The sequence below is a fragment of the Paracholeplasma vituli genome (genome assembly GCF_025446935.1).
In the GTDB taxonomy this organism is placed as follows: domain Bacteria; phylum Bacillota_I; class Bacilli_A; order Acholeplasmatales; family UBA5453; genus Paracholeplasma; species Paracholeplasma vituli.
The window spans coordinates 1-57,671 of sequence record NZ_JAOEGN010000013.1; the positions used below are offsets into that span (position 1 = coordinate 1).

Annotated in this window: 60 protein-coding genes, 1 riboswitch and 1 other annotated feature (1 of these 62 running past the window's edge); of the genes, 53 read left to right on the plus strand and 7 right to left on the minus strand. The window is 37.5% G+C overall.

The window, feature by feature from the left end:
• The 3 genes from N7603_RS06840 to gpmI form a co-directional block, all read right to left on the minus strand.
• Positions 1 to 460 (minus strand): helix-turn-helix domain-containing protein (locus N7603_RS06840; RefSeq protein WP_262096669.1); only part of this gene is annotated, 460 nt, incomplete at its 3' end.
• 212 nt (positions 461 to 672) lie between these two features.
• Positions 673 to 2,757 carry an alpha-amylase family protein gene (locus N7603_RS06845; RefSeq protein ID WP_262096670.1) on the minus strand — a complete coding sequence of 695 codons (2,085 nt, stop codon included), beginning with the start codon at positions 2,755 to 2,757 and terminating at the stop codon, positions 673 to 675.
• Positions 2,758 to 2,880: 123 nt separating this feature from the next.
• Positions 2,881 to 4,416 carry a 2,3-bisphosphoglycerate-independent phosphoglycerate mutase gene (gpmI, locus tag N7603_RS06850; protein ID WP_262096671.1) on the minus strand — a complete coding sequence of 512 codons (1,536 nt, stop codon included), beginning with the start codon at positions 4,414 to 4,416 and terminating at the stop codon, positions 2,881 to 2,883.
• Positions 4,417 to 4,629: 213 nt separating this feature from the next.
• Here gpmI and N7603_RS06855 point away from each other — a divergent pair, with 213 nt between their 5' ends.
• The 6 genes from N7603_RS06855 to eno all read left to right on the plus strand — a co-directional run bounded on the left by N7603_RS06855 (position 4,630) and on the right by eno (position 9,116).
• Positions 4,630 to 5,445 (plus strand): DUF3137 domain-containing protein, encoded by an 816-nt coding sequence (locus N7603_RS06855; protein ID WP_262096672.1) that lies wholly within the window; start codon positions 4,630 to 4,632, stop codon positions 5,443 to 5,445.
• Positions 5,446 to 5,458: 13 nt separating this feature from the next.
• A complete protein-coding gene (locus tag N7603_RS06860) occupies positions 5,459 to 5,944 on the plus strand; it encodes a hypothetical protein (RefSeq protein WP_262096673.1) in 486 nt (161 codons plus the stop codon).
• Positions 5,945 to 5,955: 11 nt separating this feature from the next.
• Complete coding sequence (locus N7603_RS06865) at positions 5,956 to 6,276, plus strand: DUF3137 domain-containing protein (RefSeq protein ID WP_506737414.1); 321 nt, start codon at positions 5,956 to 5,958, stop codon at positions 6,274 to 6,276.
• A gap of 48 nt (positions 6,277 to 6,324) precedes the next feature.
• Positions 6,325 to 6,440, plus strand: a riboswitch (FMN riboswitch).
• A 64-nt stretch (positions 6,441 to 6,504) separates the two neighbouring features.
• Positions 6,505 to 7,203, plus strand: coding sequence for an ECF transporter S component (locus N7603_RS06870; RefSeq protein ID WP_262096675.1), 699 nt, complete (start codon positions 6,505 to 6,507; stop codon positions 7,201 to 7,203).
• 23 nt (positions 7,204 to 7,226) lie between these two features.
• Positions 7,227 to 7,721, plus strand: a complete 495-nt coding sequence (locus N7603_RS06875) for a hypothetical protein (protein ID WP_262096676.1) — start codon at positions 7,227 to 7,229, stop codon at positions 7,719 to 7,721.
• A 99-nt stretch (positions 7,722 to 7,820) separates the two neighbouring features.
• Positions 7,821 to 9,116, plus strand: a complete 1,296-nt coding sequence (gene eno, locus N7603_RS06880) for a phosphopyruvate hydratase (protein ID WP_262096677.1) — start codon at positions 7,821 to 7,823, stop codon at positions 9,114 to 9,116.
• Between the two features lie 43 nt (positions 9,117 to 9,159).
• On the opposite strand, the gene N7603_RS06885 is transcribed toward eno, so the two are convergent.
• The gene (locus N7603_RS06885) at positions 9,160 to 9,588 is read right to left on the minus strand and encodes a hypothetical protein (protein WP_262096678.1); all 429 of its coding nucleotides are present in this window, start codon (positions 9,586 to 9,588) and stop codon (positions 9,160 to 9,162) included.
• A 285-nt stretch (positions 9,589 to 9,873) separates the two neighbouring features.
• Between N7603_RS06885 and rnr the strand changes: the two genes are divergently transcribed.
• The 22 genes from rnr (at position 9,874) to N7603_RS06995 (ending at position 30,437) form a co-directional block, all read left to right on the plus strand.
• Entirely contained in the window at positions 9,874 to 11,937 is a 2,064-nt protein-coding gene (gene rnr / locus N7603_RS06890) for a ribonuclease R (protein WP_262096679.1), read from the plus strand.
• Positions 11,888 to 12,358 carry an SsrA-binding protein SmpB gene (smpB, locus tag N7603_RS06895; RefSeq protein WP_262096680.1) on the plus strand — a complete coding sequence of 157 codons (471 nt, stop codon included), beginning with the start codon at positions 11,888 to 11,890 and terminating at the stop codon, positions 12,356 to 12,358. The genes rnr and smpB overlap by 50 nt, the downstream gene beginning before the upstream one ends.
• Entirely contained in the window at positions 12,348 to 13,337 is a 990-nt protein-coding gene (locus tag N7603_RS06900; protein ID WP_262096681.1) for a patatin-like phospholipase family protein, read from the plus strand. Before smpB ends, N7603_RS06900 begins: the two co-directional genes overlap by 11 nt.
• Positions 13,338 to 14,207, plus strand: a complete 870-nt coding sequence (locus tag N7603_RS06905) for a phosphatase PAP2 family protein (protein WP_262096683.1) — start codon at positions 13,338 to 13,340, stop codon at positions 14,205 to 14,207. It abuts the gene before it with no gap.
• On the plus strand, positions 14,204 to 15,631 hold the full coding sequence (locus N7603_RS06910) for a CotH kinase family protein (RefSeq protein ID WP_262096685.1): 1,428 nt from the start codon (positions 14,204 to 14,206) through the stop codon (positions 15,629 to 15,631). The genes N7603_RS06905 and N7603_RS06910 overlap by 4 nt, the downstream gene beginning before the upstream one ends.
• 48 nt (positions 15,632 to 15,679) lie before the next feature.
• Positions 15,680 to 15,865: a binding site (T-box leader), on the plus strand.
• Positions 15,866 to 15,903: 38 nt separating this feature from the next.
• Positions 15,904 to 18,507: an alanine--tRNA ligase gene (gene alaS, locus N7603_RS06915; protein WP_262096686.1), complete on the plus strand. Its 2,604-nt coding sequence runs from the start codon at positions 15,904 to 15,906 to the stop codon at positions 18,505 to 18,507.
• On the plus strand, positions 18,504 to 18,932 hold the full coding sequence (gene ruvX, locus N7603_RS06920; RefSeq protein ID WP_262096687.1) for a Holliday junction resolvase RuvX: 429 nt from the start codon (positions 18,504 to 18,506) through the stop codon (positions 18,930 to 18,932). Before alaS ends, ruvX begins: the two co-directional genes overlap by 4 nt.
• Positions 18,922 to 19,209: a DUF1292 domain-containing protein gene (locus N7603_RS06925; RefSeq protein ID WP_262096688.1), complete on the plus strand. Its 288-nt coding sequence runs from the start codon at positions 18,922 to 18,924 to the stop codon at positions 19,207 to 19,209. The genes ruvX and N7603_RS06925 overlap by 11 nt, the downstream gene beginning before the upstream one ends.
• Entirely contained in the window at positions 19,187 to 19,774 is a 588-nt protein-coding gene (locus N7603_RS06930) for an O-methyltransferase (protein ID WP_262096689.1), read from the plus strand. The genes N7603_RS06925 and N7603_RS06930 overlap by 23 nt, the downstream gene beginning before the upstream one ends.
• Positions 19,771 to 20,652, plus strand: coding sequence for a peptidase U32 family protein (locus N7603_RS06935; protein ID WP_262096690.1), 882 nt, complete (start codon positions 19,771 to 19,773; stop codon positions 20,650 to 20,652). The genes N7603_RS06930 and N7603_RS06935 overlap by 4 nt, the downstream gene beginning before the upstream one ends.
• Entirely contained in the window at positions 20,649 to 21,845 is a 1,197-nt protein-coding gene (locus N7603_RS06940) for a peptidase U32 family protein (protein ID WP_262096691.1), read from the plus strand. The genes N7603_RS06935 and N7603_RS06940 overlap by 4 nt, the downstream gene beginning before the upstream one ends.
• Entirely contained in the window at positions 21,835 to 22,488 is a 654-nt protein-coding gene (locus N7603_RS06945; RefSeq protein WP_262096692.1) for a M48 family metallopeptidase, read from the plus strand. Before N7603_RS06940 ends, N7603_RS06945 begins: the two co-directional genes overlap by 11 nt.
• A 59-nt stretch (positions 22,489 to 22,547) precedes the next feature.
• The gene (gene greA, locus N7603_RS06950; RefSeq protein ID WP_262096693.1) at positions 22,548 to 23,024 is read left to right on the plus strand and encodes a transcription elongation factor GreA; all 477 of its coding nucleotides are present in this window, start codon (positions 22,548 to 22,550) and stop codon (positions 23,022 to 23,024) included.
• Position 23,025: 1 nt separating this feature from the next.
• Positions 23,026 to 23,586, plus strand: a complete 561-nt coding sequence (locus N7603_RS06955) for a YqeG family HAD IIIA-type phosphatase (protein ID WP_262096694.1) — start codon at positions 23,026 to 23,028, stop codon at positions 23,584 to 23,586.
• Positions 23,570 to 24,616: a GTPase gene (locus N7603_RS06960; protein WP_262096695.1), complete on the plus strand. Its 1,047-nt coding sequence runs from the start codon at positions 23,570 to 23,572 to the stop codon at positions 24,614 to 24,616. The genes N7603_RS06955 and N7603_RS06960 overlap by 17 nt, the downstream gene beginning before the upstream one ends.
• A complete protein-coding gene (yqeK, locus tag N7603_RS06965; RefSeq protein WP_262096696.1) occupies positions 24,613 to 25,173 on the plus strand; it encodes a bis(5'-nucleosyl)-tetraphosphatase (symmetrical) YqeK in 561 nt (186 codons plus the stop codon). Before N7603_RS06960 ends, yqeK begins: the two co-directional genes overlap by 4 nt.
• Positions 25,161 to 25,484: a ribosome silencing factor gene (gene rsfS, locus N7603_RS06970; protein ID WP_262096698.1), complete on the plus strand. Its 324-nt coding sequence runs from the start codon at positions 25,161 to 25,163 to the stop codon at positions 25,482 to 25,484. The genes yqeK and rsfS overlap by 13 nt, the downstream gene beginning before the upstream one ends.
• A gap of 2 nt (positions 25,485 to 25,486) precedes the next feature.
• Positions 25,487 to 26,122: a class I SAM-dependent methyltransferase gene (locus N7603_RS06975; protein ID WP_262096699.1), complete on the plus strand. Its 636-nt coding sequence runs from the start codon at positions 25,487 to 25,489 to the stop codon at positions 26,120 to 26,122.
• A 102-nt stretch (positions 26,123 to 26,224) separates the two neighbouring features.
• A complete protein-coding gene (locus N7603_RS06980) occupies positions 26,225 to 26,722 on the plus strand; it encodes a ComEA family DNA-binding protein (protein ID WP_262096700.1) in 498 nt (165 codons plus the stop codon).
• Positions 26,691 to 28,778 carry a DNA internalization-related competence protein ComEC/Rec2 gene (locus N7603_RS06985; protein ID WP_262096701.1) on the plus strand — a complete coding sequence of 696 codons (2,088 nt, stop codon included), beginning with the start codon at positions 26,691 to 26,693 and terminating at the stop codon, positions 28,776 to 28,778. The genes N7603_RS06980 and N7603_RS06985 overlap by 32 nt, the downstream gene beginning before the upstream one ends.
• A 38-nt stretch (positions 28,779 to 28,816) precedes the next feature.
• A complete protein-coding gene (gene holA, locus N7603_RS06990) occupies positions 28,817 to 29,767 on the plus strand; it encodes a DNA polymerase III subunit delta (RefSeq protein ID WP_262096702.1) in 951 nt (316 codons plus the stop codon).
• 1 nt (position 29,768) lies between these two features.
• Positions 29,769 to 30,437, plus strand: coding sequence for a 3'-5' exonuclease (locus N7603_RS06995; protein ID WP_262096703.1), 669 nt, complete (start codon positions 29,769 to 29,771; stop codon positions 30,435 to 30,437).
• Between the two features lie 67 nt (positions 30,438 to 30,504).
• On the opposite strand, the gene rpsT is transcribed toward N7603_RS06995, so the two are convergent.
• On the minus strand, positions 30,505 to 30,768 hold the full coding sequence (rpsT, locus tag N7603_RS07000; RefSeq protein ID WP_262096704.1) for a 30S ribosomal protein S20: 264 nt from the start codon (positions 30,766 to 30,768) through the stop codon (positions 30,505 to 30,507).
• Between the two features lie 104 nt (positions 30,769 to 30,872).
• Here rpsT and pgsA point away from each other — a divergent pair, with 104 nt between their 5' ends.
• Together pgsA and recA are read left to right on the plus strand one after the other, a co-directional pair.
• Entirely contained in the window at positions 30,873 to 31,445 is a 573-nt protein-coding gene (gene pgsA / locus N7603_RS07005) for a CDP-diacylglycerol--glycerol-3-phosphate 3-phosphatidyltransferase (RefSeq protein ID WP_262096705.1), read from the plus strand.
• Between the two features lie 51 nt (positions 31,446 to 31,496).
• Entirely contained in the window at positions 31,497 to 32,486 is a 990-nt protein-coding gene (gene recA / locus N7603_RS07010; protein WP_262096706.1) for a recombinase RecA, read from the plus strand.
• Between the two features lie 40 nt (positions 32,487 to 32,526).
• On the opposite strand, the gene N7603_RS07015 is transcribed toward recA, so the two are convergent.
• Entirely contained in the window at positions 32,527 to 33,114 is a 588-nt protein-coding gene (locus tag N7603_RS07015) for a hypothetical protein (protein ID WP_262096707.1), read from the minus strand.
• A 223-nt stretch (positions 33,115 to 33,337) separates the two neighbouring features.
• Between N7603_RS07015 and rny the strand changes: the two genes are divergently transcribed.
• The 18 genes from rny (at position 33,338) to N7603_RS07105 (ending at position 52,914) form a co-directional block, all read left to right on the plus strand.
• On the plus strand, positions 33,338 to 34,900 hold the full coding sequence (gene rny / locus N7603_RS07020; protein WP_262096708.1) for a ribonuclease Y: 1,563 nt from the start codon (positions 33,338 to 33,340) through the stop codon (positions 34,898 to 34,900).
• Between the two features lie 42 nt (positions 34,901 to 34,942).
• Positions 34,943 to 35,698, plus strand: coding sequence for a TIGR00282 family metallophosphoesterase (locus N7603_RS07025; RefSeq protein ID WP_262096709.1), 756 nt, complete (start codon positions 34,943 to 34,945; stop codon positions 35,696 to 35,698).
• A gap of 121 nt (positions 35,699 to 35,819) precedes the next feature.
• Entirely contained in the window at positions 35,820 to 37,256 is a 1,437-nt protein-coding gene (miaB, locus tag N7603_RS07030) for a tRNA (N6-isopentenyl adenosine(37)-C2)-methylthiotransferase MiaB (RefSeq protein ID WP_262096710.1), read from the plus strand.
• The gene (locus N7603_RS07035) at positions 37,249 to 37,602 is read left to right on the plus strand and encodes a YlbF family regulator (protein WP_262096711.1); all 354 of its coding nucleotides are present in this window, start codon (positions 37,249 to 37,251) and stop codon (positions 37,600 to 37,602) included. The genes miaB and N7603_RS07035 overlap by 8 nt, the downstream gene beginning before the upstream one ends.
• Positions 37,603 to 37,705: 103 nt before the next feature.
• A complete protein-coding gene (locus N7603_RS07040; protein WP_262096712.1) occupies positions 37,706 to 39,466 on the plus strand; it encodes a Rho termination factor N-terminal domain-containing protein in 1,761 nt (586 codons plus the stop codon).
• A 30-nt stretch (positions 39,467 to 39,496) separates the two neighbouring features.
• Entirely contained in the window at positions 39,497 to 42,022 is a 2,526-nt protein-coding gene (mutS, locus tag N7603_RS07045) for a DNA mismatch repair protein MutS (protein ID WP_262096714.1), read from the plus strand.
• Positions 42,023 to 42,037: 15 nt separating this feature from the next.
• Complete coding sequence (gene mutL / locus N7603_RS07050) at positions 42,038 to 43,753, plus strand: DNA mismatch repair endonuclease MutL (protein ID WP_262096715.1); 1,716 nt, start codon at positions 42,038 to 42,040, stop codon at positions 43,751 to 43,753.
• Positions 43,750 to 44,625 (plus strand): tRNA (adenosine(37)-N6)-dimethylallyltransferase MiaA, encoded by an 876-nt coding sequence (miaA, locus tag N7603_RS07055; protein WP_262096717.1) that lies wholly within the window; start codon positions 43,750 to 43,752, stop codon positions 44,623 to 44,625. The genes mutL and miaA overlap by 4 nt, the downstream gene beginning before the upstream one ends.
• A gap of 1 nt (position 44,626) precedes the next feature.
• The gene (locus N7603_RS07060; protein WP_262096718.1) at positions 44,627 to 45,121 is read left to right on the plus strand and encodes a shikimate kinase; all 495 of its coding nucleotides are present in this window, start codon (positions 44,627 to 44,629) and stop codon (positions 45,119 to 45,121) included.
• The gene (locus tag N7603_RS07065) at positions 45,118 to 45,543 is read left to right on the plus strand and encodes a type II 3-dehydroquinate dehydratase (RefSeq protein ID WP_262096719.1); all 426 of its coding nucleotides are present in this window, start codon (positions 45,118 to 45,120) and stop codon (positions 45,541 to 45,543) included. Before N7603_RS07060 ends, N7603_RS07065 begins: the two co-directional genes overlap by 4 nt.
• 48 nt (positions 45,544 to 45,591) lie before the next feature.
• Positions 45,592 to 46,155, plus strand: a complete 564-nt coding sequence (efp, locus tag N7603_RS07070; RefSeq protein ID WP_262096720.1) for an elongation factor P — start codon at positions 45,592 to 45,594, stop codon at positions 46,153 to 46,155.
• 124 nt (positions 46,156 to 46,279) lie between these two features.
• Positions 46,280 to 47,008, plus strand: a complete 729-nt coding sequence (locus tag N7603_RS07075) for a pseudouridine synthase (RefSeq protein WP_262096722.1) — start codon at positions 46,280 to 46,282, stop codon at positions 47,006 to 47,008.
• 56 nt (positions 47,009 to 47,064) lie between these two features.
• Positions 47,065 to 47,751, plus strand: coding sequence for a (d)CMP kinase (gene cmk, locus N7603_RS07080; protein WP_262096723.1), 687 nt, complete (start codon positions 47,065 to 47,067; stop codon positions 47,749 to 47,751).
• On the plus strand, positions 47,723 to 49,141 hold the full coding sequence (locus N7603_RS07085; RefSeq protein ID WP_262096724.1) for a S1 RNA-binding domain-containing protein: 1,419 nt from the start codon (positions 47,723 to 47,725) through the stop codon (positions 49,139 to 49,141). Before cmk ends, N7603_RS07085 begins: the two co-directional genes overlap by 29 nt.
• 17 nt (positions 49,142 to 49,158) lie before the next feature.
• Positions 49,159 to 50,472, plus strand: a complete 1,314-nt coding sequence (gene der, locus N7603_RS07090) for a ribosome biogenesis GTPase Der (RefSeq protein ID WP_262096725.1) — start codon at positions 49,159 to 49,161, stop codon at positions 50,470 to 50,472.
• A complete protein-coding gene (locus tag N7603_RS07095; protein ID WP_262096726.1) occupies positions 50,469 to 51,470 on the plus strand; it encodes an NAD(P)H-dependent glycerol-3-phosphate dehydrogenase in 1,002 nt (333 codons plus the stop codon). The genes der and N7603_RS07095 overlap by 4 nt, the downstream gene beginning before the upstream one ends.
• Before the next feature lie 126 nt (positions 51,471 to 51,596).
• Positions 51,597 to 51,872 carry an HU family DNA-binding protein gene (locus tag N7603_RS07100; RefSeq protein WP_262096727.1) on the plus strand — a complete coding sequence of 92 codons (276 nt, stop codon included), beginning with the start codon at positions 51,597 to 51,599 and terminating at the stop codon, positions 51,870 to 51,872.
• Between the two features lie 91 nt (positions 51,873 to 51,963).
• On the plus strand, positions 51,964 to 52,914 hold the full coding sequence (locus N7603_RS07105) for an ankyrin repeat domain-containing protein (protein ID WP_262096728.1): 951 nt from the start codon (positions 51,964 to 51,966) through the stop codon (positions 52,912 to 52,914).
• On the opposite strand, the gene N7603_RS07110 is transcribed toward N7603_RS07105, so the two are convergent.
• On the minus strand, positions 52,889 to 54,037 hold the full coding sequence (locus N7603_RS07110) for a CPBP family intramembrane glutamic endopeptidase (protein WP_262096729.1): 1,149 nt from the start codon (positions 54,035 to 54,037) through the stop codon (positions 52,889 to 52,891). The two genes, N7603_RS07105 and N7603_RS07110, sit on opposite strands and share 26 nt — an antisense overlap.
• Positions 54,038 to 54,146: 109 nt before the next feature.
• Between N7603_RS07110 and N7603_RS07115 the strand changes: the two genes are divergently transcribed.
• The 5 genes from N7603_RS07115 to N7603_RS07135 all read left to right on the plus strand — a co-directional run.
• On the plus strand, positions 54,147 to 54,800 hold the full coding sequence (locus N7603_RS07115; protein ID WP_262096730.1) for a potassium channel family protein: 654 nt from the start codon (positions 54,147 to 54,149) through the stop codon (positions 54,798 to 54,800).
• A gap of 98 nt (positions 54,801 to 54,898) precedes the next feature.
• The gene (gene rdgB, locus N7603_RS07120) at positions 54,899 to 55,468 is read left to right on the plus strand and encodes an RdgB/HAM1 family non-canonical purine NTP pyrophosphatase (RefSeq protein WP_262096731.1); all 570 of its coding nucleotides are present in this window, start codon (positions 54,899 to 54,901) and stop codon (positions 55,466 to 55,468) included.
• Positions 55,465 to 55,908: a metallophosphoesterase family protein gene (locus N7603_RS07125; protein WP_262096732.1), complete on the plus strand. Its 444-nt coding sequence runs from the start codon at positions 55,465 to 55,467 to the stop codon at positions 55,906 to 55,908. Before rdgB ends, N7603_RS07125 begins: the two co-directional genes overlap by 4 nt.
• A 2-nt stretch (positions 55,909 to 55,910) precedes the next feature.
• A complete protein-coding gene (locus tag N7603_RS07130) occupies positions 55,911 to 56,765 on the plus strand; it encodes a choline/ethanolamine kinase family protein (protein ID WP_262096733.1) in 855 nt (284 codons plus the stop codon).
• A gap of 3 nt (positions 56,766 to 56,768) precedes the next feature.
• Positions 56,769 to 57,671: the 5' end (the start) of an EAL domain-containing protein gene (locus N7603_RS07135; RefSeq protein WP_262096734.1), read on the plus strand. 2,109 nt of this gene lie beyond the right edge of the window; 903 of the gene's 3,012 nt are visible here — the first part of the coding sequence; its start codon is at positions 56,769 to 56,771; its stop codon lies beyond the right edge, outside the window.

Sequence of the window (57,671 nt, forward strand, 5' to 3'; positions counted from 1 at the left end):
ATTCGGTTGTGTGCTTATGAATTTGTTTTGAAACTAATTCAATCTCTTTGGATACTTTCTTGATGAAGTGACTTCTAGGGAGTGTATAGACTTCATTGGATGGTTTATAGACCATTCGGTCATATAGTGGATAGTAAGTATCTTTCTTCAAATATCTAGGGAGTCTAATAGTTTGTTTAAGTTTAGACTTTAAAGATCCAAAAAATCCTTTCATCGCTTCATCGACTTTACGAATAACCATTTGAGCTTGAGTCGTACTTAAGTAACGATAATGCTCACTATCTTTTAGTAGCTTATAGTTTTCGTTATAGGGTAAGTATTTTTGGGTTAGGATGAAATATTGTCTTACGTTATAAAGTGCTTGATTGTATAAACTTCTAGAAGCACGCATTAGGGATAAGAGAAACTGATGTTGATTAGGATTCAAATAGAGTCTAGTTTTTAGGGCTTTATAAGACATAAATCGTTTCCTCCTTTCCTACTTAAATTATACCATAAATGACTCATAAAATGTATATTTTATATGAATATTTAATTATGTATAATTATTAGAAACAAGGTGGTTTATAGAACCAATTAGCATGATTTTTATAAAACTTATAGAGTCTATATTCGATAAGTGAACAATAAATGACGAACTTTCCTAATAGATAAAAAAATAGCCGAAATCGGCTATTTCTTACTGTTTTTTTGTAGGACAAGGATTTTAACTTCACCGGCACCCATGAAGAAATATGGGTTTTGGTTTTCATCAAATTCATAGAACATACGAGGGCCAGCTTCATGCATCGCATAAAGAATACGACCTTCATTTTGATTGAGTTCAAAGCGTTTACGAATCGGTCTTAAATCGATTTTTACATGTTGAGCATCAAATGGGTTTGCGTTACCAACGATAATTAAGATTTCATCCTTTGCTTCATAAGCAAATCCAACTGGATTATACCCTTCTAAGAAGCTGATTGGCATATAATTCTTTTTATCTGTGATGGTATTGAGATATTTCTTACGAATTGGTTTGACTCTAGCTAGATTATCCGGGATATCATTGTGCATATGGTTTAAATAGTGTAATGCAAATTTATCGAATAAAGCCAGCTTCATATAGAATGGATCTTCAGGTGGTAACATGTATAATTCATTTGGTCTTGGGTCAATCCCTGTGTTCATTGGTTGACGTTCATAGACTTCTTGACCAGAGTTGATAAATGGTACACCATTAGGCATAAACATATTCATAACAGTTAAGAACTTGGATAGATTTTGACCACCATCACGAGCAGCTAGACGTGGGGTATCGTGGGTTTCACCACAGGCAAATACGGCACAATCTAAATCGACACTCTTATAATAGAAGTGGTGAAGTTTGCCTTCCCAAATATGAGGTTGCATCGAGAATCCATTACCAATAATCATATTGTAACCTAAGCCACGAGCGAACTTCGCATTATCTACATTGAGCTCTTCAGCGATAAATGCAAAATCAGGGTCAATAGCACGAGCAGTACTAATAATTTGATTGACCAATTCTTTAGGTAGCGCATGGCCCATATCGATTCTTGCACCATCAATACCATAGGTTTTTTGATAATGAGGAATGATGTTTGATAAGGTATCCCATAATTCCTTATTAGGTTTATGACCTGGGTATAAATTTGACTTAATGGTATCAAATAAGATGTAAGGTGCAACATTTTTATCTTCTAGATATTTAGAAGTTTCTGCAGGATGGTCTAAATACATTCTGAAGAAGGTGACATCGGTCCATGGTGGTTGGATATCGTTGATGTGGTCTGAGAATGCAGGTGCAATCGTAAGTCCAAAGTATTTATCCACTAAATCGAGAATAGAACCACCCTTTTTCGCATATTCTTTTTTCAATTTAGCCCACTGATCTTTATTCTGAGTCTTTGGATCAAATTGGAATCGATGGATGTGTTCTAATACTTTCTTATTCTTATAGACGGTTGGCATGTACTTCATTGTAGGTGAAACTGTACGGTCGTTGATTTCGTCAACATAAGGCGGATTGTATATAGGTAAATCGGAAGTCTTAATCCAATAGAACCATTCTGGATGGTCAATAATAAGATCACTTTCAGTCGCGTTTGTACGAGGGATGATATCAATCATCACACGCATACCTAGGGTATGTGCAGCTTCAACCAAGGCTTGAAATTGTTCATCGAGTGATAATGTATTTTCTACCATTGGGTCGGATAGACTTGGGTCTAATTCAAAGAAGTTTGAGACCCCATAAGGCGAACCCAGTTCACCTTTTTTGTTTTTAAGTGAAAATTTAGAAATTGGCAGTAAATAGATCGAGTCTACACCCATTTTGTCTAATAATGGAAGTAGCGCTAAGGTTTTAATGAATGTACCAGTTTCTTTTAAATGATAAATGTTATTTTCATCGACATAACCATTACGGTCATGGTCCCATGTCGTTGAGGTACGAATCATCATGGAATAAACGGTGGATTTTAAAATCCAGTCACCACCCATTTTGTTTTTAGGCACTTTAACGCCTTTAGATTGTGATAAAGATGAAACTTCAGTTGATTCGTAATTTTTAAGTAACACTTGATCAATGAGATCGATTAAAAAATCATAGGGATTCACTAACTGTTCCCCGTTATTTAAAATCGAAAGCGATGAATGACCAAACAGATTAAACATTTCCGGAATTGCATAGTTGAGCGGATAGTTTGGTTTATTCATCACCAACGCTTCGCGTAGTTTTAGTAATTTTGACATATAGTATCCTCACTTTACCATAACCTATTATAGCATGGGTAAACGTTATTCAGTTGTTTTCTAAGAAAAGAAGTAAGCGTTTACACACCGATTGTAAGAAAAAAAAGATGGTGGACCATCTTCTTATTTTTTAATTAAACTAACGCCAGTCATTTCGGCAGGTTGTGTTACTCCAAGAAGGTCTAACATGGTTGGAGCGACATCACACAATGCGCCGCCATCACGGAGTTTTAAGCCTTTTTTAGTAATGACTACTGGAACTAAGTTTGTGGTATGAGCTGTGTGTGGTTTACCAAATTCGTCACGCATTTTTTCAGCGTTTCCGTGGTCGGCTAATACGATAGCAACACCACCGACAGATTCAATCGCCTTTAAGACTTTACCTAAGCATTCATCGACAGCTTCAACCGCTTTTGTAGTCGCTTCGATTGAACCGGTATGTCCTACCATATCAGGGTTAGCAAAGTTTAAAACCATTGTGTCATATTCGTTGGTCATGATTGCAGCTACGACTTTATCAGTAAGTTCGTAAGCACTCATTTCTGGTTTCAAATCGTAAGTTGGTACTTTTGGAGAAGGAACTAAAATACGGGTTGCACCAGCTAATTCATAGTCAGCACCTCCATCAAAGAAGAAGGTGACGTGTGCATACTTTTCAGTTTCGGCTGCGCGGATTTGTTTTAATCCAGCATTCGCAATCACTTGACCATAAATGTTCTTTAAGTCATTGAGTTCAAAAGCGATTGGGCCTTTAACTGTATAAGCATAATGCATCATGGATACAAACAAGAGATTATTTGGAATATGGCTTGCATCAAAGGTAGCTTTACCTTCTGAGTAGTATTTGGATACTTCAGCAGGGTTTGAGAATGCGGTTGCAATACGAATGGCACGGTCAGGGCGGAAGTTAGCGAAAATAATCGCATCGTTTTCTTCGATTAAACCTTTTTTATTCACGATGAATGGTACAACAAATTCGTCCGTTACACCTTTAGCATAAGATTCTTCAATGCCACAAATAGGGCAATCTTTTTCTTCGCCTTTACCAATAGTCATCGCATCGACAGATTTTTGGAGTCGATCCCAGTTGTTATCGCGGTCCATCGCATAATAACGACCATGAACAGTTGCGATACGTGCGCCTGCTTCAATGAGTTCACGAACATACCCTAAACCAGAAGTTTGTGGGGTGTCTCTACCGTCTAAGAATGCATGGTAATACGTTTTGGATTCTAAACCGTGTTCTTTCGCTAAGTTAATTAAAGCGATGATGTGTTTACTTGAAGCATGAACCCCACCGTCACCAGCTAAACCGAAGATGTGTAATTTTGAATTGTGTTTCTTCGCATGTTCAATGGCTTGTAAGAAAGCTTGGTTTTGGAAAAAGGAACCGTCTTTGATGGCCACGTTTACACGAGTCAATGATTGATACACAACACGACCAGCCCCTAAGTTTAAGTGACCGACTTCGCTGTTGCCCATTTGACCTTCAGGAAGGCCAACCGCTTCTTCAGAAGCTTGGAGTTTGCTATTAGGATAATTCGCAAGAATAGAATCTAAATTTGGTTTTTTCGCAAGCCAAACCGAATTGGAATCACTTGCTGGGGCTAACCCTTGCCCATCGAGAATAATTAATCCGACAAATTTTTTTGTACTCATAGTATGCCTCATTTCTATTTTTACCACTGTTATTATATACTAAGTCTTTTCAAACTCATAATTGAAAGTGTTTACGAATATAAAAAACCATAATATATTCATATTACGCTTTAAGCCACCCCCCCCATCGGTTACAAACAGAAATAATTTGAATAAACTATTTATTAGTGTTGTTGTCTATGTTATAATTCGTTTCGTAAAGGATGATGGAAAATGACACTTCAACAGTTTTCAAATTTGCAGTTAAAATATCAATGGATTAGACGTAGTTTTTTAATTTTAGCCGTCTTATCTTCAATCGGGTTATTCTTTGGACAGTTTTGGGTATTACTCTTTATGATGGTTGCTTTATTTGTAAATTCATTTCTTGTTAACAGATTTAATAAAGTTGCTTTTAAGTTCAAAAATGAGTACCTTAAAACCGCTATAGAATCACGATTTCCAACAGTTAAATATGAGATGAACAATGGACTGTCTCAAGCGGATGTTTATGGGTCAAAACTCATTGAACGTGGGGATTATTTTCAAAGTGAAGACTTGTTATATGGGAAAATCAATCAAGTCAGATTCCGTACTTCCGATGTTAAAGTTCAGTTTGATCGGTTATCTAAAAGTGGTCACCAAAGAGTGACCCGTTTTCGTGGAAAATTTTATGAAATTGAATTACCAATGATTGTTAATTCACCTGTGTATATTGTCAATAATGGCGCTGAAAAATTTGGGATTAAACAAGGACTTACTAAAGTTGATTTTGAATACATCGAATTTAACAATGAAGTCGATGTGTATACCAGTAAACCGGATGCTGCCTTCAAGTTATTAAAACCAAAAGCAATGGAGGCTATTTTAAAACTTAGAAAGAAACACGGTTCGATTGCATTCGCATTTTCAAACAAAACTATGGCAGTCGCGATGGAAGGACGAAACAGCTTTGAATTTTACATCCATAGACGCGTATCTAAAAAATGGTTTGAACAAATCGAACAAGAAATTGAAACGCTCATGGATTTAGCAACTGCGCTACAATAAAGGAAGTACATAGATGAGTCTAGATGAAATTAAGAAGAAAAAATTACTGTATGAAGCACTAGAATTTATAGCGGTTTTGATCATGATTTTGGGTTTTGTTTCATTCACTTTTGACCCCTTTATTGGCGTATTTGGGTTAGGTACAGGTTTTGGATTATCAGTTTATGCCTCCAAAGCTTTTAGAAATATGAGCATAGATTTTAAGAAGACTTATATCAAAAAAGAATTAGAAGCATTGGTCGAAAATGCATTTTATGATCCCTTAAGTGGTTTTACAAGCAAAGCTGTTTACGATACTTTATTATTAAAAAGAGAAGACCGTTTTTATTCAGAGGATTTTTTATCAGGGATCGTATCAGGTCATGAATTTCGCTCATCCGATATCAAACTTCAAGATGTTAGACGATCCGGAAAAACGACAACTGTCGTCACCGTTTTTCAAGGTCGATTTTATGAAATCAATTTATCTGAAGCACAACCTCCCCTGTCTATATCGTAAGAAATAATTATATTGGTTTCAGCAGCAGGGTTGGTATGCCAAGAATTGATTTTGAATGGATTGAATTCAATAAAACGTTTGATGTCTTCAGTTCAAATGAACTCGAAGCGTTTAAGCTAATCAAACCACGATTTATGGAACAATTGGTCGAACTTAAGCAAATTTATGGTGCGATAGAAATTGCGTTTATAGATAGCAAACTCTATATTGCAATCAATAATGGTGTCGATTCTTTTGACCTCAGAATGTTTAGAGAAATCAATGAAAAGTATGTCGAAGCCGTTAAAAAAGAAATATCAGATATTAAACACCTCATCGAAACGCTTACATAGTCGAATAAAATTGACATTCATGTTTAAATTTTTTATAATGAGGCTGAGTTAATACTTCGGGGCAAGGTGAAATTCCTTGATCGGCGGTAAAGTCCGCGAACCGTTTTGGTTGAACTGGTGTAATTCCAGTACCGACAGTATAGTCTGGATGGGAGAAGAAAGAGGTTTTTTAGCCTGTTTTTTGCCGTCACCCTGGAGTGGCGGCATTTTTGTTCATAGGAGGATATTATGAGAACAAATTACAGTATTAAAAAACTCATTTTTATTGCTTCGCTTGCAGCCATTTCAGTCGTTTTCGGTCTAATCGAGATTCCACTCGGTTTACCGTGGCTTAAATTGGATGTCAGCGAACTCGCGATTCTAGTCGCAGCAGTCGTAATCGGATATAAGGGCGCATTTACCCTTGTATTAATCCGAGGTTTATTTAGACAATTGTTCCAGGGACATTTGTTCATGCCAACAGAGTTAGTTGGAGAAGCCATCGCGATGATTGCTTCAACAGTCATTTTGTTAAGCTATTATTTCATTTCAAAAGTACTTAAAACGTATCGAAAACCGCTAATTCTTGAAGCCGTTGTCGACCCACAACCGTTATCAAAGAAAGAAGTTATTGGTGTGATTGGTGGGATTACTGTACTGTTGACAGTGGTCTTAATCACTCTAAATATTTTTATTTTAACACCCATCTTTTTGAGCACGTATGATGCGATGTTTGGACTTTTCGGATTTGAACGTTTCTATATTACGGTGTTTCCACTATTAAATGATCCAGGGATGGCGAATATCTTTGGCGTAGACTTATCCAATTGGTCATTGTATTTAACCTATATCATCAGTAATTACGCTGTTTTAAACCTTGCAAAAGGGTTTATCACAAGTGTGTTATTTTTAACAATTAAATCGACATTGGAAAAAGTTGAGTTATAATAAAGTGTAAAGCGAGGTAAATTATGAAAAGATTGTTATATGCATTAAAAGAACCATTCATCCCAGCTGATATGAAACGCTTTTTATTAGAAGGTTTCTTAGCAAGTATTGTCTTTGGTGGGTTTATTGGGGCTTTAGATTTCTACCTAGAAAATTACTTTAACTCAATCTTAGCGATTTTTACCTACTTGATTTTGTATTTTTTCTTATCCAATCGTTTGTATAGAAGCTTTAGTCAATACCATATAGCATATTCGATACTGGCTATTTTCTTCCTACTATTGAGTGAGTACATGATGGGTTTGACAGCTAATTTGTTGATCATCCAATTGATCACAGGCAACGCAACCACCGTCTTCAGCAACTTTTGGTCAGCAATCGCTATCTTAAACCCATTGATTTATTTCAGTTATTTTTGGGTTTGGTTGCCTAATTTCGATGTCATCCTCAATAATATTTTACAAATCCTATTCACCATTTATTTTAGCTATAGCATCTATCAAATGATGAAACGCTGATTCGAAACCGCTTTTATTGGGTTACTGCTTTATTTTATTACCCCCTTGGGGTATAATACTTACGGAATATTGAGATACTATAAAAAGGAGAATATAATTATGCCATTTATTTCAGATGTGTATGCAAGAGAAGTACTTGACTCACGTGGAAACCCTACTGTTGAAGTAGAAGTTTACACAGACAGTGGTGCATTCGGTAGAGCTTTAGTGCCATCCGGTGCTTCCACAGGTGAATATGAGGCTGTTGAATTAAGAGACGGCGACAAAAAGAGATTTTTAGGAAAAGGTGTTTTAAAAGCCGTTGAAAACGTCAATGAAATCATCGCTCCAGAAATCATTGGTTATGCAGTAACTGACCAAGTAGCAATCGATAAATTAATGATTGAACTTGACGGTACACCAAACAAATCCAAATTAGGTGCGAACGCGATTTTAGGTGTTTCCATGGCTGTTGCGAGAGCAGCTGCTGATTTCCTAGGTGTGTCACTTTATAACTACTTAGGTGGATTCAATGCGAAACAACTTCCAGTACCAATGATGAACATCATCAATGGTGGTGCGCATGCGGACAACAACATCGATTTCCAAGAATTCATGATTTTACCAGTAGGTGCTAAATCATTCAAACAAGCAATCCAATGGGGTACTGAAGTATTCCACAACCTAAAGAGCGTATTAAAATCCAAAGGTTACAATACAGCAGTTGGTGACGAAGGTGGCTTCGCTCCAAACCTAGGTTCAAACGAAGAAGCAATCCAAGTTATTTTAGAAGCAATCAAGAAAGCTGGCTTCGAAGCTGGTAAAGATATTTTCTTAGGTATGGACGTTGCAGCTTCTGAATTCTACAATGCAGAAACTAAGAAATATGTTCTTGAAGGTGAAGGCGGCAAAGCATTCTCTTCTGAAGAATTGGTTCAATTCTATGTTGGTTTAGCTAACAAATACCCAATCATCACCATCGAAGACGGTTTCGACCAAAACGACTGGCATGGTTGGAAGTTATTAACTGAAGCGCTTGGAAACAAGATTCAATTAGTTGGTGACGACCTATTCGTAACAAACACTGAAAGATTAGCTATGGGTATCGAAAAAGGTATCGCTAACTCAATCTTAATCAAAGTGAACCAAATCGGTACATTAACAGAAACTTTCGACGCTATGGAAATGGCTAAGAGAGCTGGATATACAGCTGTTGTATCCCACCGTTCAGGTGAAACAGAAGATACTACCATTGCTGATATCGTCGTTGCAGTTAACGCTGGTCAAATTAAGACTGGTTCTGCTTCACGTACAGACAGAATTGCTAAGTATAACCAATTACTTCGTATTGAAGATGAACTTGGTGAAACTGCACAATTCCATGGTATCAAGTCTTTCTACAACTTAAAAAAATAATAACGAAAAACGCTCAGCTTAACTAGCCGAGCGTTTTTTTGCTTTAAAGTGCGATGACGATTCGTTTTACTTGATTGTTTTCAAGAAAGTAATACATAAAATCCTCTCTTGTCCAATCGAGATAGAGTTGAGCACCTAGATAGGTGATATCTGGGTGTTTATCTAGTGTCATCTTCAGAATAGAGTCCTTTAAAACATAATAGTGTTTGGGCGTCTCAATGACGTATGGTCCGTAATAATCGGATTTGATGGCACATGAGAAATCACCATCTAATGTAAATGAATGTATCGAAATCCAAGCGTCATTATATATTGAAACTGCATTATCCTGTGAGATGACTACACTAGTTTGGTTGGTATTGGTGTAGCTCGCGAATTGATAGTCCACCTCAATCAAAGTTGAATCATAGACCAAGGTATCATCTAGAAGCCTAACCGTAATGTGATAAAGGTCGCCTTGATATTCTGCCAAAACTGAGTAGACTCGTTGTCCTGTTTCGATTATAACCCATTGATCACCATATAAAGGGAGTCCTAATTGAGGTTCTTAAAAGTCGTTAAAAACTGGATCCATATGGTGCTTTTTTTCATGTATATTCATCGACTTTTTAACCGTTATATTAACACTAACTAAACTAAATGTCATTTCATTTTTAGTAAATATAACGAGGTAATCTTGACGATTTAAATTGTTTGCTTGGTTTTGTGAATGAACCGATATACCATATGGTATAATTAAAATGAAGTTGGTGACGCTATGAAATTAATCACTTTGTTTCAAAATGGAACATCCTATACATTTGATGAACTCCTTGAACAAACCCATTTAGACCCTAAAACCTTATCGAGTCAACTCGATTTATTGGTAAGCGAGAAGAAACTTGTTAAAAAAGAAGCTTTGTACGCTTTAAGAACGACTTATGCAATTGGATTATTAGACATTAAGAACCAAGGGTTTGGTTTTTTATTACAAAAAGAAGAAGACCTCTATATTTACGAAGAGGATTTGGGGTTTGCTTTAGATGGTGACCTCGTTTTAGTCCATGTAGGTAGACGTAATAAAATCGTTGAGGTATTGGAACACAATACCCTTGAACTGGTGGTTCATGTTAAGAAAATCAATACTCAAGTACTGTTTTTACCGATTAAACCGTTAAGATTAAAAATTGAAGTTGAAACCCAACAAACCTTTTTAGGGGGTGAAGTTTTACTTGTTAGACTTGAAAAATACGAAGGTAAAACCGTATATTCAACCATTATAAAATCACTAGGATTTGAAACAGACCCAGGTATGGATATCCTTGAACTGGTCTATCAAGCTAATTGGCCTTATGAATTTTCAAAAGAAGCAATCGATGAGGCAGAATCTGTAAATCCAGTCGACATCGCACCACGTCGTGAAGTCACAGATGAACTCATCGTGACGATTGACGGTACGGATGCGAAAGACTTAGATGATGCTGTCGCGCTTAAAAAAGAAGACGACACCTATAAACTATCGGTTCATATCGCCGATGTCTCAGCGTATGTTACTACTGATTCATTCATCGACCGTGACGCCATCCAAAGAACCACATCGGTGTATTTAGCCGATCGTGTGATTCCGATGTTACCACGAAAACTATCCAATGACTTATGTAGTTTGAATGCGGGAACGCGTAAAAAATGTTTATCGGTTACGATGTGGTTGGACTTAGATGCGAATGTCATTGACCATAAGATTGAACAAACTTGGATTACTGTGGATAAGCGCCTAAACTACGATGAAGTTAACCTTTTCTTAGATGGAGAAACCACACTTTATACCAAAGAAATCGAACAAATGATTACGGATATGGCATACATCTCCGATATTTTAGAAGAGAAACGCAGAGCCCGTGGGGCTTTAGAGTTCAAATCCCTTGAATTCAAATACGAAACCGATGACTTAGGTAATATCATCGATATCCATCCGTATGTATCTGGTCGTGGACAAAAACTCATTGAATCGTTCATGGTCTTAGCCAATGAAACCGTATCGATGCATCTATCCTCGATGGAATTACCATGTATTTATCGTATCCATGATAAACCAACAGAAGAAAAATTAATGAATGTGATGAATATGTTAAAAGAAATGGGCATTAAGATACCTAAACTACATCATATCACACCGAAAACACTTCAAAATATTCTCGATAAAGTCGAAGGTCATCCACTCGAAATCGTGATTCATACCATGTTATTAAGAGCGATGCAAAAAGCAGAATACAGTGGAAAAAATATTGGACACTATGGCCTAGCATCGACATTCTATTCACACTTTACGTCTCCAATTAGACGTTATCCAGACTTACTTTTACATAGACTAATTAGAGCATTCTTAATTGAAACCGACAATTTTGATCAAAACTATCGTTACTACGAATCGGTCATTGTAACGATTGCGGAAAAATGTTCAATGATGGAACGTAAAGCGGATGAACTCGAAAGAGAAACCGACAAATTGAAGACCACTCAATTCATGGCGAATAAGAAGAACCAAGTCTTTGATGCGATGATTTCTAACATCACTAAAGCCGGTATTTTCATTCGCTTAGAAAATGGTATTGAAGGGTTAGCACCGGTTCGTTTGATGAAGGATTACTACTATTTTGATGATGTTCATTTGACCCTAAAAGGTAAAAACAATAAAAATACATACTCCATTGGAAACCCAATCCGAGTTAAACTGATCGATTGTGATGTCGTTTTAAGACAACTCACATTCACTGTATTAGAGGAAAAAAACTATGAAAGAAAAGATTTCAATCGTAACACAAAACAAAAAGGCAAGGCATGATTATTTTATAGAACAATCCTATGAAGCTGGACTCCATTTAAAGGGTACGGAAGTTAAATCGATTCGCGATGGAAAAGTCTCTGTAAACGATGCCTATGTTCAAATCAAACAAGGTGAGATTTTCATCATTAATATGCACATTTCACCCTACACATTCGGTAATTTATTCAATCACGAGGAAACCCGTACTCGTAAACTTTTGATGCATAAAAAAGAAATCCTCAAGATTGAAGCCAAGATCAAAGAAGACGGTTATACTGTAATCCCTTTAAAAGTGTATTTTGTAGAGGGATTAGCGAAAGTCGAAATCGCGATTGCGAAAGGTAAAAAACTATTCGATAAACGCGAATCTTTAAAAGAAGAAGATGCGAAACAACACATGAAGAAAACACTCAAGGAGGCTTTCCGACGTGAAAGTTAAAGTTGGATTGATGTTGGGTGGCGGTGGTGCTAAAGGTGGATACCAATTAGGCGTCATAAGAGCCCTTCAAGAAGCTAATTTAATCGACAAAATCGATTGTATTGCTGGTACCTCAATCGGTGCAATCAATGGTTTTTTGTTGATGACTTTAAACGATGCGAATAAAATGAGTGAAGTTTGGCATTTAGCACAAGCTAAGAACCCCATTAAACAAAAGGCGTTTAGGATCAATCAAGACCGTGAAGGTCTATACAGTTTAGAAATTCTTAGAGAAGTGTTCGAACACTATATTGATGATAAAAAAGTTAAAAATGCGAAAGCAGATACCTATGCTGTTGCAGCCAAAATTATAGATACCAAGAAAGTTGCTTCTCAAATTCGTACAGGTAATCATGAGAAAACCGTATTTCATTTAAATTCGAATCCCAACGCGTTTGATGCGGTTATTGCTTCTGCATCCATTCCACTCTTTTTTGGGGCTACCTATATTGATGGCGAAGCGTATGTGGATGGTGGACTCATCGACAACAATCCTATTGATATCCTTTTAGAACAAGGATGCAATGTGATCTTAAGTGTGCCACTAGATCAAGGATTTAACTATAAGCAATTTGCGAACAACAAAGTCTTATTCATCAATTTTACAGACTTCAATGTATTCAGTTCATTACCGTTATTTGATGCTTATGATATCATCCGCTTCACGGAAGAATCCATTGAAGAACGTAACAACTATGGGTACTTAGTTGCAACTGACATCATTGAAAAACTCCGTGCTCAAAACATCTTAAAACGTAGTTTATTTGGAATGAATGAACAGTTCGTTAAAGTAGATAAGTTTACGTACTTTGAAGCTCCAGAAGAAACCTATCAAAAAATAAAACAATTGAAAAAAGAACGACGCATTACCCGTAAAGAATATAGAAAACGTAAATCTATACAAGAAAAAATCATTAAGAAGGTCACACGAGGTGAATAAATGCAAATCATTGAATTTTTACAATCCTTATCCAATCCAGTACTAGACTGGACCATGCGCATCATCACAGAGGTAGGCGATCAATATTTCTTCATCCTATTGGGCGCGATTTTGTACTGGACCGTCGACAAGAAATTCGCTTTTAAATTGATGGTTTCTTATCTCGGGTCTGCATTTATCAATGGTGGACTTAAGGCAATCACGAATAAACCACGTCCTTACCAAGAGGGTGCTAGAGCAATCCTTCAAGAAACCACTGGTTCGTCCATGCCAAGTGGACATGCTCAAGCCTCAGGTGCTTTAGCCATCAACCTATGGAATGAGTATTACTATGCTAAGTGGGTTAGAGTATTGATGATCGCTATGATTATCCTAGTTCCACTATCAAGAATGTACTTAGGACAACACTATTTAGAAGACGTTTTGGTCGGTTTGGTGCTGGGGTTGATTTTAGGTTCAACTTTCATGTTCTTACTTGGGGTAGGAAACTTTGATAGAGAACACATCCGTGCTTTATATCCAATACCTGTTCTCCTCATTTTGATGGTATTTTTCCACGAAGAACCCCTGTTTGTTGCAGGCGGTGCTTACATTGGATTAGCAGTTGGTTATTATTTTGAAAAACTTTATGTCAAATATAAGGTTGCCGCACCATTAAAAATCCAGATTATAAAAGTAATCCTCGGCCTAGTGATTGCGTTAGCACTCAAAGAAGGACTCAAATTCGTACTACCTTACAGCTTATTTGAATCAGACCCACAATCCATTTGGGTTCTCATTCTTGATTTCGTTCGTTACTTACTCATCGGTTTATGGGCGAGCCTTGGGTTTATGTGGGTAGCGAAAAAATTATTTAAGAGAGTGAAATGAAATCTAAACTAATCGCACTTTTGCTCACCCTACTGACAGTTTTGAGTGCCTGTGATGCTAAGCCCTTAACTCCAATTGAAAAAGATCCAAATATAGTAGCTTATGAGCGCTTGTTTGATGACTCAAAAGAAAAATCATTTACCATTGAAATCACACAAAGTGAATGGAAGAAATTAGATCAGTATATGGTGGAGTACTTCAACCGATATGGTAACTATAAGACCGACGCAGTTGTGGAAGCGAAAATGATTTATGAAGACAAAGAAGGTCAAATCATTGCAGATAACATTGCTTTTCGTAGTCGTGGTAACACTTCACGAACCCGTTTAATCAACGATGAAGGGCAATTGAATACCGCGAGTTATAAAATCTATTTTGACAAAGCAGTTTACGCTGATAAAGGTTCAGCACTTGAACAATCGATCAAAAATCGTCAAATATTTGGTATGACAGAACTGAGTTTCAAGTTCAATAAAAATTGGGACTCTACCCATGTAACCGAAAAGTTTTCGTATGATTTATTCAGAGAATTTAGCGTATTTTCACCAAAGATGACCCACTCAAAACTTTATTTGAAGATTGGAAACACAACACATTTTTTGGGATTATTTAGTGTGTTAGAATCCATCGATCAAGCCTTTTTAGATAAACGTTTTCCAAATGAATCCGAAGGCAATCTCTATAAAGTCCTTTGGCAACAATTTGGTTCAGCTACACTAGAAACTGGGTATGACCCACGTGCTATTGGGATAAAGAATGAAGACTTAAATTATTTCCCAAGTTATGATTTAAAAACAAACAAAAAAGCGTTTGATAACAGTGAATTAATTTCGTTTATTCAAAATATTAATACCCTTGAGGGAGAAGCATTTAAAACCTATTTAGACGAACATTTTGATGTTGAACGTTTACTTAGACTACTCGCTGTGGGTGTTTTATTGGGCAATCCCGATGACTACCGTGCGATGGGTAATAATTATTATCTATACTATAATACTGCCCAAGAAAAATGGACGATGATACCTTATGATTACGACCATGGTATGGGCCAAGGTTGGGATGGTAACCCTGTATTTTCTAATTGGTCAATTGGTATGGATATCTACGCTTGGGGAGATTTAAGTAGTGTTTTACAAGGTAGACAAGTCAGCCATGTCCTAACCGATAAACTCTTTCAGATAGAAGCATATCAACTAAAATACGAGATTTACTTACAAGATTTGATCATATCCGATTTATTTAGTGTAGAAGCTTATAGAGAAAAGTATGAAACTGTAAAGCAACTTTATGAAGATGATATCTCACAATCCACATGGCCGTTTTATTTTGGTCAACGAAATGTCTTCACCTACATCCACGATAAACGTGAAGACGTATTAGACCAATTGAATTATTACCGAAGTAACCCATCGAAAAGACCCTAATTTCTGAATGATTTTGCTTGAATAATAGGGGTTTTGTGATAAAATACCTATAGAGCGAAGAACAAGACAAGTATAAATATCCAAATAATAGAGAGATCAGACTAGGTGAAAGTGATCACGGGCATTTAGAAGCTACTTGGGAGCGAATGGTAAACTGGCCTTAACAGTGTAAAGAGGGCTAATCCAAAACTGGGTTAGAACTAAGGTGGTACCGCGATATTGATCGTCCTTAGAATGTGAATTCTATGGACTTTTTTTTTGGAGGAAACGACATGAGATACATGACAGCAGACGAAATTAGACAAACCTGGCTTAGATTCTTTGAATCGAAAGGCCACAAGATTGAACCATCCGCATCCTTAGTGCCGATGGGGGATAAAACCTTACTGTGGATTAACGCAGGGGTTGCACCACTGAAGAAGTACTTTGATGGGTCCGCAATGCCGGTCAACCCAAGATTAACCAATATTCAAAAGTGTATTCGTACCAACGACATTGATAACGTCGGAAAAACCGCGAGACACCATACATTTTTTGAAATGCTTGGGAATTTTTCCATTGGTGACTATTTTAAACCCGAAGCGATTGAATTCGGTTTTGAACTGTTAACCAGTGAAGAATACTTCGGATTCCCAATTGAAAAACTCTATATGACTTACTATCCAGATGATTTTGTTGCGCGAGACAAATGGATTTCGTTAGGGGTAGACCCAAGTCACCTAATCCCACTTGAATCCAACTTCTGGGAAATCGGTGAAGGCCCTTCAGGACCAGATACTGAAATCTACTTTGACCGTGGTGAAGAATACGACCTCCGTGGATCTGAATTGATTGCAAATGACATTGAAAACGAACGTTTCATTGAAATTTGGAACATCGTATTCTCGCAGTACAATGCGAAACCTGGCACACCTCGTAAAGATTATAAAGAACTTCCAAACAAAAACATCGATACAGGTGCAGGTCTAGAACGCTTCGCTTGTGTTATTCAAGGTACCAAAACCAACTTTGAAACCGACCTATTTATGCCAATTATCGAACACACTGAAAGATTATCAGGAGTCAAATATGAAGGACAAATGGCATTCAAAGTCATCGCTGATCACATTAAAACGTTATCTATGGCGATTGCGGATGGTGCGATTCTATCCAATGAAGGTCGAGGCTATGTATTAAGAAGACTCTTAAGACGTGCGACCAAATATGGTAAGAAACTTGGGTTACAAGAAGCATTCTTACACTTATTAGTCGATGATGTCATCCAAATCATGGGGCATTTCTATACCAATGTTAAAGAAAATGAAAAAATGGTTAAACGCGTCATTCTTGCAGAAGAAAACAAGTTCTTAGAAACTTTAGCATCCGGTGAAAAACACTTACTTGAAGCACTAGAAGGCGTTAATGAACTTAAAAAAGAAGACGCATTTAAACTATACGATACTTATGGATTCCCAATTGAATTAACCTTAGAACTTTCTGAAGAACTTGGTAAAACTGTAGACATCGAAGGTTTCAAAGCGCTCATGGAACGTCAAAAAGAACTTTCTAGAGCGAGCCGTAACGCAGAAAACTCGATGAAGTCACAAGAAGCTGCATTCTTATCATTCAAAACCCCAAGCGTATTTATTGGGTATGATACTTTAACTTCCCGTTCTACAGTCATCAAGACATTTGATCAAGGCATTGTCTTAGACCAAACCCCATTCTACGCAACCATGGGTGGACAAGTAGCCGATTCAGGTACAATCAATGGTTATCCAGTTAAAGATGTTGTAAAATTACCGAATGGGCAAACTTTACACGTCATCGATGAATCCTTTGATGAAGGTGAAGTCGTGTACTGCGAAGTGGATTCCGAAAATCGTACACGTATTCTAAAAAACCACTCTGCAGCACATTTATTCCATAAAGCACTTAAACTGACTTTAGGCAACCATTCTAACCAACAAGGTTCACAAGTTAACGCTGCTACGATGCGCTTTGACTTTAACAACTATGAAGCGTTAACTGTGGATGAACTCTTAAAGATTGAATCCCTTGTCAATGAAGCCATTCAAAAAGACTATCCAGTTGATACTGTTGAAATGCCTTTAGAAGAAGCAAAAGCAATGGGTGCGATGGCTTTATTCGGTGAAAAATACCATGACCTCGTTAGAGTTGTAAATATGGGTAATTACTCTATAGAACTGTGCGGGGGCACGCACGTGAAGCGCACAAGTGACATTGAACGCTTCGCAATCACTTCCTACGAATCGATTGGTTCTGGAATTTACCGTGTAGAAGCTGTCACTGGGAAGTTCTTAGAAAACGATATGAAGAACGCTTTAAAACCATTTGAAGCTGAAATTGAAACCCTAGAATCTAAAGAAACTCGTTTGGTTTCTGAACTCAAACAAATGGATCCAAAATTCAGTGTCAATGCACCTTCAAGAGGTCGTCTAATTGGTTCGTATAACGACATTATCGCAGTTAGAAAATACATTGAAACCTTAAAAGAACACAACAAGCAACTGGAAAAACACATCTTGAATTTAAAACAAAAACAAGCCCTATCCAATATTGATCAATACATCACACCTGATACACCGTATCAAATTGTCATTGAAAAAAATCTGGATAAAGACATTCAGAAGCAACTCGTTGATGCAATCTATGATAAAATAAAAGCAGAAGTTGTATGTCTCATCAATGAAACCGATGAAAAACTGCTATTCCTATGCAAAACACGTAGTATGGATGCGAAAGCCATCATTCAAAAAGCCGCTTCAATATCCAATGGTTCAGGTGGCGGAAAAATGGATTTTGCACAAGGTGGGACAGCAGATAAATCGAAATTAGATGAGATTGTAAAATCTTTCAAGGAGTGGTTTAATTGATTTACTTGGGCTTAGATTTAGGTGAAAAGACTTTAGGTATCGCAAGAAGCGATTCTGGTATCTTTTCAACACCAGTCAGTACATTTAGGTTTTACGAAAACCACTACGAAGACGCAGCCAAATACATCAACAAATATATCCTAGATGAAGGTGTAGATGTGGTCGTTTTAGGGTATCCTAAACACATGAATGATGACATTGGGATTCGTGCCCAAATCAGTGAAGCATTTAAAGTGATGATTGAACAAGCAACCCAAGCAACAGTTGTTCTTTGGGATGAACGATTATCCACGTATGAAGCCTTAAGCTTAATGACCGAAATGGGCATTAATAAAGATAAACAGCGACAAAAGAAGGATGAACTTGCAGCGATGATCATCTTGCAAAGTTATTTAAACCGAAAAGGAGACTATAATGGAAGATAACAAACTAACCATCATTTACGATGGTGAAGAGGTAATTGCGGATATATTATTCACACATTACTCTGAAGTAACCGAAAAGAATTATGTTGTATTTCAATTTTCCGACCGCGATGAAATCAGCGCGGCTGTATTCGTTGAGACCGAGGGTGGCGAAGGCTACTTCGAGGATGTGCAAACTGACGAAGAATGGGAAATGCTTGATGAGTTATTAGAAAACTACTTAGGTGATGACCAGGATGACGAAGAAGCACAGGATGACGAATCTGACGAAGATTAACGAACTCAAACTAAAAGCCCAATCTCTAAAAGTACCTATCCTATCTGACGATGGGCTTTTATTTTTGATAAAGACTTTGAATGAGAATAACGTCAAATCCGTTCTCGAAATTGGCTCTGCTGTCGGGTACAGTGCTATCGCGTTGGCGCTCCACACAGGGGCTAAAGTGACGACCATTGAACGTGAAGAAGATTTAGTTCAAATGGCGAAAAAACACATTCAAGAAAATAATTTAGAAGATACCATCACCCTCATCCACGCAGACGCACTGGACGTAGAACTCGATAAAAACCTAAAGTTTGATGCGATATTTATCGATGCAGCGAAAGCACAGTACGAAAAATTCTTTAACAAATATGAACCTTACCTATCGGATTTTGGCATCATCATTACCGATAATCTCAATTTTCACAACGTCGATATCGAAACGGTATCACGTGGGACTAGAAACCTAGTCAAACGCTTAGAAGCTTTTAAAACATTCTTACAGACCCATCCAACCTATGAAAGTGAATTGTTCGATATCGGTGACGGTATGAGCATTTCAAAGAGGATTAAACCATGAAAAAACTAGTCACCCTATTTGATATAGATTCGATTACAAAACTATCTCAATACGCAGATGGCTTCATCTTAGGACATGAAGGAGTCGCAACCCGTCTTACCAGAAGTTTTACAGAAACTGAAATCATCACAGCTTCAAAACACGCACAAAAGTTGAATAAACTGATTTATATTACGATGAACCGCATCCTACACGATCAAGATGCTAAACGCTATGAAGACTTCATTAAAACAGTCGATTCTGACGCGATTACTGGCTATATTGTTGGCGACATCGGTGTCTTATCGATTGCGAAAAAACTTGGATTATCTCACAAAATCGTATACAATCCAGAAACCTTAATCGCCAATGTCTTTGACGCTCATTTTTATCATACATTAGGCATTCAAGGCGTCTACTTAGCCAAGGAAATCACCTTAGATGATATCCTTTTAATTGGTAAAGACAGACCTTATAGTCTATTTGCTTATGGACATGGCTTCTTAAATATGTTCTACTCTAAACGTCAATTGATTGAAGCTTACTTTGAGAATAAACATCAAGAGAATTTGGTTCATAATGCTAGAAATTTAACTGTAGTAGAAGAAAAAAGACCACAGTACCGTTATCCAATTCTAGAGGATGAAGGTGGAACGCATGTATTTAGAAATAACGTATATGCCTCTATTAATCATATAGATGAGCTAAAACAAGCCATTGACTTTTTAGTCATTGATACGATATTTCATGATGATAACTACGCGCTTAGAGTACTATCATTATATGAAAACCCAAATCCAGAGGAAGCCCGTTCGATTTCTCTAGCTTACAACGAAGTATGGGATGAAGGGTTCTTATTTAAGAAGACCGTCTACAAACCAAAGAAGGTGGAACTATGACTGAACTACTCGCCCCTGCTGGGGATTTAGAAAAACTCAAGATTGCCATCCTTTATGGCGCAGATGCTGTATTCATTGGTGGAATGGAGTTTAGTCTTCGTGCTAGAGCGTCTAACTTCACTCTTGAAAATATCAAAGAAGGCGCAGATTTTTGTCATAAATATGGTAAAAAACTCTACGTAACGACTAATATTATCCCACATAATGACAATATGAATGCTTTGATTGAATACTTAAAGAGCCTTGAAAGTGCTGGTGTTGACGCCATCATCGCAGCCTCACCTTATATCGTTGAAACTGCTAAAAAACATACCAAAATCCCTGTTCACATATCTACACAGCAATCGGTTGTTAATGCACCTGCCGTTGCATTTTGGAAGGATTTAGGGGCTGAGAGAGTCGTATTGGGTCGAGAACTCGATATTGATGAAATCACCTCAATCACACAACAATCGGATGTCGAAATCGAAGTCTTTATTCATGGCGGTATGTGTGCTTCCTATTCTGGACGTTGTACCTTATCTAACAACATGACTGACCGTGACGCAAACCGCGGTGGGTGTGCCCATAGTTGTCGTTGGAATTACGATTTATATGAAGGTGAAACTTTAATTTCTGATGAACAAATGCCGTTTTCAATGAGTTCAAAAGACCTTCAAACACTCGCATATATTCCTAAATTGATTGATGCGAATGTAGCTTCACTCAAAATTGAAGGTCGTATGAAATCGATTCACTATATCGCAACTGTTGTGAGAAGCTACCGTTTACTCATCGACGAATATGTTGAAACGGGCAGGATCAAAGACATATCAATCTATGAAAAAGAGATTCGTAAAGCCGAAAATCGTTTAACCTCATTCGGATTTCTTGGTGGGATTCCCAAAGCCGAACAGCAACTGTATAACTTAAGAAGCGAAGAACCTACAAAAGAATTCTTAGGACTTGTTGTCGACTACGACAAAGAAACCCAAATCGCAACCATCGAACAACGCAACCATTTTGTTAAAGGTGAAACCGTTGAAATGGTGGGGCCAAGAGTGTCACATACGTTTACGATGGGCGATATTAGAGATGCCGAAGGTAACCTTTTAGATGCAGCAAGACACCCTAAACAAATCTTAAAAATCGCTTTACCTTTTGAAGTACAACCTTACGATATGTTAAGAAAGGTTTTGTCAAATGATAATTGAGAAGGATGGTAAGCAATTACCGTACATCATCATTTCAAAACCGATTAAGAATGCCTATTTTAGGGTAAAAAATAATCAAATTGTCGTAACTAAAGGCCCGAGAATTCCGCTTCAAGTGATAGAAAAACGATTAGATGATTACTTTGATCACTTCTATAAACTCATTGAAGGAAAAAAAGTCGATGATCAACAAATCGCACTATTTGGTCAACACTATGATCTCGAATGGGTTATTGGACATCCATTTAACTACGAAGTTAAAGACACAATACGAATTTGGATACCGAACCAGGAACTAAAGGAAAAAGCATTACAAACCTTTTATGGACAACAACTGAAAAACCTTTTAGATTCGTTAGATTCTTGGCTAGTAGAAGCGTTAAAACCGTTTAACTTATCGCCACTCCCCACCAAGATTAAATACTTAAAATCGAAGTTTGGAAGCTGTCATACTCGTAAGAAAGAAATCACGATGAATGCGTACTTAGCTAAACTCGAACCGATTTATACTAAATACGTTTTATTACACGAGTACGCACACTTGATTGTCCCTAATCATCAAAAACCGTTTTACGATGTCTTAGACCTTATGATGCCTGGTCACAAGACCATTCAAAAGGCCCTTAGAAAACACCATATTTAACTATCAAAATATTGAAAACTAGTGTATAATTATACAATGTAAAAACAAGGAGTGATTTTATGGCAAAAAATAAACAAGTCTTTGAACTAACTCAAGAAGGGGTAGACCAACTTAGAAGTGAATTAAACTACCTAAAAGACGTAAAAAGACCTGAAAACGTCATCGCTTTACAAGAAGCACGTGCTCAAGGTGACCTTTCTGAAAACGCCGATTATGACGCTGCAAGAGATGAACAAGCGCGTATTGAAGCCCGTATTAAAGAAATTGAAAATATCTTAGAAAACTTCAAGCTCATCAAAGCTTCCAATGATAACCGTGTAACTACTGGTAAAACTGTAGTATTACACTTTGTTGAGAAAAATAAAACCGCTGAATACCAATTGGTTGGTACAATTGAAGCCAATCCAATGCTCAATAAGATTTCCACAGATTCCCCAGTGGGCAAAGCTATTCAAGGTACCATTGAAGGCGACACCGTTGAAGTACATTTAGAAACAGGAAAGACCTTCCACATACAAATTGTTGAAGTTAAATAACATGAAAAAGGGAAGATACATCCATTTTGTCCCAAGCGAATATCAAAAATCGGTGAAAAACATCGATTTTTTACACTTATATCAAGAGGGGTTTCGCGTCATTTTTATCGATATCGACAATACGCTTGTATCCTATAAAGAGCACCATCTTACCGAGGACTTAATTGGATTTCTAAATCAACTTGAACAAACCGGTTTTAAAATTGTTTTAATATCGAACAATAAGCAAGCACGTGTAGAAACTTTTGTTGGAGATCATGCATATAAGTTTGTTTATAGTGCTAAAAAACCATTAAAAAGAGGTTTTCGTAAAGGCTTAAAATTAGTCAATGAAACCAATACTAGAAAGGTAGTACACATTGGAGATCAAGTGATGACCGATATCCTTGGTGGCAATCGTATGGGCTTTTACACCATTTTAGTCTCCGCGATTGAACGTAAGTCGGATATTCTACCGACACGCATCAACCGTAAAATGGAAGCTTTCTTCATCAAAAAAGTGAAAAAGCACCAACCCGAATTATACGAAAAGAGGTTATTGCCTTATGTTGAAACGCTGTAGCGGTTGTGGAGTGATACTCCAAACCGAAGACGATACCAAAGCAGGCTTTGTTAAAGACTTAAGTCATGAACTTTGTTTGGATTGTTTTAATTTAAAGAACTATTCCAAAGTGAATTCGGTTACCATTCATCCAGGTGAAATGCCTGTAATAAAAGAAGAAGCCTTAATCCTTTATGTATTATCCATTAATCATTTATCCCTAAGACTTAAATATCGTCTTGACCGTCATTTTCCAAATTCACCCGTCATTCTCGTATTGAACCATATCGATACGCTTGACAGTTCCGTGAATTTAAACAAAATGATTCAAAAAATCCGTCAAGAAGCCAACAAACTTCAAATGAAGTTTGTTGACATCGTGCCAATTTCAGCGCTACAAAACAAATACATTGACGTACTCATGGAATCGATGGAATACCATCAAAAAAACCGTAATGTCTATTTGGTTGGCTTTCAAAATAGTGGAAAGTCACTGTTATTTAAACGAATTGCGAATCGTTTAGCGATTGAAACAACGGTCTTATCAGGCAAAAAACCTGGTTTGACACTCGCTGACTTTAGTATTCCATTTCATGGTGCTAAACTTACCGATACCCCAGGCATCTATTTACCAGGTTCCATCGCATCCTTCTTACCATTTGACGCTTACAAAGACCTGTTGATAGAGTCTAGAGTAAAACCAAAAATCTATCAATTGAATGAACAACAAAGCCTATTCTTTGGCGGGTTGTGTGCTGTATCATATCTCGAAGGTGGCTTTAAGGGGATTGCGTGCTACGCCTCGAATGCCTTAGAAATTCATCGTACCAAATACGACGAAACATATGAAAAGTTCAAGAGTCAACAAGATACATTTAAACATCAAATAAAAGATCAAAAATTTGTTAAGAAACTCTTTAAACTCAATCCAGATATAGCCTATGAACTCGCTATTTCTGATTTCGCAATGGTCCATCTAAAAGGTAAAGCCGTAATTGAGGTCTATTTACCTGATACTATGCGCGTTGTGTTAGAGGAGGCGCTCTATTGAGCCTAGTCGACTTAGTTACAGAAAAACTAAAGCCTTATCCAAAACGTCTTGAACATGTCTTAGGCGTTAAAGAACGCGCTTTAGAATTTCAAAAAATCTATGGCGGAAACGCCGAAGCCATTGAAACGGCAGCCTTACTTCATGATTACTTTAAATACGATTCTATCGAGGTTCAAAAGCGCTATATTCCAGCAAATGAAATCGAAAAATATCAAAGTGTTCCAGTTGCTTACCACGCGCTTTCTGCTGCGTATTATGCGAAAGACCACTTAGGGATCAATGACCCTATTGTATTTGAAGCAATTTACTACCATATTTGGGGTAAAACCGAAATGAAGTTAGAAACGATGATTCTCGCAACTGCTGATTTTTGTGAGAAAAACCGAACTTTTAGTGGTGCTAAAAAAGTGTATGAACTCGCATTAAAAGACTTACAACAAGCCTTTATACTCAGTTTAGAATACACCATTGAATATTTAAAGAAAGATGGGATTAACCCATTTTATGAACAAATCGAAGTCTTAAACTATTACAAGGAGAACACATGGAATTACTAGAGAAAATAATTAAAACCATTGACATCGTCAAAGTATCTGATGTCAAAATTTATGATATGGAAAAAAGCTCACCGTTTTTTGATTATGTCGTTGTAGCAACCGCGAATGAACGTCAATCTATCGCACTCATTACCTATTTAAAAGAATCCGTTGGGACGGATCAAATTCGTGGATTTGAAGGAAAAACCGGAGGCTGGTTATTGGTTGACTTAGGGGATGTAGTCCTTCATTTATTCTCAAAAGAAATGCGCGAATACTACGGTTTTGACAAGCGCTTGATGACATTAAAACAAATCGAGATTAAAGCTTAATCATGAGCTTTTCAGATTTATATGTCCGCTTGATTGAGGACATTGATTACATCGAAATCATCGATTTTATCACAAAACAACTAAAACCGTCAGATGTCATCTTGGACGCTGGGTGTGGATCTGGTGTAATTTTATCACCGCTCATTCAAAAAGGTTTTGATGTTACTGGTATAGATATCGATGAAGAGATGTTATCCTATGCTCAAAAAGCCTTAGGACATCAGGGGAAACTCTTTATTCACGATCTCAGAGAACCGCTCGGATTAACCTTTGATGTCATTTTGATGTTCAACGATGTCATCAATTACTTTAAAGGGGCCAAGACAGTCTTAATGAACTTAAAACGAGCTTTAAAACCGGGTGGTATGTTGTTGTTTGATTTTTATAAGGTTGATTATTTAACCGAAATGGATGGTTATGTCGAATCTGAGAATAACCCTGTGGTCTACACTTGGAAAACCAAAACAAGTCATAACAAACTCATTCATCAAATTGAAACCGAACAAGAAGACTACCAAGTTATTCAGTATGTATACGAACCGGGTTATTATATCGGGATACTGAAATCCCTGGGTTTAAAAGTGACGATACTTGAAGGTCCAGACGAACGAAAACTGTATATTAAAGCGACAAAATAGATTTTTAGAATAAAACCACTAGCTTTAGGGTGATGTTATTCTGAGAATCTTTTTTCTTTTTATTCTTAACACATCGGTATCATCTATATGAGGTGATTATAGATGATTAAACGAATGTTACCCTTATTAGGCTTACTTACTGTATTGACTATTCTCTTGATTTGGCCAAATATCCCAAAAACCCAAACTAAAGCTGTCGAAGAACCTATTTATATCGAAGTTGAGATTACAGGTGCAGTTCATATCCCTGGGGTATATAGGGTCATTTCAGGCACCAACTTAGGTGACTTGATTCAATACGCTTTAGGGACCAAAGCGACAGCAGACTTGAGTCAAATTGAAAACGCAACTTTATTACTACCAAATGTAAGATATACCATACCATTTAAAGAAGAAAGTAAAGATGAGACCAAAATTAACATCAATAAAGCTACCCTAATTGAATTGATGTCTTTACCTGGAATTGGTCAAGTCACTGCACAAAAAATCATCGATTACCGAGTCAAACAAGGTCCGTTCATGAGAATTGAAGACATTCAAGAAGTCTCAGGGATTGGAGCTCAAACCTTTGAACAAATTAAAGCGTTTATTACCCTCTAGTCACATCCATTTATATCTATTCGGTATTGTACTATTTGAATTGAGTATAATTCATTATTGGATCAGTATTCTTGGGGTTGTCTATTTAATATGGATTCGAAAACTGAAATGTTCTAAAGCAATTTATATCATTTTAATCATTTACGCATCCGTATCACTGGTGTATAAAGCGATACCAAAATATCACGGGAATGAAGGTGTAATTATTCGCATCGAAACTGTGAAATCTGGGTATCGATATACTTTAAAAGATGGTTTGTTCAATGTGCATTTATATACGAAAGAGACTCTAAAAGTTGGGGATGTGGTTTTGTTAGAAGGTAGACTTGAAACCTACGAAACGAGTCAGTTTAAGGGGGATTTTTCACCGAATACCTACTTTAAATCACGATTCATTGAAGGTGTATATTATCAACCAAAAATAGAAGTCATTGACCACATTTGGGCCCCTCATGAAATTCATAATGATTTGAATAGACACATCGAAACCCTACCTGAACAGACTCAAATATTCGTTAAAAGCTTGTTTCTTGGGGTGTTTGAAACAGATCAAAAAGAGGGTATCTCTAAAGTCGGAATTACCCATCTATTTGTTTTGTCAGGGTTACATGTAACGGTTTTAATCGGGTTATTGAACAAACTATTGTTTTTTATACCGAAACGCTATAGACTCATTATTGAATCGATTGTGTTATTCAGTTATTTGGTAATTACACTCTTTCCAATATCGCTCATTAGAGCGGTTTTACAGTATGTGATTTGTGAAGTATTGAACTATAAAAAGTTCCAGTATACCCGATTAGACGCATTTAGTTTTACGGGGATAATGATGTTAATCATCAACCCTTACTTTATCCATAATATGGGGTTTCAACTGACATTTATTGTGAGTTTTATCTTTTTAATAAGTACATATAAGTCAGACTTTGTGGGACAGTGGTGTTCAACTTTCTTCGCACAAACCGCGGTTTTACCCATTACCTCTAAAATAACCAATCAAGTCTATCCCATCGGTTTTTTTGTTTCCCCCTTTTTTATTCCTTTATTCACCTATGTGTTGATGCCGCTATCTTGGGTATCGTTATATCGTCCAATAGGTGAAGCTTTAAACCCTGTTTTTTCATCAGTAATGACGTTAATTCAACTTTTGGAAACAAATGCTTTAGGCTTTTCTATACCACGGATTACTGGGGTTTTTGCCCTCATTTACTTTGGGTTATGGATCTACTTAAAATTAAGTGACTCTCTTGAAAAAGGAGTCTATCGATTTACCATACTTGTGATTTTTATATTGATTTTCCCCTATTATAAGGCTTTTGACCCAACAGGATCTGTGACATTTCTATCGGTCGGACAAGGGGACACCACGATTATTAGGCGACCTTACGGGTCTTGTACGGTGGTGATTGATACGTTTGGAGATGTCGTAGATTATTTGAATCAAAACCATATTAGAGAAATTGATTATCTTGTCCTTACGCATGGGGATTATGATCACGATAAAGAAGCGAATGCAATCTTAGAAGCGTTTGAAGTAAGACACTTAGTCGTCTCACTTTATCACGATGTTTCACCGTATAAACTAAATTATCGTAAATTGTTACGTGCTGATAAAGGAGATGAACTTTCGTGTGGGGATATTGAGTTGAGTGTGTTGGCTCCTATAAGGAGGTATCAAAGCTCAAATGATCAATCAATCGTCCTTCAAACGAACATCGAAGGGACTAGGTATTTATTCACAGGCGATGTCGAGTTTGAAGCTGAACAAGATTTAGTTCAAATCTTTGGTCAAAGTCTTCAAAGTGACATTCTAAAAGTAGGGCACCACGGTTCAAAGTCTTCGACCAATGTCGCCTTTCTAAAATCTGTGAATCCGAAGATAGCGGTTGTGTCGGTTGGAAATCAAAACTACTTTGGTCATCCCCATAAAGAAGTCATAAATCGATTGAATAAAAATGGTGTAAAAATCTATCAAACGAATGTGAATCAGACCATCACGTTTTGGAATCTCCCATTTTATCGACGTTATCTCATTTTAGTGCACAAACCTGGTTAAAATATAGTATAATATTGAGTAAGAAAGAGGGAGATTTCATGCCTGATTTAATGTATCTATATATAGGTAATGATGCGTTCTTAGTTGAAAATGCTGTAGAACAGTTGGTAAGAAAATTGGATGTCGATCCATTCAACGTTCTCACCTATGATTTAGATGAACATGGCCTAGATGAATTACTACAGGAAATGAATACCATTTCTTTTTTTGCGGATAAGAAAATCATCAAAGTCAAACACCCATGGTTTTTTTATGAAGAAAGAAATGACGACTACTTGCCAGATTTAATCAAATACTTTCACAACTCAAACGAAGATACGACGATTATTTTCTTGTTAGAACGAGGTATGGACTCTAGTCTACCAGCAACCAAAGAAGCGAAGAAGTATGTCCGAATTGAAACCGTTGCGGATATGGCGAAGGAAGACTTTAAACCGTATGTTAAAAAAGCATTTGAATCCCTGAAGTATACGATTGAAGATTTAGCCGTTGATGAACTCTTAGAACGTACAAACTACGATATATCTATGCTTAATAATGAAATTGCCAAACTTAAATTATTTGCTTTTGACGATAAAAAAATTGCATTAAAGGATATTAAGCAACTGGTTGCGAGAAACTTAGAAGAAAACATCTTCGAACTCACTAATGCGGTATTAGCTAAGAACAAGAAGCGTATCCTTGAAGTCTATTATGATTTATTAGAGAAGAATGAAGACCCCATTCGAATCATTTTTAATATCGCATCGAAACTTAAAGAAACCATTCAAACCAAACAGTTATTAGAAAAAGGTTATAATCAAGAAGCGATTTCATCCTACTTCAACGTGAAGTCCTCTAAAGCGTATTATATGGTTAAGAATGCTCAACAATTATCTAAAGCAAGTTTAGAAGGTTTATATGAAAAATTATCGAATTTAGACTATGATATTAAGTCTGGTCGAATGGATAAAAAACTAGGATTAGAATTATTTTTATTGGAGATTTAGGATGTTAGTTGAGAAATATGAACACATTTTGGTTTTTGACTTCGAAACCACAGGTTTGTCAGCAAAAACCGATAACGTCATCGAAATTGGGGCGGTCTTATTAAAAAGAGATCCCATTTTAATGCAATACCGTCAAGAAAGTGAACTATCCGTACTCATTAGACAGGATAGACCACTGCCAGATAAGATTGTAGAAATCACCCACATTACTGATGAAATGTTACTACGTGAAGGTATTGAAGAATCGGAAGCGTTTGAAAAGTTGAAAGCTATGGTGCGTCCAAATACGCTATTAGTCGCTTACAATATCGCATTTGATTATGGATTTTTAAAGGCACTTTATCGTAAATACGAAGACCCGTTTTATTCGATAGAAGAGGATTTATTAGATGTTATGGCGGTTTTCAAAGACCGTCATCCATTCCCACATCGTCTTGATAATTTGGTACAAACCTACCAAATCATTCACAAGAATACACACCGCGCTATAGATGACGTCAAAGCAACTTTATTAGGGTTAACTGCGATGATCAAAGAACGCGATACGATTGATCAATATATCAACGTGGTTGGGTACAATCCAAAGTATCCACCCGCATCTGCTTTAAATGGAAAAGTTAGAATGGTACCTCAATACGGTAACCGTCTCGAAATCGAAAAACTAAAATAATAAAAAAGGTCGTTCTCGAAAGAGACGACCTAAGCTTTATTAAATAAAAAACACATCCGAGATGTGCTTATTGTAGTTTGTTAACTAAAACTGCTAATTGAGACTTGTGGTTGGCAACAAAGTTTTTGTGGAAAATACCTTTGGCTTGTCCCTTATCCAATTTCTTGCTTGCAAATGCTAAGTTCACTAATGCTTTTTCTTTATCTCCAGCAGCTACTGCTTTCTCAACTGCTTTAATAGCGGTTTTGGTAGAAGATTTGAATGATGCATTGATTAATCTACGCTTTTCGTTAGTCTTGATACGTTTGATTTGTTGTTTGATGTTAGCCATGATGTCACCTCCCGTGATAAGCAACTCAAATTATACCAAATGGTATTTTAAAAAGCAACTATTAAAGGAAAAATATGTTAAAATAAGTTGAAAGAGAGAGATGAATGATGACATTACCAAATAAACTCACTTTAAGCCGATTCGTCGCGATTCCGGTGATGGTGATTATCAGTTTTTTACAACCGCTTCAAAGTGTCGATGACGTGCTATTTGGGCTCGATTTAGCACAGTTATTATTCGCAATTTTATTTGTACTTGCAAGCTTCACAGATTTTCTAGATGGGTACTTAGCCAGAAAGCACAATCAAGTGACAACGTTTGGCAAGTTTACCGACCCGATTGCCGATAAATTATTGGTTCTAACTGCCTTTTTATATTTACAAGCAACCACAGTTAGAGTCTTTTGGTGGATGACACTTATTGTCGTTGCAAGAGAGTTCATTGTTACGGGTGTACGCTTACTCGCAGTCGAAAAAGGTAAAGTGATTGCAGCGAGTCCTTTTGGAAAACTCAAAATGGTAACAACCGTACTTGCATTAGTGGTTTTATTATTCAATGACTTTAATTTGACACCATGGATTGGAGACATTCTACTTTGGTTAGCACTATTATTCACAGTACTATCCGGAGCGGACTATTTCTGGAAAAATCGCCATATGGTGTTCGAATCTATCTAAAAAAAGTAAAAAAATCCGATTCTCGGTATTTATATAATAGGAGGTTAAGAAATGGACGTAAAAAAACAAGAAGCATTGCTGAATGCGATGAAGCAAATAGAAAAACAATACGGGAAAGGCGCTGTCATGAAACTTGGTGACGAAGCGGATCGTCATATTGAATCATCGCCATCTGGATCGATTGCACTCGATGTTGCACTCGGTATCGGAGGTTATCCTAAAGGGCGTATCGTTGAAATATACGGACCAGAATCTTCGGGTAAAACCACATTCGCATTAACAGCGATTGCAGAAGTACAAAAAGCAGGTGGATTCGCTGCATTTATTGATGCCGAACACGCATTAGACCCACAATATGCAAGAGCATTAGGGGTTGATGTCGATAACCTAATCTTGTCACAACCAGATACTGGTGAACAAGCATTAGAAATCGCAGAAGCTTTAATCCGTAGTGGTGCCATCGGTATTGTTGTAGTAGACTCGGTTGCTGCCCTTGTACCTGAAGCTGAAATCTATGGCGACATGGGGGATTCACACGTCGGGTTACAAGCACGTTTGATGAGCCAAGCGATGCGTAAACTATCAGGGATCATTAACAAGACCAATACCATCGCGATTTTCATTAACCAAATTCGTGAAAAAGTTGGGGTCATGTTTGGTAACCCTGAAACCACATCTGGTGGTAGAGCCCTTAAGTTCTATGCATCTGTTAGACTTGAAGTTAGAAGAAGCGAACAGATTAAAGCAGGTAATGATGTGGTCGGTAATAAAGTCAACATCAAAGTTGTTAAGAATAAAGTTGCACCTCCATTCAAACAAGCGAGTGTGGATATTGTCTACGGTAAAGGGGTCTCCAAAATGGGCGAACTTGTGGACTTAGCGGTTGAACTTGAAATCATTAAGAAGAGCGGTGCTTGGTATGCATATGAAGGGGAAAAGATTGGTCAAGGTCGTGAAAACGCAAAAGACTATTTAGACACTCACGCAGGCATGGCTAAGGACATCGAAGTGAAAGTAAGACAAGCTTATCAATTAAAATAAAAAAAATCGCTGGCATTTTAAATGCCGGCGATTTCTGTTTTTAGGCTGGAATAATTTGTGTGTTATCTCTGACCAAATTGTATGGTAAATGAACATAAACGACGCGCGCATACGAAGTTCCAAGAATCACTTCATCGTAAGAAATCTTCGCATAAAGGTAAGGTCCCTTAGCTTCTACAAACGGTAGAATAGGTGTATCCATATCGTAGTTAAAATTCATTTGAACAGTTTTAGTTTGGTTCAGTGTTGCGGCTTGTTCCGTTGAAACTTCAGTGTATTTTGCCCAACGTGTAGAAAGTTGAAATTGAATCTTAATATTGTTGATTGGATTGACACTTTCAAGTTTAGTCAATTCGTAATTGAAACGATAATATCCGCCTGTTGATTCGGTATTTGGGAGACGCACATGGGTGATGGTGTAATCAATATCGAACAATTTCAAATCCTCAAGACTTATTACGTCGGCCTTCTTATCATCGAATAGAACTGGTTTGCTATCTGCATACTTTAGAATGTAGATGCTTGGAATGAAAATAACCGGTAATACGATGAAGAATAGCACAATAAATATTTTCAAACGGTTTTGATAAAGCCATGTCGATTTACTGACTTTTTTAGCTTTTTTCATAGAATCCCTCATTTCACGTAATCTTATTATACTACACACGAAAGTAAAAAAAAAGTCGGATTGTAATGCGTTGACTAAAAGCCCTTTCTCCTATATAATTAAATAGTAGTACTGTGGTTTAAAACCCTAAAATTAAGTATATCAATTTTGATAATGTTGTTTAATATATTTAACGCTCAAGTAAAGAAATTGTAACGAAAATAAAAAATGGAGGATTATAACGATGGAACATTTAGTATGGGCAATCGTCTCCATTTTGCTACTAGCTTTAGGCCTAGTTGGAGGCTTTATTTTCCGTGTAAGACAACACGAAAAGAATCTCCAAACTAGCCGTGAACAAGCAAAGAAAATTGTTGAAGAGGGCCAAAAAGAAGCCGAAAAACTCAAAAAGGAAGCCATTCTAGAAGCACGTCAAAATATTTTTGATCAAAAACGTGAATTCGAACGTGATATGAAGGAAAGAAAACAAGTCGTCATCGATTTGGAAACCAAAATATCACAAAGAGACGAAATGCTCAATAGAAGAGCTGCTAATTTGGACAAAAGAGAAGAATTTCTTGGACAAAAAGAAATTAAATTGGACGAAAAGAAGCAAGAACTTGAACAATTGAATAGCAAAGTGGAAGACATTTTGAAGCAACAAGAAGCGAAATTAATGGAGATTTCAGGTATTTCTACGGAACAAGCACAAGCGATCATTATGGAACGTGTTCGCATGAGTATGTCTGAAGAGATTTCAAACTTCATTAAGGAAGAAGAAGAAAAAGCAAAATCAGAAGTAGATCAAAGAGCGAAGAATCTATTAACACTGGCAATTCAAAAATACGCTAGTGAAACAACAAGTGAAAGAACGGTATCCGTTGTTTCCCTTCCAACTGATGAAATGAAGGGACGAATTATTGGCCGCGAAGGTCGTAACATTCGCACCATAGAAGCATTAACCGGTGTTGATCTCATCATCGATGATACCCCAGAAGCGGTCGTATTATCGGGATTTGATCCAATCCGTAGAGAAGTAGCAAAACGCGCCTTAACAGCGTTGGTCGAAGATGGTAGAATCCACCCAGGACGTATCGAAGAAGTCGTTGAACGTGCACAACAAGAAGTGGACATGTTCATTCGTGAAGCCGGTGAAAACGCCGTTTTCCAAACTGGAATCGGTAAGTTACACCCAGATTTAGTTAAACTTTTAGGACGTATGAGTTTCAGAACCTCTTACGGACAAAACGTATTAAAACACTCAATCGAAACTGCTTTCCTAGCTGGTAAATTAGCAGCCGAAATCGGTGAAAATGAAGTACTTGCAAAACGTGCAGGTTTACTCCATGACATCGGTAAAGCCGTTGACCACGAAGTTGAAGGGTCACACGTCGAAATTGGTGTTCAAATTGTATCGAAGTATCACGAACCTAAAGAAGTTATTGATGCGATTGCATCTCACCACGGTGATAAAGAACCACAATCCATCATTGCTGTTTTAGTAGCTGCAGCGGATGCGCTCAGTGCTGCAAGACCTGGAGCACGTAGCGAATCTATTGATAACTACATCAAACGCCTTGAACAATTAGAAACCATTTCTAACAAGGTTGCAGGGGTTGAACGTTCGTTTGCGATTCAAGCCGGTCGTGAAATTAGAGTCATCGTTAAACCCGATGAAGTGGATGATCTATCCACATTTAAAGTTGCACGTGAAATCAAAGAACAAATTGAAGCGAACCTTCAATATCCAGGAACCATTAAGGTTACCGTTGTTAGAGAAACACGCGCTACAGACATTGCGAAATAAAAGGGGCTTGTCCCCTTTTTCCGTTTATTGAGGAAGGTGTATATGAGAATATTATTTATCGGAGATATATACGGTGAACCAGGACGTAAAATTCTTTTATCGAATTTAGACGAACTTAAAGCGACTTATAAACCCAATATTATCATTGTAAACGCTGAAAACAGTGCGAATAATGGACGTGGGATTACATTTCGTTTCTATAAAGAACTCATGGCTGCTGGGGTACATGTTATCACGATGGGAAACCATGTATGGGGACAAAATGACCTTGTTGAGTATATTGACGATTCCCGTATTGTCAGACCCCTCAATTTTCCAAAAGCACCTGGCAAAGGGTATGATGTCATTCAATATAATCAAACGACCCTTTTAGTCATAAACGCACTAGGGAGAACCTTTATGAATGCCAACCTAGAGTCCCCTTTCTTTGAAATAGACCATTTATTAGAAACAGTGAAAACCGATTATGTATTCGTCGATTTCCATGCCGAAGCTACCTCTGAAAAAGTCGCTTTAGGACACTATTTAGATGGCCGAGTGGATGCGGTGATAGGGACTCATACTCACGTTCCTACTGCAGATAATCGTGTATTACCAAAAGGTACACTTTATATGACCGATGTTGGTATGACAGGGCCTCTAGATGGCATCATTGGTGTCGATAAAGATATCGTAGTTAACCGATTCTTATATGGACATTCCCCAGCCAATGTGGTTGCGATGACAAAAAACCAATTGAATGGTGTCATTTTAGATTTAAAGAAAAAAACCATAGAACGAATTCATATCGAAGATTAGCACACCTTAGGGTGTGTTTTTCTTATTATTTTTCGTATTAAGCGGTTTATGCACAAGCCTCTCCTACCCTTTTTATTGAAATGACTGGGTAATGCGTGTATACTTATCATAGGTGATTAAATTGATAGATATTGACAAGTATTTTAAACCTAATTTAAAACAAGCAAGAAAGCGTACTAAAGCTGACATTGAACATAAGGATTACCAATTAGACGAACGTTTACAAAAACTAGGTACAGGTAAGTTTTATAAGATTCAAACCTACGGTTGCCAAGGGAATGAAGCGGACGGCGAAACGATGGCAGGCATCTTAAATCAAATGGGTTATCGACCAACTGAAGAAGAGTCATCTGCCGACATCATCTTGATTAATACCTGTGCGATTCGTGAAAATGCAGAAAATCGTATTTGGGGTGAACTCGGACGCTTAAAAAAACTAAAGTACCGCAATCCAGATTTGTTAATTGGGTTGTGTGGTTGTATGGCTCAGGAAGAGAATGTTGTGAACCGTGTTCTTGAAAAATACGAACACGTTGACCTTGTTTTTGGTACACATAACATCCACTTATTACCAGAATACATCGAAACCGCACACTTTAATAAAGAGCGCGTTATTGAAGTATTCTCAGAAGAAGGACACATCGTTGAAAATCTTCCGAAAGTAAGAACCAATCCTTACAAAGCATGGGTCAACATCATGTTTGGGTGCGATGAATTTTGCACCTACTGTATTGTTCCATATACACGCGGAAAAGAACGCTCAAGACAAAAATCTGAGATCATTGCTGAAGTAGAGGAACTTAAAGCTCAAGGTTATCAAGAAGTTACGCTACTTGGTCAAAACGTGAATGCCTACGGTAAAGACTTTAAAGATATCGATTATACCTTTGGTGATTTACTGATGGATTTAGATAAGATTGGCATTCCTCGTATTCGCTTTACAACAAGCCATCCTCACGATTTAGATGATAAGACGATTGAAGCATTTAGATCCTGTAAATCAGTAATGCCACACTTACACCTACCAGTTCAATCTGGAAGTAATGCGGTTTTGAAAAAGATGAATCGTCACTATACCAAAGAGCTTTATCTAGAAGTTATTCAAAAACTTAAAAAAGCGAAACCGGATATCGCATTAACGACAGATATCATCGTCGCCTTTCCAACCGAAACTGAGGCCGATTTCCAAATGACTTTAGACCTCGTAAGAGAAATTGACTTTGAAGGTGCATACACATTTATATTCTCTAAGCGCGCTGGTACACCTGCTTATAGTTTCGAAGATAATATTCCAGAAAAAGAGAAGAAAGAACGTCTTCAAAGATTGATTGAAGTGGTCAATGAAGGGTATTATCGTGCAAGTCAAAAGTATAAAGATCAAGTGGTAGAAGTCCTAGTAGAAGGCACATCGAAACAGGATGAACACACACTTGCAGGCTACTCAGAACATAATAAACTTGTGAACTTTAAAGGGGATAAATCTCTTATTGGGAAGATTGTTAAGGTTAAAATTACTGAACCTAGAACATGGTTTTTAAATGGTGAAGCCTGTGAGTAAACGCGATGAATTAATCGAAATGATTGAGTCTTTAGACATCTTAAAACGTTATCAAAAGTTTGAACAAGTCATCAATGGGGATAAAGATTTAAAAAGGCGATTTAGTGAGATGAAGGCACTCCAAAAACAGTTAGTGAATGCGAAAACCATTCAAAAACCAAAGGCGATTGATCAGTTTCAAGCAGCCTATGATGAGGTTCGTCAATCGATTGAAACGGACCCTATGATTGAGACTTATTTGGACCTTCAACAAGAACTAAACGATTTATTAAAAGAGATAAAAGAAATCATTGAGACAGAGATTAATCAAGCAATTTCTAACCAATCTGTAATAAGTGGGAAATAGCCGTAATAACGGCCCATCCCACTTTTTATTATGGGGTCGTACTTGTAAAATATATAAATTTAAGGTATGATAAGGGTAAGCAAACACTAATGGGGGGATTATTATGGCAATTCTAACGATGTTTAGCGAAGTCAAGATTGGTGACAAGAAAGTCAAAATAGAAGAATTGGTAGGCACACTGATTCTATATCCTGCTGACAAGGTAGTCAGATTTTTTGAGTTGATTGGCTTAACCGTGCCTCGCAAGCTCAGAATGGCCTCACTCAGACGTGAATTGGATCCATATGTGACCAGTAAGAAAATTGTACTTCAAACCCTTTCAGATGAAGTGAACTACCGCTTATCTTGGTATGATCATTTTAGTGAATCTCAACTCGTTAATTTGGTTCCACAATTTAAAGATGCGGACCTTGACCGTAAAGCTAGGGAAACATTATGGGTAAACTTATTGTCGTATTTATTTGACAAACAAGTACCTGAAAATGAACTAATGGGATTTATCAAAGCGGCGAAAGAACACCAAAAAGGTGCTGTATTAGAAGATTTTATTCAATACAATGACAAGTTAAATTCACTCTTTTTTGATGAACAAAATCAAATCGACGGCTTAACACCTGAAGTATTTAGACCCGTATTATTTAAGAGTTCTACACTCGTTGAATTACGTGAAATCGGTAAGAAATTTGGTGTCGATGTCCCACGTCGTTTGAAGAAAAACGAACTCGTCGATATTATTATTAAAGAACTCAAGAATCAAGATAAATATACCAAAGAACTCGAAGATAAAGTCAGTGGATTGGCGGTTATTCAACTTCAAAGATTCGCAATAGAACACAATATCAAAGCATCCATTGAACTTAAGAAAGAAGAAATTATTGAATACATTCTTTCTAATGCTTCTGAAACCAAAGAAAAATATTATGTCCCTTCAACACCGGGTGTTTACGAAGAGATAAAACCATCTGTTCGTGTGTATGTCGATGAAGAACCAGAAATTCAAGTCACACCAGAACCAGAACCAGTGATTGAAAAAGTGGTTGAAGTGGAACCTGAACCAGTCATCGAAGTTAAGCCAGAACCAGTGGTCGAAGTTGAACCGGAACCAATGATTACGGTGCTTCCTGTAGATGAAGAAGTGGAAGCCCTTAAACCTGAACCAAAAGCAGTTGAACCTGTTGAAGAACCGGTAAAGGTAGAGCCAAAAACACCTGAAAGCCCTCGTCCAGTTCAAAAAGAAGAACAACCTAGTGCTCTTGGGGGCGCTTATATCTCTAAAGAAGCGTTTGAAGGTATCGTGGCTGAACTTCGTGCTTTACGCATGGATTTAAACCAATACCATCAAGCCATGCTCGATAAGGCTTATGAAAAAGCCCATCGACCAATCCTTACCCCAACCTTTATGATGGGTTATGAAACAACACTCTCCGCTAAGGAATGGGATAAAGTAGAAAAATCAGAAGCGAAGCAAATTGAAGAGATGAATACCGTGAAATCGGAATTAACTTCCTCAACTACTTCCGTGATTGAAACCATCAAAGAAGAGGATAACCTCGCGAATCCTTCTGTTTCAGACAAGAAAAAAGGCAAAAAGAAAGAAAAGAAACCAATCGGTAAAGTAAGAAAGACCCTTCGTATCGTTTTCTGGTCAGTTTTATTATTGGGTATTATTTACTTAGCTGCTGCCTTCTTAAGAGCTAATAATGTCTTTGATTTCTGGGCAACATATGGCAATACCGATATATATAATACCATCATGAATCCAGGTTACGAATTCGCATCTCACGCTACAGAATGGATCAACACAACCATTCGATTCATTGGTAACTGGGAAGCATTCATGAACTGGTTTAATAACGTATTTTAAGGATTAGATTTACTGTAGAAAGGTGATTGTATGGGCAAAAAAGACATTACATACACCCCGATGATGCAACAATATTTAGACATTAAAAAGGACTACGCTGACGCGATAGTCTTTTTTAGATTAGGCGACTTCTATGAAATGTTTTTTGAGGACGCAATCCTCGCATCCAAAGAATTAGAGATTGCTTTAACAGGTAGAGATGCAGGGGTTAAAGAACGCGTACCAATGTGTGGAGTACCTTACCACGCAATGATTCCGTATGCACAAAGATTGATTCAAAAAGGTTATAAAATCGCGATAGTTGAGCAGGTTACAGAACCTGGTAATGGACTTGTAAAACGTGAAGTCGTTAAACTGATTACCCCAGGCATGATTATGGATGAAGGCATTTTAGATGCTTCAAATTATAACTATATTGGCGCATTAGTCCAAGACAAATTAAAATACCATTTAGCCTATGCGGATTTATCAACAGGGGATCTTTCATTAATGACCGATTTAGCGGAAGCGGATGTCATTAAGCAAATCCTCGTTTTAAACATTAAAGAGATCGTATTGGAAAAAGACCAAAAACGATTAGAAGATAAAATCAGACCCTATGCTTTAATATCCTATACACATGGCACATTAGAACTTTCGATGGTTGAAGGGTTAGAACCCTATTCAAAACTCGCTGTTTCAAGATTATTACACTATTTGAGTGATACACAAAGAAGCGATATCAAACAGTTTAATAAATTGAATCTTATCGAGCCAGAGGCGTTCCTTAAAGTCGATTACCAAAGCCGTTTAAGTCTAGAAATTTCTGAAAGTATCGGTAAACGTAATACACAAACCTTATTGTCAACGATGGATCATACCATCACAGCTTTAGGGTCACGTCGATTACGTAAAATGGTCGATGAACCGAGCCGAGATCAAGCAGTCTTAAATGAACGTTACGATACAATTGATGCCTTACAAAAAAACATCATTCTTTTAAATGAACTGCGTGAATCCTTAAAAGGGGTCTATGACCTAAGACGTATTACCTCTAGAATCGCCACCAAAAATGCATCTGGTAAAGATCTCGCTCAACTCAGACAAACCCTATCGAAACTCCCAGCGATAAAGACAGTGCTCAGGGATTATCAACAACTGATCACAGATGGATTGAACCAAAATATTCAAGATTTTGGTGAACTGTACGAGCTTTTAGACCGTGCTGTTGAATTAGACCCACCACTAACTTTAAAAGAAGGTGGACTCATCAAATATGGGTATAACCCTGAACTCGACGAACTCAAACGGGCTTCTACCGATGGTAAATCTTGGATGATGGCGTTTGAGACCAGTGAAAAAGAACGTACTGGCATCAAAAATCTTAAAGTCGGATATAACCGTGTATTTGGTTATTATATTGAGATATCTAAAGGTAGCTTAGAAATGGTTTTACCTGAATTTGGATACGAACGTAAACAAACCTTATCAACAGGCGAACGCTATGTTACCCCACTCCTAAAAGAAAAAGAAGCCTACTTACTCTCTGCTGGAGAAAAAGAACTCGCCTTAGAATACGAGTTATTCGTCGCTTTGCGTGAGACAGTATCACACTATACTAAAGACCTACAAATACTATCAGATCATATTAGTTTCATCGATGTGATGGCGAATTTCGCTTTCATCGCGAAAAAGTACCGTTATGTAAGACCACAGCTTCAAGATACCCAAACTGTCCGTATCATAAATGGTAGACACCCTGTTGTTGAAAGAGCCCTTGAAGGCAATTTCGTTGAAAACAATATCGAGATTAACGAATCTGGCATTTTACTGATTACGGGTCCAAATATGAGTGGTAAATCGACTTATATGCGTATGCTTGCCCAAATAGTTGTTTTAGCACAAATTGGTTCATTCGTTCCGGCTGATTTGGCTGAATTGCCAATCTTTGATGCGATTTACACCCGTATTGGAGCGAGCAATGATTTAAGTGCTGGGCAATCGACTTTTATGGTTGAAATGTTAGAAGCGAATGAAGCGATTCGTAACGCCACTAAGCAAAGTTTACTCATCTTTGATGAAATCGGACGTGGCACAGCCACTTACGATGGGATGGCACTTGCACAAGCCATCATCGAATATGTACATGAAAAAATCAAAGCAATTACTTTATTTTCAACCCACTACCATGAACTTACGGTGTTAGAACAAACCTTAAAACGCCTTAAGAATATCCATGTGTCTGCAGTTGAAGAAAAACATAGTATTGTGTTCTTACATAAAATCAAAGAAGGTCCAACCGATAAATCTTACGGGATTAATGTTGCTGAACTGGCAAAACTACCTAAAACTTTGATTTATCGTGCAGATGAAATATTGAAACATCTCGAAGCCGATAAGAAAAAAACGGCTTTATTAAACTTATTTAACTTCGACAGTTTGGATGAAATGACAACAAATTACGTATCCAAATCAGAAGAACACGTCGTGGAAACCATTAAAGAAACAGATATCAATAGTCTATCTCCAATTGACGCGTTATTACTTATTAAGAAACTTCAAGATGAATTGAAGTAGAAAGGACACATTCTCATGGCAAAAATCATAAAACTCGATGAACGACTCTCTAACATGATTGCTGCTGGAGAAGTTGTCACAAGACCAGCCTCGGCATTGAAAGAATTGATTGAAAACGCAATCGATGCGAAAGCGACTAAGATTGAAATTCATCTAAAGAATCATGGATTAGATGAGATCAAAGTCGTTGATAATGGGATTGGTATGGAAGCGACCGATTTGCATTTAGCCTTCTTAAGACATGCGACCTCAAAGATTAAGAACGAATATGACCTTGCCCATATCGTCAGTTTAGGGTTCCGTGGCGAAGCCGTTCCGGCCATCGCCTCGGTATCCAAAATGACGATTTCATCTAAAACTTTAGAAACCGACCCCTACACTGTCACCTATGAAGGCGGTGTATTGGTTCATGAAGGTAGAATTGCTTTAAATCAAGGGACAGAAGTCAAAGTTAGAGACTTATTTTATAATGTACCAGCACGTTTAAAATACATCAAATCCCCTCAAACCGAACTCGCGTATATGCTTGAAGTGATCGATGAGATGATGCTTGCCAACCCGAAAATTGCTTTTGTGGTATCGCACGATCAAAAAGTTTTAAGAACCACTTCAGGCAGTGCAGACTATTTAGAAATATTTGCTAATATCTATGGAAACGACATCGCGAAATCTTTAAAGATTCACGATATCGAACAAAACGATATTCGAATTAAAGCCTATTTGGTTAGCCCTCAAATCACACGAGCGCGCAAAAATGACGTGATTGTTTCGGTGAACGGTAGAACCATTCAAAACTATGTGCTCGTTAATAGCGTGGTGGAAGGCTATCATACCCATTTAATGGTTGGACGCTATCCGATTGCATATATCGATATTCACTTAGATGTCTCCTTAGTGGACGTGAATGTCCATCCTCAAAAGAAGGAAATCAAATTCTCCAATGAATATGTAGTTGCGAACCTCATCAGAACGTGTGTTGGAGACGCATTCAAAGTCCATAATGAATCCATTCCAGATAGTCTAAAAACGCCATCACCAACTGTGAAGTATACCGGTTTTGAACTCTGGGAAAGTGGCGATAACGTTGAGGTTATTAAACCTAATCGTATTGAAGAAACACCTTTGGAAATTAAAACAGAACAACCGAAACCTAAACTCCCTGAAATGAGTTATATCGGGGCTTATGCAGGTACATATCTATTATTTCAAAACCCACAAGGTTTATACTTAGTTGACCAACATGCAGCTGCAGAACGAATTCGCTATGAAATAATATTTGAACGTCTTGGTGATCATAAAACAGAACGTAAACAATTGTTGACCCCGATTTTGTATCATTTTAGACCAACTGAACAAGATATTGTTGAACACAATCGAATGCTGCTCGCATCATACGGATTGGATTTTGAAGTGATTCAAGATGCTTACGCATTAAGAGAATTACCACTATGGTTAGATGAAAAAGACATCGACTATATGGTTTATAGCCTTCTTGAACAACTCAGAACCTATCAATCGATTGATATCAAAAAACTGCGTGACCAATTGGCTAAGGATGTTGCTTGTAAAGGCGCCATAAAGGCCAATAAGGCATTAAATACCCATGAAATTGAACACCTCATGGAAGCTTTAAAAGCCTGTGACAATCCGTATTACTGTCCACATGGTAGACCGATTGTCATTTCATTTACACAGTACGAAATTGAAAAGTTGTTTAAACGTATTGTATGAAAAAAGTGGTTGTTATTTGCGGTCCAACTGCAGTCGGCAAAACGAAATTATCCATCGATTTGGCGACCTATTTCGATGCCGAAATCATTTCAGGTGACTCTGTTCAAGTCTATCAGTCTTTAGATATTGGGTCTGCTAAAATCAAGCAAGAAGAAATGCGTGGAATCAAGCATCATATGCTCGATATCCTTAAACCGAGCGAATCCTTTGATGTCGCAACTTTTCAACGTCTAGTCCGTTCACATATCGAAACTATAGAACGCCCTTTTATCGTAGGTGGCACTGGACTTTACATTAAAGCTGCCTTATACGACTATGAATTTAATAATCCAAAACGGGATCTCGATGAAGAAAAAATGTACGATAATCTTTCTAATGAGGCATTACATGATTTATTAAAAGATATTGATCCAGACACTGCAACGATTCTTCACCCAAATAATCGTAGAAGAGTCCTAAGAGCACTTTCGTTAGCAAAAGAAACCAAACGCAGTAGCCTTCAGAAAAAGGATGTTCTGATTTATGACGCCTTAATCCTTTACGCTTCGATGGACCGTGAGATTCTGTATGAGCGAATCAATAAGCGGGTGGATATGATGATGGATGAAAGTTTTTTAGAAGAAACCATAAAACTAAAAAAGGAAGGTTTAAAACTAGACATTCTGGGGTATCGCGAGTTGATGCAATACTTAGAAAATGAACTTTCCCTCGAAGATGCACTTATTGAAATTAAAAAGAAGACCAGACACTTAGCGAAAAGACAAGAAACCTGGTTTAAGAATCAAATGCATGCTGAAATCATTGATATGAAAGACTACGATTCTGCCTTAGCATTAGCCATTGAAAAAATAAAGAAATTTTACGAGGTTTAATATGAACATTTACTTAATCGGCATGCCGGGGGCAGGTAAAACCACCATCGGCAAGCGTTTAGCACAAATACTCAACTATACTTTCATCGACTTAGACCATAGGATTGAAAAAAACGCCTTAATGTTCATCGATGAAATTTTTGAAAAATATGGAGAAGAAACATTCCGTATTCAAGAAAAACAAGCTTTATCCGAAATTGAAGGCGACAATCTCGTCATTTCAACCGGTGGTGGCATCGTCAAAGACCGCACCAATAAGGCTTTAATGAACGGTATAAAGGTATACATCGATACCGATATTTCGATTATCGAAGACCGTATCGGAAAAGACTTTCAACCACGTCCCGTATTAAAGAAAAAATCTTTACACACGCTTTATGACGAACGTATGCTCAACTATGTGTTCTTCGCAGATTTAATCGTTTCTAACGATGGTGACCTCGAAGTGACCACTCAAAAACTACGTGCATTACTCAAGGAGAAGTTCAATTTATGAAATGCTTAGTTATCCACGGACCTAACCTCAACATGCTAGGTAAACGTAATCAAAGTTTATATGGATCACTCACGATGCAAGATATCAACGCATTATTATCCAATACCTATCCAGAAGTAGACTTCACTTTTTTCCAATCTAACCATGAAGGGCTTATAATTGATCTCTTGCAAAACACAGAAGAATATGACGCCTTAATGATTAATCCCGGTGGGTTAGCACACCATTCGGTCATTTTACGAGATGCATTTGAACTCGTAACTTGTAAAAAAGCCGTTGTCCATTTAAGTGACATTGAACATCGTGAGTACTTTAGACGATTTGATATCCTAAAGCCACTCGCGGATGTTTATGTGATCGGACAAAAAGAGCAGAGTTACGTGCTCGCAATGAAGGAATTAATCGAAAAACATTTACAATAATGATATCTATGTTATAATATATAAGGATTTTTTACAGGAGGTAAAGACATGTATACAACCAGTGATTTTAAGACCGGTCTTACCATTGGCTATAAAGGTAATATCTACACGGTTATGGAGTTCATGCACGTAAAATCTGCAAACTCAATGGCATTCGTTCGTACTAAAGTTAGAAACTTAAGAACAGGTGCAATTACCGAAATGGCATTCAATGCGCAAGAAAAATTTGAAAGAGCTCAAATCGATAAGATTCCGATGCAATACTTGTATGCTTCTGATGGCGTTCACGTATTTATGAATTTAGAAAACTATGAGCAAATCGAACTTCAACACGAGCAAATCAAAGACGAAGCAAGATTCATCGTGGATGGCATGACCGTCGAAGTTCTATCCTATAACGATACTGAAATTTTAGGAATCAATCTCCCGGATAAAGTTGCGTTAACTGTCAAAGAAACTGTCCCAGGTGTTAAAGGGGATACCAAAACCACTGCAATGAAAGATGCAATCCTTGAAACCGGCATTTTAGTCAAGGTTCCAATGTTCATTGAAGAAGGCGAACGTATTGTCGTAAGCACTTCAGACGCTTCTTATGTATCACGCGAAAAGTAAGAAATGAAAAGGGGTTTTTGAATGCCCTTTTTTCTTTTATGGAATGATTTGTATTTGAATGATTTTAGACGCGACAACAGCGCATGTTGATGGTATAATTTAGATTGAAGTGAGGGTAAATAATATGATCAGATTACAAAAAAAATTAGCAGAAGCAGGTGTATCCTCGAGACGTGGTGCGGTTGAAATCATCGAAGCCGGCCGTGTTAAGGTCAATGGTGTCGTTATTAAACAACCTGGACATTCAGTCGGTAGTGACGATAAAGTCACTGTTGATGACCGTGTGATTGAAAAAGAAGAACACGTTTACTATTTATTGAATAAGCCAACAGGGTACGTCACGACTGTAAAAGACGACTTAAAACGTCGTACAGTCATGAGTCTATTTGAGGAAGTCGATAAAGCACAACGTATTTTTCCAATTGGTAGACTCGATTACGATACAGCAGGCATCCTCTTATTTACAAATGATGGCGATTTAGCCTATTATTTAACCCGCCCTGAATTTGAAGTGCCTAAAACCTATCTTGCAAGAGTTGAAGGAATGCTTACGAAAGTAGCCATTAAAGCTTTAAAAACTGGGGTAAAAATTGATAATTATCTCACTCGACCAGCACGTGTAAAAGCGGTAGAATACGATACAAAAAACAATTCGACATTGGTAGAAATCATCATCTCTGAAGGTAAGAACCAACAAGTTAGAAAGATGATGGAAACCGTGGGCTTCCCAGTCAAGAATTTAACCCGTGTGGGCTATGCATTCTTAACCCTTGATGGGGTAGAGCGTGGTGGCTATCGACCACTCAAGATTCACGAGGTTAAAAAATTGTACGGAGAGTTCAAAAAAATCTAATAAATATAGAAATTATCACGTTTGAGTGATATAATTAAAGGGTGTGGAGGTTAATCATGCCGGGATTTAAAGTTGCGATTGATGGGCCAGCAGGAAGCGGCAAATCGACCATCAGCAAACGCATTGCTGAACAATTGAATTTAACACATATCGATACTGGTGCAATGTACCGTGCGATTACCTACATAGCGTTACAAAAAAACATCGATTTAAACGATGAAGCTAGCTATGTATTCATGCAAGATTTAAAAGTGAGATATGAGAAGAACCGCATTTATGTAAATGATCTCGATGTAACGGATAAAATCCGCACAGACGCTGTCACAAGAAATGTTTCAAAGGTATCTTCATTCCCATATGTCAGAAGAATATTGGTTCAAATCCAAAAAGACGCAGCCCAAAACATCGATGTTATCATGGATGGTAGAGACATTGGGTCTGTGGTATTACCAGACGCTGATTTAAAAATCTTCCTAACTGCAAACGTTAAGGAACGTGCTAAACGACGTCAAAAAGATAAGGAAGTACTGGGAATCAAACAAGAATTGGACGCACTCGAAAATGAAATTCTCGAACGCGATCATAAGGATTCGACACGAAAAGAATCCCCACTCGTTTGCCCACCCGATGCCATAGTGATTGATACGACGCATTATTCCATTGAGGACACGACGAAACGTATCACAGAAGAAATATTGAAAAAGGAGAAATACCATGGAAGAACTACAAATGAAGGACGTTAATCTAGATTCAGTCAAAGTAAGAGACAAGGTCGAGGGTGTCGTTTTTAAAGTTGAAGAAAAATGCATTTATTTGACCCTAGAAAACCACGCAGAAGCTCGTATGTTTGTCGAATACTTTGGTAAAAACATCACCTCATTCGAAGGCGTTGTTAAAGAAGGGGATCATATCAAAGCCGTTGTTAGCAAAATCAACGACGAACCATCCTATATTCTTTTAAACAGACTGCCACTTATGAAAGAGGAAGCGTTTGATGAAATTGAAGCGGCTTACAAAGAAAACCGCACAATTGTTACCAAAGTCACTAAGGTTGATGAAAAGGGGCTTCATTTAAAGTTCGCTGGTTTTGATATATTTTTACCATTCGGTTTATTAGACCGCGAATTAGTTGAACAAAAAGACACCTTAAAAGGTCAATCCCTTGAAGTTCATTTAATCGAAGTTAAAGGCGGTAACCGCCCACGTCTAATCGCTTCTAGAAAGCAAATTTTCGAAGCAAAGCGTCAAGCCGATCTCGATTTAAGACAACAACAACGCAAAGAAGAAATTGACACCATTAAAACGGGTGATGTACTCAAAGGTACCGTTGAACGCTTAGATCCTCACGCAGCTACAGTGAGATTCCAACATGTGGCTGGTTTATTACGCATTAGCCAAATTTCTCATAACCGTATTGAAAACATCGCAGATGCTTTACAAGTCGGACAAGAAATTGAAGTTAAGATCATTAAAAAAGAAGGTATGCGTTTAGACCTATCTCACAAAGCCTTACTACCTACCCCATTCGAAGCATTCGCAGAAACGCATAAGAAGGGTTCTAACATCACAGGTGTTGTCGTTCAAAAATTACCATTTGGTATCATCTTAGAATTTGAAGAAGGTGTTAGAGGCTTACTCCATGCTTCTGAATATTCTTGGAATCCAAATGACAATTTTGCAAACTTTGTAAAGATTGGCGACTCTGTTGAAGTGGCTATTCTATCCATCGATGTGAAACAAAAGAAAATCAGCTTATCCAAAAAAGCAATGATTGATAACCCATGGCGTAATGTATCTTTCAAAAAAGGCGAAGATGTCAGTGTTAAGGTATTAGAAATCATTACCGATAAAGGTATGAATGTCGAAGCTAAAGGCGTTAACGGATTCATTCCGGTATCTGAATTATCAACAGAACGTGTCAATAAGATTGAAGACCTATATGCAGTAGGCGATGAAGTCGTTGCGAGAGTATTAGAAGTCAATCCAAAAGAATGGCACTTAAAACTATCCATTAAACAAGTCAAAGAAGAATCTCTAAGAAGTGAGTATGAACCTTATCTAAACCAAGAAGAAACCACTACAACCTTAGGAGACCTCTTTGAGAATGTATTAAAAGATTCCAAGAAAAAATAAAAACGAGGTGATGGTTAATGCCATTTAAGGTAGCAATTGTGGGCCGTCCCAACGTAGGGAAATCGAGCTTATTCAATCGTATGATTGGATCCAGACTATCGATTACCGATGACGCCCCAGGCGTAACGCGAGATCGCATTTACGCTAAGACTGAGTGGTTAACCAAAAGTTTCGCGGTGATTGATACCGGGGGCATCGAAATCAGCGATGCCCCTTTTTTAGAACAAATAAAACAACAAGCTGACGTCGCTATTCAAGAAGCCGACCTCATCATTTTTGTTGTAGATTCTAGAAGCGGGTTAACCGATGACGACTTATTTATCGCGAAGAGACTCTATCCAACGGATAAGAAAGTCATCGTGGTCGTAAATAAAGTCGATAACGTTGATTTAAAACAAAGTATTTATGAATTTTACGCCCTTGGCTTTGGTGATCCGATTGCGGTTTCAGCCAACCACGGGATTGGTGTCGGGGAATTAATGGACCAAATCGTCCAATCCATGCCAGAAGATTTCGTTGATGACGAACACGAAGAGGCCATCAGACTCGCTGTTATTGGCTATCCAAATGTGGGTAAGTCTAGTTTAACGAACGCTATTTTAGGACAAGAACGCGTCATCGTATCTGATATCGCCGGGACAACCCGTGATGCGATTGATACGCCATTTACTAAAGACGGTGTTGAATATGTCATCATCGATACTGCGGGTATACGTAAACGTGGTCAAGTCTATGAAAACACTGAAAAATACAGTGTTTTACGTGCGCTTCAAGCGATTGAACGCTGCGATGTGGCATTGATTGTTGTCGATGGCACTCGCGATGTCATTGCTCAAGATATGCACGTAGCGGGATACATCCAAGACTATGCGAAAGCTTCTGTAGTTGTCGTTAATAAATGGGATATTGTTCAAAAAGACGAAAAAACCATGGGTGTCATGAAACAATCTATTTACGATACCTTTAAGTTCTTAGCGTATACAGAAGTATGTTTCGTATCTGCGAAAGAAAACAAACGTATTGATACCTTATTCCCAGCCATCAATAAAGCCTATGAATCTTATAATCGCCGTATTCCAACATCCGTTATGAATGACGTCTTGTTAGATAGCGTCGCGATGAATCCACCGGCTCAATTTAATCATGGTAAAGCGAAGTTCTCGTATATGACCCAAGTATCGACCAAACCGCCGACATTTGTCATTTTCGTGAATGATCCAAGCTTTGTCCACTTCTCTTATTTACGCTATTTAGAAAACCAATTAAGAAAAGCCTTTGATTTTACAGGCTCTCCACTAAAACTCATACTTAGAAAGAAGGAACAAGAATGAAACTATCGATCATCGGCGGTGGCGCTTGGGGAGCGACACTCGGACAACTCTTAGTCGATAACGGACACGATGTCATCATTTACGATATCAATGAACAATTTGTTCAAACCATCAATGAGAAGCATATCCACCCTTTCTTTGATTTACCTTTACCACAAACCTTATTCGCAACCAAATCCTTATCAGAAGCCTTAGCTTTTTCGGATTATCTAGTGCTTGCAGTACCTACTAAAGTGATGCGAGGTTTATTGAATACCATCAATAACTCGATTACGACACCAAAATTCTTCATCAACGTCTCTAAGGGGATTGAACCAGATACGTCTAAACGTGTATCGGAAATTGTTGAAGAAGTGATTCGTCCTGAATATATGGCTGGATTCGCAGTACTTACTGGGCCAAGCCATGCTGAAGAAGTCATTCGTCGTAAACTAACATTACTTACTGTAGCATCTAAAAAAGAGTCCCTTGCGAAAACACTACAAACCGTATTCTCAAATGATACTTACATGCGTGTTTATACTTCTGATGATCTCATTGGTTGTGAAGTCGGTGGTGCTGTTAAAAACGCTATCGCTGTCGTAAGTGGTATGGCAACTGGGTTAGACATGGGCGAAAACGCGCGTGCGGCCTTAATTACTAGAGGTATCGTTGAAATCGTGCGTGTAGTTGAAGCATACGGCGGAAAACGTGAGACAGCCTTCGGATTAACCGGTGTTGGTGACCTCATCGTTACTGCCTCTTCTGAAAACTCACGTAACTTTAAAGCAGGTAAGCAAATTGGTGCTGGTAAGACCATGGCACAAATTTATGCTGAAGAAAGACAAACAATTGAAGGCGTTAGAGCCATTGAAGCACTTCATCAATTGGCGTTAAAAAAGGGTCTATCCCTGCCGATTATTGAAGTAGCATACCACGTCATTTTCGAAGAAATGCCACTAACTGAAGCCATCACAAAATTACTCACTCGTACATTGAAGAGCGAAAAAATCGACTAATTTACGCCTTTAATTGCCTTATAACCGCTATTTAATGCAATTATCTCAATATAAAAATGTTAAAAAGATTGCTAATACAAATAAATAGTGATATAATGGCGATAGAAAGACAAAAGGAGGTTCAATATGAACAAAACAGAATTAATCGCTGTAGTAGCAGAAAAATCTCAAGTAACTAAGAAAGTTGCTGAAGAAGTATTAAATGCATTTGTTGATAGTGTTGCTGAAAGTCTTGGCAAACATGGCGAAAAAGTGGTACTAACTGGTTTTGGTACATTCGAAGTTCGTAACCGTGCAAAAAGAGAAGGCCGTGACCCACGTTCCGGTGAAACCATTCAAATTCCTGCACAAAAAACTCCTGCCTTCAAAGCTGGTAAAGTATTAAAAGACGCAGTCAAATAATTTAATGAAAAACCCAGAGATTGGGTTTTTTTTCTGCCATTTCGTCCTCTAATTATTAAGTGCCTTATGTTATAATAAGGATGGTGAGAATATGAAAGAAATGTTTTTAAAGGCAGCTGCGGACGATGTCCTTTATTTTTTTCAAACACAATTGAATTTAAGTGAAACTGATGAACGTGGACAAACTTTATTGCACTATGCAGTACGTACCTCTGCCCGACAAGTCATCGCTTATTTACTGGATAATGATATCGATATCAACGTTCAAGATCAAACCGGTGAATCAGTTTTATTTGATTGTTGTAAAAAAGGAAAGCTTCAAATAGCCAAACAACTTATTCGAAAATTCGCGAATGTGAATCTCAAAAATCATAAAGGGGAACAACCCATCCATATCGCCTCGATGAAAGCAGATTATGATATGGTCAAATTGCTTTTAGAAGCAGGTGCGAGTTTGAATGAAAAGACGAGAGATGGTCATAGTGTCATTCATTACGCCATTAAGAGCCGTCAAATCCCTTTTTTAGAATTTATTTTAAAACATTCCAGTCAGAAATCTAAAGACTTAGATGTCTTTAAAAATACGTGTTTGCATATTGCCTGTGAAACTGGTGCATTGAACATGGTTGAATACTTACTGGATAATGGACACAATCCTAATCTCAAAAACAGTTCAAAAGAAACCCCGCTATTTCCTGCGATCAAGAGTGGACAAACAGAAATCGTTCAACGCTTATTATCTAGTGAGGCGGAAATAGAAGTTAAGAATCGATTTGGAGAAACCCCATTAGAGTACGCAATACAACTGGGTCAAATTGACATTCAAGGTATGCTTGAAACCCATCAAGCGAGTAGTTTTTACAAACAAATGATTAAAAAAAATCCCCTTCGGCACGCAGTGCTGATCGAGGATTTGGATTTATTGCTTAAAAATATTCATGTCGGGGTACGCGATCTAAAAGATACCTTCCAGATGACCGCGTATGATTACGCAAATAAAGTAGGATTAAAAGCCTTTAAAGAAGTGCTTGAAATAAAATAAGCATTACCGATACAGCGTTTGCTACAGCATGCACAAAGATGCTAGACCAAACGTTGTTTTTATTTTTAATATAGACATAACCGAGTGCAAACCCACTGGCTGAATAGGTAATTAAATTCGTAACAATCGCTAATACTTCGGTTTCTTGACTCACGTGAATGAATCCGAACACAACAGAACTGATAACTAAAGCGACTGTTTGATTTCTGAAGAAACCAAAGAATGCTTTTCTAAAGATAAGTTCTTCTAAGACTGGAGCGAAGACAACCGTCATTAAAACAATCAATATCCCATTGGATGAGAACAAGGCTCGTTCAATCGCTTGTTGGTTCAAGGACACTGGTGCTGCGTAATCGAAAAGATAGCCAATAACCATAACTAAAACCTGTGCAGCGAGACTTGCGAGTATCATATATACATAACCCATCGCAGCGTCCACACCTAAGTGTTTTATGGGTTTATTGAAATAGATTATTTCATCCTTAAGGAATTTCCATCCAAATGGTAATATCGTGAAAGCGAGGAAAATGTATACCACAAAGTTCAGTAATGCAGAAGCAGCTTCTGTGATAAGGACAAACGATTGAGGGTGTCTTACGAGCGCGTCTTCACGATTTTCAAATCCATATTTTACAATAAATGGTCCATCCCACTTGATTGTGTAAAGTTCTACTGGGACGGTTGGTCTATCTGTATTCCAGGTTGCATTTTCGTCCTCAAAGTAAACTTGAAGCATTTCAATGGTATAATTCGCCTTTAAATAAGGGTTTGCTGAGTGACCGAAGAAGACGAAATCATCATCCTGATACATAATTTCAATGTCTGGATATAAATGAATCAATTCTTCGAAATCAGCTTTCGGTAAATACCCAATCGAATAGGGATTGCTATCTACTTTATAAAGCATCGCTTCTTCACGGGTATATTGATGAACTAGGTTTTCGTAATCATAAAACAATAATAAAAAGATACTAGAGACCACGCCCATGATCAAGAAATAAGTGATGACCATGAGGACGCCTTTAGGTAGCGGCATATTGGGATATTTAGGTTCTTTTTTAGTCTCTTCTTTCCTAAAAAGGGATTCGAAATCTATAATTTCGTTTTCTTCGTTGTTATGCATGCAGATGACCCTTTCGCTTTATAAAATCATAAATCTATTATACAACATCTTCCATCATGTTTTGTAAAAAAAGTGAAGATGTGATAATATGTTATCGGATGTGATAAAAATGAAAAAAACGTATTTAGTAATTGGAATGGACACCTTCGGGATTGCACTCTGTGAAGAACTCACCACACTCGGAGCGGATGTCATCGCTTTAGATAAAAAAGAAGAAGCTATTAACCGTGTAACAGGGATTGTTGAAAATGCGGTCATTGGGGATTCAACCGATATCAACGTTTTAAGAGAAATCGGTGCACAACACGCAGACCATGTGATTGTTTCGATTCCAGGAAATGTTGAAAATAGCATTTTGACCACCATGATTCTGTCGGAAATGAAGGTTCCAAAGATTACTGTAAAAGTCGATAATGACTACCATGCAAAAGTAGCTGAGAAAGTAGGAGCCACAGAAGTGGTTTCATCTGAAAAGTCAGCTGGTCGTCGTCTTGCAAGAAGATTACTGTCAGATAACGTTCTAGACTATTATAATATCACGGATGATTATGGTGTCTATGAAATATTCATTGGAGAAGACTTCAAATCTGTAAAAATTGTCGATTTGGATATTCGTAATCGTTTTGATGTCAATATTTTGTTAATTAAGCGTGGTAAAAATGTCATTTTACCGAAAGCAGACAGTGAACTACGCAGTAAGGATATTGTCATTGTATTAGGTAAACACGACCGTATGTCGAAGTTTCAAAGTATCTTACACTAAAAAATCAGGAAAACCCTGATTTTTCTTTTTTCCGATTACGGATTACCTATCTAAAAAATGCGATTAAATGTGTTATAATACAAGAAAAAGGAGAACCTATGAAACTGTTGGTAGCGACTCAAAACAAGCATAAAAAAGAAGAGATTGAAGCGATTTTGAACCCCTCTTTTGAAGTGGTAACTCTCTCCGATTTAAACGATTTCGATGAAGTCGAAGAAACCGGTGATTCGTTTTTTGAGAATGCACTCTTAAAAGCATCCTATTATGCCAAGAAACACCAAATGTTAACACTCGCCGATGATTCAGGCTTGTGTATTGATGCATTAAATGGTGAACCAGGTATTTATAGTGCCAGATATTCTGGAGGGTCAGATCAAGAGAACATTCAATTGGTCTTAGACAAATTAAGAGATACACAAGACCGTGGTGCTCACTTTACCTGTGTACTCGTTTTGTATGACCCATCCACCAATGCCCATCAATCCTTTCAAGGTGACCTATATGGTATCATCGAATCCAAGCCAAAAGGCTCTAATGGATTTGGGTATGACCCAATTTTCTTCGTTCCTGAATACAAACAAACACTCGCAGAAATGCATTCAAAACATAAAAACCTAATCTCACATCGAGCGATTGCCTTACAAGCGCTCAAGGAGGCTTTAATATGAAAGTACTGATCACCTCGGATACCCATGGTCGTTATGACCGCTTACGCGCAATCAGTCTAAAACACGCTGACAAAGATTACCATCTGGATGCCGGCGATTTAGTTTTGACTCAAGCTGAAATGGAATCTCTGCATTTGAAAGCAGTCAAAGGCAATGGTGATTTGTATTTAGATTTACCGCTCCAACAAATTGTGATCATCGATCATAAAAAGTTCTTATTGGTCCACGGACACATTCAAGAAGTTAAATATGGCTTAGACAAACTCATCAAATTAGCTGAATACATCCAAGTCGATTACGTCATTTACGGTCATACCCATGAGCGTAAATTATTAGAATACAACGGCATAACCTACATCAATCCGGGTGCGATTTCCAACATTATCCCGTCTTATGCCATTTATGAAAATGGAAAGATAACTTTCCATCAAGGAGTTTAATTATGGAACAAGAAATCATCAAATTAGCAAGTCAAATCTTAAAAAAAGACGTCCAAGTTGTCGAACGCCTCATGGGTGGTATGAGCAATTATACGTATATCATCGAAGCAGAAGGGAAGAAGTACACATTTCGTAAACCTGGAGATAAAGCAGAAAACTTTGTTTCTAGAACCATTGAACGTAAGAACATTGATTTGGTTGAGTCCCTAGGTATTACCAACCATACTGTATACCTCAATCTAGAAAATGGTTTAAAAATCGCGGAATATGTTAACGGAACTGTACTGTCATCGATGCCACGTCAACCTCATTTAGAAGCGGTTGCGAAAACGTTAAAGAAGATTCATCAATCGGGCTTAAAGGCTGAAAATGACTATGACCATTTGGGCAGACTTGCTAAGTATGAATCTTATAACCATACCCTATCCCCACGCTATGTTGAGTTAAAAAATATATGGCTAACTTGGTTTGAACAATATAAAAAACTGCCAATGGTATTTTGCCATGGAGATGCTCAACCTTCGAACTTCATCATCACTAAATATAATGAAGCCTTGGTTGTAGACTTTGAATTCAGCGGCAATAATGACCCATATTATGATATTGCACAGTTTGGTAACATTGATTTTCACGATGCGTTAGCTCTACTCGATGTGTACTGTAACCATCAAGCTACTAAAGAAGATAAGAAACGTGTGATTTTCTACCGTATGTTCTTAACCCTTCAATGGCACCAAGTAGCCACATTTAAGCATGAAATTGGGTTATCTGAAAAACTCCATATTCCATTTGATAAAGTCGCAATAGCGTACTTGGATAAAGCAGAAGCTTTGAAAAATATGCACCTTGAGGTTTAATTTATGACACTCGAAGCGTTGTTAAAACAGCCTAAAACCCACGAAACGATTCAACTCATTGAATCGTTTTTAAACACGTCTTCGAATGAATCAGAACATACTCAAGCAAAATTCTTTTATGCAAGTCTTTTAACCCATTTAGGACAGTATGAACTATCTAATCAACTCTGTGAAACACTCTTAGAAGAGCTTAAACACAAAGAAGATGATGACCTCTATGTTGAAGTCTTATTCGTAATGAGCGAAAACTACATCGAACTTAAAGATTACAGTGAAGCGAAGAAGCGAATTGAACAACGTAGACGGGCATTACCGATATTGAAACAATACATGTATTACATGGACTTAATCCGTCTGGCCAAAGCAGAAAACGAACCCTATGATCAGTTTGTGAATAAAGCGTTAGAGGATGCGATACCCGAACAAATCCGTCAAACCCTTCAATTAGATAAACTCGATGGGTATGTGAATTCTGGAGCGTATGATCTCGCTATGGATATGATCAAGCAGCTTAGAATGAGACAGTTGTCACCAGAAACTGCACAAAAGCTTCAACTGATTGAACTCGATATTCTCACAAAATCGAATCATTATGAAGCCATTTTAACTATCACCCAAAATCAACATCACCCAAGACTTTATAAATACCATCTTTCAGCCTTAATTGGTCTAAAGAAAACACACCAAGTCTCAATTTTTGAAGTTGAACACGAAAAAGAATTCGAAACCTTAAGTGTCGAAGATCAAAAGGCCATTTACACGTGTCTAGTCGATTTTTACGATAAAGAAAAAGATACACTTTCAGCTGAAACCTATTCGAAGAAACTGAAACAACTTAAAAAAATCGAATCTAGTTTAAGTAAACCAATCGAAAGAACTGAAGTAGAGATACCAATAGAACCAGTC

Excerpts from the sequence above, each read along its gene's own strand:
- N7603_RS06940 (WP_262096691.1), top strand. The coding sequence starts at position 20,649 with ATGACTGAACTACTCGCCCCTGCTGGGGATTTAGAAAAACTCAAGATT.
- N7603_RS07130 (WP_262096733.1), top strand. The coding sequence starts at position 55,911 with ATGGAACAAGAAATCATCAAATTAGCAAGTCAAATCTTAAAAAAAGAC.
- N7603_RS07025 (WP_262096709.1), top strand. The coding sequence starts at position 34,943 with ATGAGAATATTATTTATCGGAGATATATACGGTGAACCAGGACGTAAA.
- N7603_RS06995 (WP_262096703.1), top strand. The coding sequence starts at position 29,769 with ATGTTAGTTGAGAAATATGAACACATTTTGGTTTTTGACTTCGAAACC.
- N7603_RS06975 (WP_262096699.1), top strand. The coding sequence starts at position 25,487 with ATGAGCTTTTCAGATTTATATGTCCGCTTGATTGAGGACATTGATTAC.
- N7603_RS06870 (WP_262096675.1), top strand. The coding sequence starts at position 6,505 with ATGAGAACAAATTACAGTATTAAAAAACTCATTTTTATTGCTTCGCTT.
- miaA (WP_262096717.1), top strand. The coding sequence starts at position 43,750 with ATGAAAAAAGTGGTTGTTATTTGCGGTCCAACTGCAGTCGGCAAAACG.
- mutS (WP_262096714.1), top strand. The coding sequence starts at position 39,497 with ATGGGCAAAAAAGACATTACATACACCCCGATGATGCAACAATATTTA.
- N7603_RS06875 (WP_262096676.1), top strand. The coding sequence starts at position 7,227 with ATGAAAAGATTGTTATATGCATTAAAAGAACCATTCATCCCAGCTGAT.
- N7603_RS07040 (WP_262096712.1), top strand. The coding sequence starts at position 37,706 with ATGGCAATTCTAACGATGTTTAGCGAAGTCAAGATTGGTGACAAGAAA.
- N7603_RS07015 (WP_262096707.1), bottom strand. The coding sequence starts at position 33,114 with ATGAAAAAAGCTAAAAAAGTCAGTAAATCGACATGGCTTTATCAAAAC.
- rny (WP_262096708.1), top strand. The coding sequence starts at position 33,338 with ATGGAACATTTAGTATGGGCAATCGTCTCCATTTTGCTACTAGCTTTA.
- N7603_RS06855 (WP_262096672.1), top strand. The coding sequence starts at position 4,630 with ATGACACTTCAACAGTTTTCAAATTTGCAGTTAAAATATCAATGGATT.
- N7603_RS07105 (WP_262096728.1), top strand. The coding sequence starts at position 51,964 with ATGAAAGAAATGTTTTTAAAGGCAGCTGCGGACGATGTCCTTTATTTT.
- N7603_RS06925 (WP_262096688.1), top strand. The coding sequence starts at position 18,922 with ATGGAAGATAACAAACTAACCATCATTTACGATGGTGAAGAGGTAATT.
- N7603_RS06960 (WP_262096695.1), top strand. The coding sequence starts at position 23,570 with ATGTTGAAACGCTGTAGCGGTTGTGGAGTGATACTCCAAACCGAAGAC.
- N7603_RS06935 (WP_262096690.1), top strand. The coding sequence starts at position 19,771 with ATGAAAAAACTAGTCACCCTATTTGATATAGATTCGATTACAAAACTA.
- der (WP_262096725.1), top strand. The coding sequence starts at position 49,159 with ATGCCATTTAAGGTAGCAATTGTGGGCCGTCCCAACGTAGGGAAATCG.
- alaS (WP_262096686.1), top strand. The coding sequence starts at position 15,904 with ATGAGATACATGACAGCAGACGAAATTAGACAAACCTGGCTTAGATTC.
- rnr (WP_262096679.1), top strand. The coding sequence starts at position 9,874 with ATGAAATTAATCACTTTGTTTCAAAATGGAACATCCTATACATTTGAT.
- N7603_RS06905 (WP_262096683.1), top strand. The coding sequence starts at position 13,338 with ATGCAAATCATTGAATTTTTACAATCCTTATCCAATCCAGTACTAGAC.
- gpmI (WP_262096671.1), bottom strand. The coding sequence starts at position 4,416 with ATGAGTACAAAAAAATTTGTCGGATTAATTATTCTCGATGGGCAAGGG.
- N7603_RS07095 (WP_262096726.1), top strand. The coding sequence starts at position 50,469 with ATGAAACTATCGATCATCGGCGGTGGCGCTTGGGGAGCGACACTCGGA.
- N7603_RS06980 (WP_262096700.1), top strand. The coding sequence starts at position 26,225 with ATGATTAAACGAATGTTACCCTTATTAGGCTTACTTACTGTATTGACT.
- N7603_RS06930 (WP_262096689.1), top strand. The coding sequence starts at position 19,187 with ATGACGAATCTGACGAAGATTAACGAACTCAAACTAAAAGCCCAATCT.
- smpB (WP_262096680.1), top strand. The coding sequence starts at position 11,888 with ATGAAAGAAAAGATTTCAATCGTAACACAAAACAAAAAGGCAAGGCAT.
- N7603_RS07075 (WP_262096722.1), top strand. The coding sequence starts at position 46,280 with ATGATCAGATTACAAAAAAAATTAGCAGAAGCAGGTGTATCCTCGAGA.
- rsfS (WP_262096698.1), top strand. The coding sequence starts at position 25,161 with ATGGAATTACTAGAGAAAATAATTAAAACCATTGACATCGTCAAAGTA.
- N7603_RS07100 (WP_262096727.1), top strand. The coding sequence starts at position 51,597 with ATGAACAAAACAGAATTAATCGCTGTAGTAGCAGAAAAATCTCAAGTA.
- N7603_RS07110 (WP_262096729.1), bottom strand. The coding sequence starts at position 54,037 with ATGCATAACAACGAAGAAAACGAAATTATAGATTTCGAATCCCTTTTT.
- N7603_RS06860 (WP_262096673.1), top strand. The coding sequence starts at position 5,459 with ATGAGTCTAGATGAAATTAAGAAGAAAAAATTACTGTATGAAGCACTA.
- efp (WP_262096720.1), top strand. The coding sequence starts at position 45,592 with ATGTATACAACCAGTGATTTTAAGACCGGTCTTACCATTGGCTATAAA.
- rdgB (WP_262096731.1), top strand. The coding sequence starts at position 54,899 with ATGAAACTGTTGGTAGCGACTCAAAACAAGCATAAAAAAGAAGAGATT.
- eno (WP_262096677.1), top strand. The coding sequence starts at position 7,821 with ATGCCATTTATTTCAGATGTGTATGCAAGAGAAGTACTTGACTCACGT.
- N7603_RS07065 (WP_262096719.1), top strand. The coding sequence starts at position 45,118 with ATGAAATGCTTAGTTATCCACGGACCTAACCTCAACATGCTAGGTAAA.
- mutL (WP_262096715.1), top strand. The coding sequence starts at position 42,038 with ATGGCAAAAATCATAAAACTCGATGAACGACTCTCTAACATGATTGCT.
- holA (WP_262096702.1), top strand. The coding sequence starts at position 28,817 with ATGCCTGATTTAATGTATCTATATATAGGTAATGATGCGTTCTTAGTT.
- N7603_RS07085 (WP_262096724.1), top strand. The coding sequence starts at position 47,723 with ATGGAAGAACTACAAATGAAGGACGTTAATCTAGATTCAGTCAAAGTA.
- N7603_RS06955 (WP_262096694.1), top strand. The coding sequence starts at position 23,026 with ATGAAAAAGGGAAGATACATCCATTTTGTCCCAAGCGAATATCAAAAA.
- N7603_RS07125 (WP_262096732.1), top strand. The coding sequence starts at position 55,465 with ATGAAAGTACTGATCACCTCGGATACCCATGGTCGTTATGACCGCTTA.
- rpsT (WP_262096704.1), bottom strand. The coding sequence starts at position 30,768 with ATGGCTAACATCAAACAACAAATCAAACGTATCAAGACTAACGAAAAG.
- N7603_RS06910 (WP_262096685.1), top strand. The coding sequence starts at position 14,204 with ATGAAATCTAAACTAATCGCACTTTTGCTCACCCTACTGACAGTTTTG.
- pgsA (WP_262096705.1), top strand. The coding sequence starts at position 30,873 with ATGATGACATTACCAAATAAACTCACTTTAAGCCGATTCGTCGCGATT.
- recA (WP_262096706.1), top strand. The coding sequence starts at position 31,497 with ATGGACGTAAAAAAACAAGAAGCATTGCTGAATGCGATGAAGCAAATA.
- N7603_RS07060 (WP_262096718.1), top strand. The coding sequence starts at position 44,627 with ATGAACATTTACTTAATCGGCATGCCGGGGGCAGGTAAAACCACCATC.
- N7603_RS06845 (WP_262096670.1), bottom strand. The coding sequence starts at position 2,757 with ATGTCAAAATTACTAAAACTACGCGAAGCGTTGGTGATGAATAAACCA.
- N7603_RS07115 (WP_262096730.1), top strand. The coding sequence starts at position 54,147 with ATGAAAAAAACGTATTTAGTAATTGGAATGGACACCTTCGGGATTGCA.
- cmk (WP_262096723.1), top strand. The coding sequence starts at position 47,065 with ATGCCGGGATTTAAAGTTGCGATTGATGGGCCAGCAGGAAGCGGCAAA.
- N7603_RS06945 (WP_262096692.1), top strand. The coding sequence starts at position 21,835 with ATGATAATTGAGAAGGATGGTAAGCAATTACCGTACATCATCATTTCA.
- greA (WP_262096693.1), top strand. The coding sequence starts at position 22,548 with ATGGCAAAAAATAAACAAGTCTTTGAACTAACTCAAGAAGGGGTAGAC.